We start from the raw sequence: 57,671 nt of genomic DNA on the forward strand, positions 1-57,671 counted from the left end.
ATTTATTTATCAATTTTTAGTAAGTTTCTAAAGAACAAGATAATTCATATTTTTTAATTATTTAACGTAAGTGATCAATTAACCAATTATTAATTTCAATCGCGACTTCTTCAGTTACTGTATCATTATTTAAATTATGATATCCACCAGAAATAAGCTTTAAAGTCTTATCAATATCTCCGAGTTTTTTCATATAAGACTCACTTTGTGAGTAATCTACTAATTTATCTTCTGTACCATGCAAAATAAGTATTGGTTTTTGAATTTTACCAACATGCTTATTCAAGTATTTTTGACCTGTTCTCATAATATTTCCCGCAAGTCTTAAAGTGAAGTATTTTAATGCGTATGGATCAAGATTATCTGATGGTGGGAAGTGAGAAAGTCTAGTGTCATTAAAATCTGTCTTAAATTTTAAGAAACCAAACAATTGATATGGGATTAAATTAAATGGTCCAAGACTTGTTACTTCAGTTGGACTAGATAAAATAATAGAACCATCATAATTATCATAAAGAGTAGAGTAAATGTTCGTAATTATTCCACCCATCGAATGCCCTAACAGATAAACAGGTAGGTTATATGTTTTTTTAGTTTCTTCAACTAAAGAATTCAAATCATCAGTGAAAATAAAAACAGACTTAATATCCCCTCTTTTACCTTGGGATTTTCCATGGCCTCTAACGTCATAAAGTACAACATTAAAACCGCCTTGGTTCAATAAGTCTGCTAGTTTTCTATAATAAACAGAATGTAATGCAATACCGTGAGTAATGATAACAGTTGCTTTTGCATTTGGAACAATTTGATTTTCAGTATAAATCATAGATTGGTTAATTAACATGGAATCACCTTATTTCAAGTACGGAATAATTTCTTTTTTCATGTACCCAATAAAGTGCAAACTACCAGTTATGATAACTAAGTCTGTTTCTCTTTTTCGTTTGATTAAATTTTCTAATGCTTTTTTAGGATCAATTTCAAATTTATAAGGAAGATTTTCTAAAGTTACATAACGAGTATCCGGAAAAGCAGTCGTAGTAATCGATGCAACATGTGGAGCTAACGCTTCGAGCATCTTTTGCGGCTCTTTATCAGATAATGCACTAAATAGTACATGTATATTATACATCTTAAAAACAGAATGTAAAGATAAAATGAGTGCCTCAATTGCATGCATGTTATGTGCACCATCTAAGATAACACCGTCTAACACTGTTTCTAAACGTCCGCCATATACTGTGGTTGATAAACCTTGCTTGATCGTTTCAATTGAAATTTTTGGAAATAAATATCTTATAATCTCAATAGCAAGCGAAGCATTGTATTTTTGATAATCCCCTAACAGTGATAGTTCATAGAACTCATTTTTACATTTAATTACATGGGGATAATCTGATATTGTTTCTATTTCTTCATCTTTAATTATTTGATAAGTTGCATGAACATTCTTACAATGAGTTTCAATTTGAGCATGTAATTCCTCTGTAACAGTGGTTATTAAGTGGTGGTTCTGTTTAACAATTCCTAATTTATTATAAAGTATTTCTTCTTTAGTATTGCCCAATTGTTTCGTATGTTCTAAACCAATATTTGTTATAACAGATACATCATAATCAATAATATTAGTTGAATCTAATAAGCCACCAATTCCGACTTCAATAACCATCACTTCTACTTTTTGTTCATAGAAATATTTAAATGATGCTAAAGTTAATAATTCAAAAAATGATAAGGTTTCACCTGTTTTTACTTTATAAGCTTCATTTAAATTATAGATTTCATTAAGTAACCTAACAAAATCTTCATCACTAATATTCACTCCATTTAATCTAATACGTTCATTAAAATCAACTAAATATGGAGAAGTGAATGTTCCAACACGAATTCCAGCTTCAACTAAAATTTTTGTGGTATACATACATACTGAACCTTTACCATTGGTTCCAGTTACATGAATCTTTTTAATTTTTGATAAGTCTAAAGAGAGCATTGCTAATGCTCTCTTTATATGATCTAAACTTGCTTTAGGTCTGAACTTATGTTGGGTTTCTACCCAATGTTTTGCTTCATCAAGTGTTTTAAACATGGTTTTGTAGTTTTTTTAGAACATCCTCATATTGTCTTTGATAATCTTCAAACTTTTGTCTTTCAACATCAAGTTTTTCTTTTGGTGCTTTTGCCAAGAAGCTTTCATTTGAAAGTAATCCTTTAGAACGAGCAATTTCCTTTTCTAACGATTCTTTTTGTTTTAATAAAGCTTCTTTTTCAGCTGCTAAATCAATTAAACCTTCTTTTTTAACATATATGTTAATATTTGCACCAGCAACTAGTACAGAATCTTTTTCATCTAAATTAAGGTCAAATGATAGATTTTCAGTATTTAAGAATTTAACAAAATACACTTCATAACTCTTCATCAAATCAAGTAAAGACTGATCTCTGAATGATAACGAGATACTTAATTTCTTACTTGGAATAACTTTATATTCAGCTCTTAAATTACGTACTCTAGTAATTGCATCTGACATTTCATTGAATAACTCAATTACATTAAAGTTATACTGAGCTTTTGGCCATTCTGATACCATAATTGATTTTTCATCAAAAATATCTAAGAATAGTTTTTCTGTAACAAATGGAATAAATGGATGCATTAATTTAAGAATTGCTTTTAATACATAAAGTAAGACTGCTTGTGTATTTTCTTTTAATGATTCATCTTGTAATGCAACCTTAGATAATTCTAAATACCAACTTGCAAATTCATCCCAAGTAAAGTTTTGTAAAACACGTGAGACTTCGTTAAATTCATATCGCTCGTAGAACTTATCAGCCTCATCAATAACTTGAGATAATCTTGTTAAAATCCATTTATCAATCATTGTTAATTTAGATTCATCAATCTTAACATTAACATCTTCGATGTTCATGGTAACGAATCTTGTAATATTCCATAGTTTATTGATTAAATTCCATGATGCTTCAATTTTCTTAATATCATAACGTGTATCCATACCAGGTGCTGAATTTGATACAATAAAGAATCTTAGCGCATCAATACCATATTCAGCAATAACATCCATTGGGTCAACACCGTTACCAAATGATTTACTCATTTTTCGTCCATCTTCAGCACGAATCAATCCGTGTAATAAAACTTGTTTAAATGGATCTTTACCAGTAAATTCAATACCTTGGAAAATCATTCTGGCTACCCAGAAGAAAATAATATCGTAGCCAGTAACTAAAACATCGGTTGGATAATAGCGTTTGAAATCTTCTGAATCAGTATTTGGCCAACCTAATGTTGAAAACGGCCATAAAGCACTTGAAAACCAAGTATCTAGAACGTCTTCATCTTGAACCCAGCCTTCACCTGGACATTCAATTTGAACTTTAGTTTCATCTCCTTTAAACCATGCAGGAATTCTATGACCCCACCAAAGTTGACGTGAAATAGTCCAGTCTTGAAGATTCGTCATCCAGTTTTCAAAAGTCTTCTTAAATCTTTCAGGAACAAATTCAATGCCATTTTTTTCTAATGTTTGTTTAGCTAAACCTTCCATCTTTACATACCATTGTAAAGATAATCTTGGCTCAACCATAACACCTGTACGTTCTGAATAACCTACTTGGTGAGTGTATTCCTCAACAAGTGGACATAAACCTAATGCTTTTAAGTCGTTTGTTACATTTTTACGACATTCAAAACGCTCTTGACCAGCATAAATACCAGCCATTTCATTCATCGTTCCATCTTCATTCATACAAAGTGGCATTTCTAAATTATGACGTTTAGCAACTTCATAGTCATTTGGGTCATGTGCAGGTGTAACTTTAACAACCCCAGTACCAAATTCCATATCAACATAATCATCAGCGATTACTGGAATTTCAGTTTTAGTACCTGGAATATATACCTTTTTGCCAATAAATGCTTGATATCTTTGATCTTCTGGATGAACCATTAATGCTTGGTCAGCAAACATAGTTTCAGGACGTGTTGTTGCAATCTCTAAATGACCACTACCATCAACAAATAGATAGTTGAAATGATAAAGTTTACCTTGAGTTTCTTCATATTCAACTTCGATATTCGAAAGTGCAGTTTTTGCTTGAACATCCCAGTTAATAATACGATAACCACGATAAATCCATCCTTTATTATAAAGGTCAATAAACACTTTATTAACGGCTTGATTTAAACCTTCATCTAATGTGAATCTTTCTCTAGAATAGTCTAAAGAAAGGCCTAAGGCAGCCCATTGTTGTTTAATGAAGTTAGAATACTCTTCCTTCCATTCCCAAGCTTTTACAAGGTAATTTTCGCGTCCTAAATCATATCTTGAAATACCTTGTTTCTTTAATCTTTCATCAATCTTCGCTTGAGTTGCAATACCTGCATGGTCCATACCTGGTAAATACAGCGCATCAAAACCTTGCATACGTTTACGTCTAATTATAATGTCTTGTAAAGTTGTATCCCAAGCATGACCTAAATGCAACTTACCGGTAACATTTGGTGGTGGAATAACAATTGTAAATGGTGTCTTTCTTTGATCTTTTCCAGCTTTAAATAAATCATTATCTAACCAAAATTGATAACGACCTTCTTCAACCAGTTTAAAATCATATTTAGTTGATAGTTCTTTCTTCATCATGGAAGTAATCCTCCTTCGTCATTTTGTAATACCATACTTCACTAATATCAGGATTTTCTAAAAATGTCTTATGTGTTTTATATTGAAATTTAAATCCATTTTTTTCAATAACTCTTTTACTAGCAATATTAAAGTCCGCATGTGAAATCATTAAGTAATCAAACTTTAAAATTGAAAATACATAATCAATAACAATTTTAACCGCTTCAGTCATATAACCTTGATTCCAATATGTATCATCAAGTACAAAACCTAATTCACAACCTTCACCAAATACATGATCATTTTGATAATTATGAAATCCAATGGTTCCTACCATCACATCATGTGGATTAATTGTGATTGCGAATATATTTTGTTCTCGAATAAAAAGGTCTAGTGTGCGTTTAGATTCATCTAAATTTTGATGTGGAAGCCATCCTGCAGATGGACCAACAGTTGGTTTCGATGCATAATAGAAAAATGCAACTAGATCTGAATGTCTAGGTGGACGTAATGTAACTCTTTTGCCAATTAAATCAGGTAACATATTTCACCTCTTAAAGCATAAAAAAATCCTTAGACTAAAACTAGTCTAAGGACGAAATAATCGCGGTACCACCTTAGTTCATAACTTTAAGTTATGCACCTTAATTTATGGATAACGGCACTACCCGGTTTTAACTACTTAACGTTCATTAAAACAGCTCCGTGACGACTTTCACTACTTCAATCCAAGTTTTTCACCAACCAACTTGTCTCTAGAGTTTTGAAATAATTACTCCTTCACTTCAATGCTTTCTTTTATTATACAAAATGTAACTTTAATATGCAATGGTAAAACGTGTTCCTAGATATTTTGAATTCTCAACTTCATCTAAAATCGCATATGCTAAATCTTGAACTGAAATTCTTGATTCAAAGTTATCATCATATAGTAAATAATCCTTACCATATTTGAATTTTCCAGTACGATTTCCATCAATTAATTCAGCTGCAGGAGATATGAATGTTTTTTGAAATGAATTGTCATTTTTGTATTTTTCATATACTGCATCTGGACCTTCTAATGCTTTTAACCAAGGTTTAGGAAAGAAACCTTGACGTACAAGTTCACCGTCATATTGAATCAGAGAGGTTGCACCAATGACAACAATAATTTTCTTTGAAAGTTTTTTTACTACTTCAAAGATTACATCATAGCCATCTAGGTAACGTTCTTTTTGAGCAGCATGATAATACCCAGGATTATATGCTGAGATGACATAATCAGCCGCACTTAAGATTTTTTCAAAATTTTCTTTTTCGAAAATAGTTAATTTATGTTGAAATAAATTTGGTCTTTCTTTGATTGCATTTCTTCTATAAATTGCATCAACTGTATGACCACGTAACAATGCTTCATCAACGATCTTTTCGCCGACAAATCCTGATGCGCCAATAACTGCAATACGCATAATGTCCTCCAATTATTTTTCTAATGTTGAAGCCTTCAAGATATTTTTAATAATTGTAGCTGATTCTTCAAATGCGATTTGTTCTTCAGCATCTAAATCAAATTCAAGTATCTTAATAACACCTTGTCTACCAATGATAGTAGGGGTTGAAATATAAACATCTTCAACATGATATTCACCAGTTAAATAACTAGATGTTGTTAAAATCGAACGTTCATCACGAAGAATTGCTGTACAAATTCTTGCAACAGCAACTGCTACTGCATAGTTTGTATAACCTTTTCTTTGAATGATTTCATACGCTGCATTTTTAACTTCACTAGCAATTCTTTGTTTAAAGCCTTTTTCTTTTATTTTTTGATCTTTGAAGTATTCATCAAAAGTAATACCGCCAATGGTAGTTTTTGAATATACTGCAATTTCACTATCACCATGTTCACCAATAATGTAACCATGAACATTTCTTGCATCAATATCAAAGGCTCTACCAATTGCTGATTTGAAACGAGCTGTATCTAAAACAGTACCCGAACCAATCACGCGTTCTCTTGGGAATCCTGAGATTTTCCAAGTTACATAAGTTAAAATATCAACTGGGTTTGAAACTACAAGCAAAATAGCATTTGGATTGTATTTAACGATTTCAGGAATTAACTTTTCATAGATTGCAATATTTTTATTCACTAAATCTAGTCTAGTTTCTCCAGGTTTTTGTGCAGCTCCTGCTGTAATTACAACAATATCTGATCCTTCAGTATCTTTGATTTCGCCTGAATAAACATCAACCGGAGCAACAAGTGATGTACCTTGGAAAATATCTAAAGCTTCACCTTCTGCTTTTTTATGATCAATGTCATACAACACAATATCACTAGATACTTTATTCAACATTAAAGCAAATGCAGTTGCACTACCTACATTACCTGCACCAATAATAGAAATTTTATTTGTTTTCATATGCTTACCCCTCAATGTATGTATTTGTAACTTCTGTAATTAATTCTTCTAAACCTTTTTTAGTTGAACTTGATGTAAAGATGACTCTTTGTCCATCAAGGAAATTGGATCTAACCAATTTTTCTTGCTTAATTCTAAATGATGACTTAATTTTGTCATACTTAGTAGCAACGATAATAATTTTTACATCTAATACTTGTAATGAATTATAAAGTGCAAGATCATCTTTTGTTGGACCCACATACGAATCCACCAGTAAGAAGATTTTCTTTAAATGACCATTTTTAACAATATAGTCTTTAATCATTCGCAGGAATGATTCCGACTGCGTTTTAGAGCGTCTAGCATAACCGTAACCTGGTGCATCAACTAAATACAAAGATTCATCCAACATAAAAAGATTAAGAGTAATCGTTTTACCTGGTGTTGCTGATACACGAGCTAAAGATTTTCTATTTGTTATCGAATTGATTAATGACGACTTACCAACGTTGCTTCGCCCCAATAATAAAATGTGTGGAAGGTTATCGTTTGGAAGTCCTGTCACATCTACTACTGAAGTTATAAATTCTGCTTTTTTTATCATATTCTCACCAAGTCTATTGTATCACGTAAAAAGAAAGAATGGATGCTTATTAGCAACCATTCTCATAATTTCACTTTAAAGCATTTTTGAATACATCAGAGACTTTTTCAACTGGAATAATTGTTAAAGTTTCTCTAACTTCTTGTGGTATATCTTCAATATCTCTTACGTTTTCTTTTGGAATAAGAATTGTGGATAAGCCACTTCTATGTGCAGCAATAGCTTTTTCTTTTAAGCCACCAATAGGTAGAACATAACCACGTAAAGTGATTTCACCAGTCATACCAACATCTTTTCTAACATATTTATTAGATGCAGCTGACATAATTGCAGTTGCCATGGTTACACCAGCAGATGGACCATCTTTTGGAACCGCTCCTTCTGGTACGTGAATATGGAAGTCATTTGTTTCAAATATTGATGGGTCAACACCGTATTCATTCGCATGTGCTTTAACAAATGATAATGCAGTCATTGCTGATTCTTTCATAACATCACCTAACTTACCGGTTAGAACTAATTGCCCTTTACCTTTATAGTAAGTTACTTCAACTGGTAATGTATCACCACCAAATGCTGTGTAAGCAAGTCCTGTAACAACACCGATTTGTTCTTGTTCATCAATCATGTTGTGGTCAAACTTAGGTTTACCAATATAGTTTTGAATGTTGTCTTTTGAAATGACAATTTTCTCTGCACTACCCATTAATAATTCTTTAATTGCTTTTCTAACTAAAGAACCGATGTAACGGTTAAGTTCACGAACACCAGCTTCTCTTGTATAATGGCGAATAATAAAGTAAATTGTTTCATCATCAATAAAGAATTTTTCTTTATCTAAACCATGTGCTTTAAGTTGCTTTTCAAGTAAGTGCTTTTTAGCAATTTGAACTTTTTCATGTTCAGTATAACTTGATAATTCAACAATTTCCATTCTGTCACGAAGAGGTGCAGGTACATTTTCTAAATAGTTTGCAGTTGTAATGAATAAAACTTGTGATAAATCATAAGGTTCTTCTAAATAATGGTCAGAGAACTTAGAGTTTTGTTCAGGGTCTAGAACTTCTAACATTGCAGAAGCTGGATCCCCTCTATAATCACTTGCCATCTTATCAATTTCATCAAGTAAGAAGACTGGATTTACAGTACCTGCGTCCTTCATACCTTTTAAGATACGACCTGGCATTGCACCTACATAAGTTCTTCTATGTCCTCTAATTTCAGACTCATCTTTAACACCACCAAGTGATTGTTTAACGAACTTACGACCTAATGCTTCAGCAATAGAAATTGCAAGTGATGTTTTACCAACCCCTGGAGGACCTGCAAAACATAGAATAGTCTGTGGATTTCTACCAGTCATAATCTTGACTGCTAGATATTCAATGATACGATCTTTTACTTTTTCTAAACCATAGTGATTCATATCAAGTTTTTCTTGCACTTTTTGAAGTACATTTAAATCTTTACTTGCTTTCTTCCAAGGAAGTGCAACTAAAAAATCTAAATAAGTCTTGATAATTTGGCTTTCTGCCATTGCTGATGGTGTAGATTGATAGCGAGACAATTCTTGTAAAGCTTTTTCTTCAATGTTTTTAGGCATTTTAGCTTTTTTAATTGCCTCTCTTAAAGCATCAATTTCATCTTCTTTTTTAGCCTTATCGCCTAATTCATTTTGAATCGCACGCATCTTTTCACGAAGGTAATATTCTTTTTGATTTTCATCAATAGCTTTTTTAACATCATCGTTAATACGTTGTTCTAAATCAGCAATCATCTTTAATTTAGAAATATCTTCTAAAATTAATTTTAAGCGTTTATTTAAATCTAGTTCAGCAAGGTACTTATACTTTTCAGTATCTTGCGTACGTAGATTAAACGCTAGGATATCCGCTAATTTATCAACTGATAAACCAGATTGAAGTTGTTCATTAGTTTGTTGAGCATTGTTTAATAGTTGATTACCATTTGTTATTGCTTCACTAGCAATCATTTTAATTAAAGTAGCTTCTTCGTCTGGGTTACCAAGAATGGTTTGGACTTCTTCATAATCTGCAACAAAGTATGGATCTGTTAAGAAGTACTCATTCACTCTAATACGCGATACAATATTGAATTTCACTTTATAGTTGTCATTAGGCAATTTAATCTTCATTGCAACCTTAGCAAGTACACCGTATTTTTCGATGTCAGCAGTGGTTGGATTTTCGATTAAAGGGTTCTTTTGAACAAGAATCAGTACGAATGAAGAGAAACTCTTTTCTGCTTCTTCGATAGCTTTAAGGGATACTTTTCGTCCGACTTCAATTCTAAAATCATTGTTTGGAAGTGGTACAATTCCACGAACGATCACAGCAGGTAAACTTGTTTGTAATTCCATAATTTTTCATCCCTTTCTTCTAGTGATATTCTATATTATATATTATAATACAAAATTGTCAATTAGCAATCATATTGCATGAGTGCCAATTTTTTTCTGTGTGAAAATCTCTTAAAATAAAACCCCTATTTTTTTAGGGGTTCCATTGTTATTTTTGAACAGCTGTTTCAACTAAGAAGTTTAGTGCTTTTTCAAATGCAATATCATTAGTTACTAAATCATCTGAGATATATTGTTTAATATTTTCAACTGGCATTTTATATAGTTTTGAAAGTTCTTCGTAACGAGCTACTAATTCATCAGCAGTCGCACCGAAACCTTCTTTCTTAGCTACCGCTTCAATTACAAGTGATTGTAGTACACGACGACGAGCTTGTTCTTGAGCTTGAGCTTCGAAAGCTTCAGCAGTTAAACCTGATAATTGTAAATAAGTGTTTAAATCTAATTGGTATTGTTTAGCTTGATTTTCAACATTCTTCTTGAAGTTTGCAACTTCTTGATCGAACATTTCTTGTGGAACATCAACTGAAGCATTAGCGACAACTTTTTCAACAACTTCTTCAGTAATTTTGTTTTTAGTTTCTAAATCTTTGTTTTTCTTTAAGTCAGCAGCGATTGAAGCTTTTAATTCAGCAACAGATGCTACACCTTCACGATTTAATGAAGCAACAAATGCATCATTTAATTCAGCACCAACAGTAACTTTAATTTCATGTAATTTAACTTTAAATACTGCAGGTTTACCAGCTAAATGTTCTGCACCATATTGTTCTGGGAATGTTACGTTTACGTCACGTTCTTCACCAACATTTAAACCAACCATACCTTCTTCGAAACCAGGAATGAATTGACCTGAACCAATTTCAAGTGAGAAGTTTTCAGCTTTACCATCTTCAAATGGAACACCATCTAAGAATCCTTCGAAATCAAAGATTGCAGTGTCACCCATATCAAGTGAACCTTCTGCTTTAGGTTCTAAATTAGCACCTTGTTTTAATAATGCATTAATTTCTGCATCTACTTCAGCATCAGTTACTTCAGTATTAACTTTAGCAACCTCTAAGCCTTTGTAATCACCTAATGTAACTTCTGGTTTAATTGCTACTTCGAAAGTAATATCAAATTCGCCTTTACCAACTTTTTCCCAATCAAAATCAATATTGTTTGGATCTGATACGATTGTAAATTCTTTGATTGCTAATGCATCATCAAATTTATGTCCAATTGCATGGTTTAATGCATCTGGATAAAGTGCGTTTGCACCAAATTTCTTTTCATAGATTGCTCTTGTTACATGACCTTTTCTGAAACCTTTGATTTCAACATCATCTTTAATGTGATGGAAGGCATGTTCTAAAGCATGTTCAAATTCATGCTCAGTAACGGTAAAAGTGAATTTTACGCGGTTGCTTGATATTTTTTCAAATTTCATAATAATCTCCTTCTGAATAACCTTTTATATTATAACACGACATAATTTAATTTATGTAAATAAACTCATGTTCACAAATTATACCGTAATTATGCCTCGATAAGCGCGATATCTTCACTATCTAATTCAAAATCAAAAATTTCAATATTTTGTTTTTGACGTTCTTTATTATGACTCTTTGGAATCACCAAAACGCCACGTTCAATTTGATAACGAAGTAACACTTGTGCCCAAGTTTTGTTATACTTTAAACCAATCTTTTCTAGTACTTCTTTATTAGGTACTGGATCTAGTGGACCCCATGCTTCTGGAAGAATTCCATGCATTAAGCAGTATTTAATTAAATTATGATTAAACTTTGCTGGGTTCGACTCAATTTGATTTACCATTGGTTTTATTTTGGCATGTTTCATGATGTATTCTAATTGTTCTTCATTAAAATTAGAGACACCGATTGATTTAAATAATCCTTTTTCATAATAGAATTCCAATTGTCGCCAAACTATAAGATTGGTTTCATGGTCACCAGGATGATGAATTAAATATAAATCAATATATGAACCGATACGATCAATTGACTCATCCATGGCTTTAATGATGAGTTCATCAGTTGCTGTTGTTTCTGGTCGCATTGGAATTTTTGATGTAACAAAAATTTCATCTCGGTTTAATCCTGATTCTTTTATTGATTTACCAATGACCGCTTCATTTTTATAAGCAATTGCTGTATCGACTAAACGGTAACCATTTTGATATGCCCAAATTAATTCCTTAGTATCCATATTAATTTCACCTTGGAAAGTATTACCTTCTTTTCCAAAGGTATTTGTACCCATGCCTACTTTAGGAATTTTAATACCGTTTGCTAAAACAAAAAATTCCATTCATTTTACCTCACTCTTGACGGGATTTACGTGAATCATAATATGTAATACAATTGGGAATTTTGATTCGATATGATCGTGCACATCTTCAGATATTTGGTGGGCACTTTTTAGTGATAATAATTCATCAACACCAATTTCAGCATCAACATATAAATAGTTAACGTGCTTTCTCATTTTTAGCATATCAATGGAGATAACACCTTTAACGCCTTGTATTTCATTTTTAATTTCATTATATGTCGCATCGTCTGGTGCTTCATCAACAATAAATGAAATACCTTCTTTAACCAATTTAAAACCTGCAAAAATAATAAATAATGCAATCATGATTGCAACATAGTGCTCAGTTTCAAATCCGAAAACAGTTGCGATAAAGACAGAAATTAAAACCATAAATGAAACGAGTATATCAGTCATATGGTTTACTGTCTCTGCTTTAAGCGCAGGTGTGTTATATTTCTTTAATCCATAAAGGTTTAATAACATCAAAAAAATCTTAACCACTAATGTTACAATAGCTACAAATAAAGCTTCATTTGTTGGCATTTGATGTGTATTTTGAAGTATTTGAATTAAACTATCTAAACCAATGAATACCCCAGTACCAAAGACTAAGATACCTAGGAAAAGATACATAATACCTTCATATTTTTGATGGCCATATGGATGATTTTCATCAGCCTTTTTGCTCGCCACTTTAAGTGTGATAACCATACCGATAGAAATCACAATATCACTTAATGAATTAAAGCCGTCAGAAACCAAAGTAGCTGATTTAAAAATATAACCAGCAATTAGTTTTGTTGCAGCTAGAATAATGTTTATAACAAGTGATATATAGACAATGCGCAAGACATTTGATTTTAAATGTTTTCTCATGTTGCTTACTTTTTAATTGAGATGACCTTCTCATAAACTTTCTTAAGTTCTAAGCCGACTTTTTCAATTGAACGCTCCTCTACAATTTTGTATCCTTCTTCAATCATCTTACTGTTATCCTGAGAAGTCACAGTCTCAATTAATTGCTTAAATTCACGATTATTGTGTCCTTTTAAGACATGAATCTTATCAAATAACCAGTCATAATAAACCGGAATATCTCTTATGATGATTGGTAGTCGTGATGCGAGTGCTTCTAACACGACAATGCCTTCTGTTTCTTCATAACTTGGGAAAAACATCGCAGAGGCACCTTGAAAGGCACCTTTCATGACATCCCCTTCAACATATCCTGGCATAATCACATTTTTCGGTCTGTTTTTGATCTTTTTACGAATAAAATGAGTCATCATATAACCAGGTAAAGCACCAAACCAAATAAACGTTACATCTGGTAATGTTCTTGCTACTTCAATAAAATCGTGAATACCTTTACGTTCAAATAAAAGTCCCACGCCAATAATAACTTTTTGATCTGGTTTTAAATTAAAGTGCTCTCTAAATGCTTTAACCTTTTTTGGATCTTGTGCATAATCCGCTAAATGAATACCATTTGAAACTGCTACGACTGGTGCTTTAACAACATGCATCGATTCGATTAAAAATTTAGAATATCTCGTTGGAGTGATGATTAAATCTGCATCACGATATATATTTTGTAAATGTTTATAGAAAAATGGTGCAATAAAACGCCACATTGCGAAACTTCTTCTAAAGTCTTGTACTGTTGAATGTCCGTGGACAATTGTTGGGTACTTTTTCTTAAACTTTCTAATGACTTTAGAATGTGCAATGTTGACATGCACCAAATCATACGAGTCATTTGGGTCTGTTGTATACTCGATACCTACTGAGTCAAGTGCCTTTTTTTGATGATAAAAAGCACGGCCGATACCGGAACGTTTTAACATGCTCTGTTTTTGAGAGTAAAGTAAGACCTTCATAGTAACTCCTTTATTTTGTTATTTTTGATAAGTAGTTTCTAGCGTAAATCGCTGCTCCTAGTATACCTGATTTTGCATCTTCATTTGCATAATAGACTTTAAAATTATCTTTAGTTAATTTACTAAATAAATTTTTAGCAATTAATTGTTCTAAATAAGCTTTCGGGAATTGTTCTGACATAATAACTCCACCACCTAAAATAATGGTTGGTATGTCTAAAATTGTAATTTCTGTTGCAATATAAAATGCCAAGATATGTAAATAAGTTTGAATAACTTTTGAATCGAAATGTTCTTTGAGCATTGTTTTAAATTCACTGTTTGGAAAATGCTTTTTATGAATCTCAATTAAATTGAAACCTGAAACCATAGATTCTAAGTCTGGTTGTTTTTGAGCATCAAAGTCAATACCATTAATATACATTGGAACATGACCAATTTCACCGGCTGCACCAAAGTCACCTTGGTATAAGTCTCCTTTAATACGAATAGCATTACCAAATCCAGTTCCAAGATAAAAACCTAAAACTGATTTGTTTGGATCAATTTTAAAGAATTCAGCATCATATAATAATAAGTAATTCACATCATTTCCAATAACAATTGGAATGTTTAGTTCTTCTTCTAAATCTTTTAAATATGAACCTTCAAAACGACGTTCATTTGGTGTATGTAAAACAGTTCTAGTTTCTTGGTCAACTAAACCAGGAAAACCTAAAGAAATGGCTTTAACTTCACCTTTAGATTGAGCTTTTATGACAAAGTTCTTAACGACATCTTTTAGTTTATCTGCATAATCTTTTGATGCATATTTTTCTTCCTGTAAAATATTAAAATTTTGGTCAACTAGACCAATACGAATGTTTGTTCCACCAACATCTACACCAACATAGAAATTACTCATTAAAATCAGCCTCTCTTTCTTACAATATAAACACCAGGTTTATCAACATAATATTTTGAATCTTCTTTTTTGACTCTTTGTGAATTGAAAATTAACTCTCCATCAACTAATAATTCAGTTTTTGTAAAGTCATTTTTAAGGAAATGATTTAGAGTATAACCTTCACCTTTTAATGAATAGAAAACATAATCCTCTAAAATGGAAGCTTCAATTTCATTTTTAGCATATTTATCTAATCTATATAGTTTGTATTTTTTACGTAACTTTAAGATTTTCTTGAATTTAGAAATACTACTATAATCATACCACTCAATTCGATTTATGTCATCTGAACTTTGGTAAGAATTTTCTTCACCAAATTTAGAACGATACATTTCTTGACCAGCATGATAGAAAGGAATCCCTTGAGAGATTGCGATTAAATGATTAACAAAATCTTGATAAATCTTCTTCTTAAGCTCATCTTTGTAGTTGAAAGCTAATGTATCATAAAACGTCATATTATCATGACATTCAACATAGTTTAAACTCTTCTTAGGTGATGAAAACATATGAGGTGAACCTTTTAATGCAAGTAAAACTTGATCTAACTTTTGTTTAGAACCTGTTGCATAACCAAGTTCTGTAGTATGTAAATTACCTTTGAATAAATTTCTATAAAAATCGTTAAAGTGACCAATTTCTGCCATTAAATGTTGATTGTTCATGTTACTTCTTTGCATTTTTGAAACTGCTGAATCCATGTTCCAACCTTCACCATAAAGGATGACTGATGGGTTTATTTTTCTTAATACGGTTGAAATTAAATTCATTGTATCTACATCCATTAGACCCATTAAGTCAAAACGGAATCCATCAACTTTATAGTTTTTAACAAAATGAACGAGTGAATCAACAATGAGTCGTCTTACCATGTAATTTGTAGTTTCAACATCATTTTCTAGATAACATGAATGGGTTGGTTGAAAATGACGATCATGTCGGAAAAAATATCCTGGAACTAATTGATCATATGGGAATAAAGCACGTTCGTAAACATGGTTATAAACTACATCCATTACGACACCTAAACCTAACTTATGTGCTTCATCAACAACTTTTCTAAACTCATTGATTCTCATATATGGATCATTAGGATTTTTTGAGTACCAACCTTCTACTGCAAAATATTGCATTGGATTATAACCCCAATTATAAAGTTTAGATTTTTCGATATCATCAACACCATAAAAATCAAATACTGGTAATAATTGTAAATGTGTAATGCCTAATTTTTTAATATATCCTAATACAGAAGTTCCTAATGATGGAGCGACTTGAGAAAGACCATCAAAAAGACCTTTATCAACAACATCCAGTCTAATTGTCATATCTCTAACGTGACCTTCATAAATAACTGCATCGGTGTATTTTTTTAATGGTACATAATCAAATTCTTGTTTGTTTAATTTATTTTTATCAACAATAATTGAATCTGTTAAGTTTGATGCTACAGTATAAGGGTCTTTAACATCAACAAATTCATCAACTAATCTCACACGGTAAAGATATGCTTTTCCTTCTAAATCGCCTTCTACCTTAGCGTACCAAATTGGTTCTTGATACTTCATCTCATACGAAGTACCATCGACCACTACAAACATTTCTTTAGCTACTGGTGAAAAGACGAAAAACTCAGTAAAAGTTTTTTGATAGTTTACACCTAAAGGACCATCGTATCTGAATTTCTTATCAAATGATTTTAATAATGTAACTAATCCAATTTGTAGTGGAATCTTAACTTCATTAATCCAAATATGGTCAGTTTCATGTAATTTTAAGTTTCTATCAACCTTAAAATATTGACTTGCTCCTTCATTTTTGTACCAATAAAGTTGGTACCCCTCAATGCCAATTGACCAAATATATTCACTTGATTCAATTCTAACTAAATTAAAGTCATCTATAAATGCTTTCATGACAAACTCACTTTCTAAAATCTCTCTAAAAATTTTTATGTATTGTGATAAAATGTATGTGATAGGAGGGGAATAATTTGAAACCTACCATTAAAGATGTCGCTAAGCGTGCGAATGTATCAATATCAACTGTATCGAGAGTCATCAACCGTAAGGGTTATGTTCACGAAGAAACTAAAGTTCTAATTGATAAGACAATTAAAGAATTGGGTTTTGTACCTAATCAGTTAGCAAGAAGTCTTACCAACCGTTCTTCTAAAATTATCGCTGTAATCGTCCCACATATTGGGCCGCATTTCTATGGTGAATTACTAGAATCCATCGAGGCTCAAGCCCAAGCGAATGGATATAAGATTATGTTCTTTAACGTTCAAGATGATCCTGAACGTGAACTTGAATATATCAAATTCTTTGAACAATATAATATTGAAGGTATCATCATCGCTTCCAACTTTCAAAATGCTTCCAAGTTAGATGAAATGAAAGTTCCCATTATCACAATTGACCATATTCTTGATGAAACAATTCCTTCAATCACCGCAGATTCAGTTAAAGCAGGTGAACTTGCTGCTAAACGCTTAATCAAAGGTGGTTCTAAAAACTTAGCAATCTTCCGAGGACCATCATTCTTGATGACTACAATCGAAAGAACTTTAGGTTTTAATAAGGAACTCAAAAAACATGGTTTACATGCAGATGTCTTCGATTTCGACTTAGTTACACCAGATGTGAAACTAATCGAACAAATCTTAAAAGCTAATCCACATATTGATGGTATCTTCGCTTATTCTGATACCTTAGCACTTGTTATTTCTTCAGTGCTACAAAAATTGGGTAAGAAAATTCCAGATGATGTTCAAATTATCGGTTATGACAACACACCATTCTGTTCTTATGTAAATCCACCACTAACAACAATTAGTCAACCAATCAGTTTGCTTGGCAAACAAGCATTCATTAACTTAACACGATTGATACGTGGTGTTGAACTTGATACTTTACATGAAGTGATCGATGTTGAATTAATTGAAAGAAAATCAACCAAATAGGAAACCAGTCGGTTTCCTATTTTTTATATCTTAGAATTAATCCAGTTAGTGAACCAAGTTTTACTTTTATATGATAAGGTTGGCCATTTCTTTCACCTTCGTAGGTTTTAAGTGGTAAGCCATTATATTGATTCGCACCAGCATAAATATCCTTATCCGAATTGAGAATTTCTTCATATTCTCCTGCAAAAGGAACACCAACTTCATACTCATTATAAAAATTAGGTGTCATGTTTAATACCACTACCATGTGTTCTGTGTCACTTGATCTTAAATAAGCGAAAACAGATGTATCTTGATGATCAACAATCAACCATTTAAAACCTTCAGGTCGATGATCATAACGATAAAGTGCATCATGATGACGATAAGTTAAAGCTAAATCTCTAAAATAAACTCTAGCTGAATCATGCATAGGGAATGTTAAAAGATTCCAATCAAGCTCTTTTCTAAAATCCCATTCTGCAACATGTGCAAACTCTTGACCCATGAATAGTAATTTCTTTCCTGGATGAGTCATGTAGAGTGTCATGAGTAAACGCCAATTTCTAAATTTATCTTCATAACTACCTGGCATTCTAGTTAGTAACGTACCTTTCATATGAACAACTTCATCATGTGAAAAAGGCAAAATAAACTGCTCATTGAAAGCATAGACTAAGCCAAAAGTGACGTTATCATGGTGATATTTTCTATGAATAGGGTCTTCTTTAAAATATCTTAATGTATCGTTCATGAATCCCATATTCCATTTATAATTGAAACCTAATCCACCAATATCGGTTGGCCAAGTCACTTTTGGATAATCGGTTGAATCTTCGGCTGCAAAAATTATTCTGTCGTCTTTAGCAAACAAATGATTGGATATTTCTTTTAAAAAGTTAATTGCACCGGTGTTTTCACCTAAATCACGATTTCCTAAGTGATAAATTAAATTAGAAACCGCATCAATTCTAAAGCCATCAACATGGAAGTAATCAACCCAGAAATTTAGTGCAGAAAGCATAAAACTCTTGGTAATACCTTTGTCAAAGTCTAGGTTTGATGTACCCCAAGTGACATTTTCTCTTAATTTCTTATTTTCAAATTCATAAAGGTGAGAACCATCAAATTTATAAAGTCCAAAAGCATCTTTATTGATGTGTCCTAATACCCAGTCGATGATTACACCAATACCTTCCTGGTGACATCTATCAATAAAGTACATTAAGTCTTTTGGTACACCGTATCTTGAAGTTGCAGCAAAGAATCCTGTACCTTGATAACCCCACGAATCATCAAGTGGATGTTCATAAATAGGCATTAATTCTACATGTGTAAAACCATGTTCTTTGACATGTCTAATCAAATCTTCTACAACTTCATTGTATTTTCTAAAATTACCAAAATCACGTTTCCATGAACCTAAATGAACTTCATATATGAGCATTGGTTCTTGATAAACTTTTTTCTTTAATCTAAACCAGTCTTGATCACGCCACTGATAGCCATCAATATCATAAACTTTTGATGCATTACCAGGACGCATTTCAGCAAAGTAGGCGAATGGGTCAGCTTTATATAAAACTTTACCGTTGTGTAAATGGATTTCATATTTATATGTCACCCATTCAAGATTTCTTGGAATAGTAATTGACCAAATACCTTGTGGATGGATTCTAGTTAAAACATGTTTCCAACCTTCATAATTATTATCAGATGAAACTAATCTAACTTCTTTAGCATTTGGAGCATAAACTGTGAATGTTGTTGAAACTATTTGTCCCTCTTCATTTTTATTTAAATGAGCGCCTAAAAAATCATATGCCAAATAGTTTTTACCTAATAGGTATAAATCGACATGTTCGTTTGTGTATCCCACCAAATCACCCCTTTGTGTTTACTTCTATTTTACCAAATTTTTCTAAAGAAAAACTGCCTATAATGGCAGTTTTAATTAGAATTTAATCGATGTTAAGTGCCAAATGTCTTCATTGTATTGTGCAATTGTTCTATCTGAAGTAAAGAACCCTGCATTAGCAATATTCATAATTGACATCTTCCACCAAGTTTTTGAATCTCGGTAGAGTTTATTTGCTTTTTCTTGAGCTTCAACATAGCTTGCAAAGTCAGCAAGTACTAAGAAGTAATCTGAATTTAATAAGTTGTGTAAGATGAAGTCAAAATGTGTTGGATTTGAATTTAATGAACGAATGAATTCAAACACTTCTTTTAATCTTGCATCTTTTTCAAATACTTCTCTAGGTTTATAATTCTTTTCTTTATAAATTGTAGTAACCTCTGCTGCAGATAAACCAAAGATTACTTCATTTTCTGCACCAGCTTGTTCAACAATTTCAACGTTAGCACCATCCATAGTACCAATCGTTACTGCACCATTTAACATGAATTTCATGTTACCAGTACCAGATGCTTCTTTAGAAGCAGTTGAAATTTGTTCTGAAAGATCTGCAGCTGGGAATAAGAATTCACCATAAGTTACATTGTAGTTTTCAACAAACACAACTTTTAATAAGTCTTTAGTTTCTTCATCATTGTTAATTACATGTGAAATTGCATTGATTAATTCAATGATACCTTTTGCCATAATATAAGATGGAGCAGCTTTTGCACCGAAAATGAAATTTTGAGCATGGAAATTTTTCTTGAAAGCTGGATCTTTTTTCAATCTTAGATATAGATAAATAATGTGTAACACATTTAACAACTGACGTTTGTATTCATGTAATCTCTTGATTTGGATATCAAAGATTGCATTTTCATCTAACATAACACCTGTATCTTCATAGATACGTTTAATTAATACACGTTTCTTAGTTAATTTCATATCTTTAATTTGTGCTTGTACTTTCACATCACTAGCATATTTTTCTAAGCCTTTAATTAAAGATAAATCTTTTTGCCATTCTGTTCCCAGTAATGAATCTACGATTGAAGCTAATTCTGGATTGATGTGTAACATCCAACGTCTATGTGTAATACCGTTTGTCTTGTTATTAAATTTGTTTGGATATAATTGATAGAAATCATTCAATTCGATATTCTTTAAGATTTCAGTATGAAGTGCAGCAACACCATTTACTGAGAATGCACCATAGATACAAATGTTTGCCATACGAACATTGTTCACACCAACCAATTGCATACGGTATTGTTTTTCTTCTGAATAACCTTTTTCAGATAATTCAATTTTGAAACGACGATTCATTTCTACAATGATTTCAAAAATTCTTGGTAATAATCTTGTAAAGATTTTGATATTCCATTTTTCTAATGCTTCTGCTAAGATGGTATGGTTTGTATAAGCACAAGACTTAGTTACAATACTCCATGCTTCATCATAGCCTAAACCTTCTTCATCCATTAATACTCTCATTAATTCAGGAATGATTAATGTTGGGTGAGTATCATTGATTTGGAATGTATAGAAATCAGCTAAAGTTCTAATATCGCGACCTAAACGTTTATGTTCATTGATGGCGGATTTAATCCCTGCAGCTGAGAATAAATATTGTTGTTGTAAACGTAAAATCTTTCCTTCTTCAGTAGAATCATCTGGATATAATGAATCTGAAATCTTTCTTACCATTTCAAGATAATTTTGGTCATGATATAGATATTTCTTAGATGGTTCAGTAGACCATAATCTCAAGTGTGTTACTACACCATTTTGAGCTCCGACAACCTTAACATCATAAGGTACTGCACGCACCCAAACCGGATCAATTAATCTAATATTTTGAACGTAACCAAAGTAAGGAATTTCAACTGCTTCATCTTCCTTCTTTTCTTCCCAAATAAATGGTTTTTCTAACCAGTTGTCTGGATATTCAACTTGCTTATCATTTTCAATTTTTTGGATAAAGAAACCATTTTGATATCTTAGTGAGTTACCATATAAAGGTAATGCAAGTGATGCTGCTGAATCTAAGAAACATGCAGCTAATCTACCTAAACCACCATTACCTAAACCAGCATCTGACTCAGCTTGTTCGATTTCATTTAAATCAAAACCCCAGTCATTAAATGCTTCTCTTACAACATTAGCATAACCAGCATTCATTAAGTTTGAAGTGATTAAGCGTCCCATTAAAAATTCCATTGAGAAATAAATTGTCTTTTTCAAATTGTTTTTCTCAACGTAATTTGTAGTTTTTATATAATCTAATTTTAAATGTTCGTCTAGAATTTCAGCTAATGCAGCATATCTTTCATAAAGCGTTGCTTCTTCAACTGTTTTATTGAAAAGGTGAGCTAATGCTAGTACATAAGCACCTTTAAACGTTTCTTTGTTTGCGAAAATATGGTTCATGTTTTAGTTCCTCTCTGTAGTCGCTATCAATACTAGTATTTTAACATGAATACATGTTTCATTTTCTGTGCAACCGTTTACATTATCTTCTCAGGATTAATATTTTAAGGTTATAATCAAATTATAGGTAAAAATTACCACAATTAAGTAAAGAGAGGATTATATGAAACATATTTTAATGAAAAGATTAGATGAAATTGCATTATCTTTATCACGTTATGAGGATGCTGTCGCACTTATTGCATTAGGCTCTGTTGGAATGGATATCGACCGATTAGATCAGTATTCTGATATAGATTTCTTCGTTATTGTGAAAGATGATGTCAGTAAATATTTTATTAATAATTTAGATTGGTTGCGTGAAGCATCGCCGCTTGCGTACTATTTTTATAATACGACTGAGGGATGTAAAATTTTATTTGAAGATGGTGTATATGGAGAATACGCAGTCTTTAGTGAATCAAGACTAAAAGAAATTCCACTGATTGATGCAAGACTTCATTGGGTAAAACCAGGTTATGACTTTGACTTTAAACCTGAATTAAATCCAGTTAAAAAATATCCATCAATAGATTACGCTCTTAATGAAGCGATAACAAACATATATGTTGGATTAAACAGATATTTACGTGGAGAAAAATTAAGTGCTTATACTTTTATTCAAGGTCACGCTTTAAACAACGTCTTAAGTGTATTACCATTAATTGAACCTGAAATGGTAAAGGGAGACTTTTATACTGCTACGCGTCGTTTAGAGAAAAGATTCCCTCAATTCGCTGAAATTATTCAAAAAATCTTAGTTGGTTACGACAAAACACCTGAAGCAGCTATGGTGTTAATGGCATATATAACAACCTATTCAGACATCAACCAAAGAATGGTTAAAGAAATTGAAAAATTATACGAACAAGCAGTTTTAAAATAAAATTCAAAGAAAAGATGAAGCATAGACTTCATCTTTTTTATTTTATATTCTTGAATTAATTACTTTTAACTTATTAAAAATTAAATGTTACAAATCGTTAATCGTTTATGAATATTATTTACTTGAATAGCTTGTTCGACAACAAACTTAGCTAAGTCTGCAACATTAATTTGTGATTTACCCTTTGAATTAAACAGTACATAATCACCACCGACGTTATATTTTTCATGTTTATCAAATGGTAAAATCTCTGCTGCAGGTGAAATAAATGTCCATGGGAAGGACTGATCCTCTTTGATGAGTTCAAATAAGTCATATGCACCTTTAACTTTGTCTTTCCATTCTTGTGGTGTAGTATGGTAAAGTGGTTCACCGTTTTGTTGAAGTAAACTTGATGCACCGCCAATATAAATAACACGAACACCAAGTCGTTTTACGACATTAGTAATATGTTTAGAACCATCAATATATTCTTGATAAAGATTTGGGTTAGTCCAACCCGAGTTGTAACTAGAAATTACCAAATCTGCACGACGAAGTACTTCAACTAGTTTTTCATCATCAAAAACATCACAATGGATACTTTCTAGTTGCGGATGATTATCGAATTTACCTGATCTTGAAATTGCAAGTACATAATGTCCTTTGAACAGTGCTGCTTTCACTAATTCTCTTCCAATAAAACCTGACGCTCCAATAATGGCCAATTTCATAAAATCACCTCTTTCTTAAGTTTATTTTACATGAAACAATAAAAAAAAGCGTGTTGTCACGCTTTTTACTCTAGTAACTTTTTAACTAAAGGAACAACTTTTTTACCAAACAACTCAATACTTAATAACACATCTTCATGCGGCATATAAGCACCAGGCATATGAAGTAAAAATCTATTGATACCTAAATCTTTCATTGTTTTAGCAATCTTTTTACTAACAAATTCAACATCACCTACATATAATGGACCATATTTAATTGAATTTAAATAATGTTCTTTTGTATAGGTACCCCAACCACGTTCAGCACCTAATTTTGAAAAAGCAGCATGATGCGGATAAAAATATCGCTCAATTAAATCTTGCGGGTTTTTATCCGTAATGATTCCATGAGAATGAACACCAATCTCCATTAATTTCGGATCATGACCAGCCTCTAAATAGAAATGTTTGTATAAATCAACTAATGGTTTAAAACGGATCGGTTCACCTCCTATAATAGCAAACACGATAGGTAAACCTAATTTAGCTGCACGAATAACGGATGTTTGTGTACCACCAACTGCAATTGAAACTTTTAACGGATTTTGAGCTGCTCTAGGATAAACTGCGTTTCCATCTAGTTTTTGAGTATGTTTACCGCCGGGCCAATGAACAAATTCATCTTTTCTAACAGCAAGCAACATCTCTAATTTTTCAGTGAATAATGTATTGTAGTCTTCAAGATCATATCCAAAGAGCGGGAATGATTCGATGAATGAACCACGACCAGCCATAATTTCAGCACGACCAGAGGATAGGATATCTAGTGTGGCAAACTCTTGATATACCCTAATTGGATCTTCACTAGAAAGCACCGTTACTGCACTACCTAAATGAATGTTTTTAGTTAATTTAGCAGCAGCTGCCAAAATGGTTTGAGGACTTGAAGCAGCATAATCAATTCGATGATGTTCACCAATCCCATAATAATTAAGACCAACTTTATCAGCCATAACAATCTCATCAATTGCTTGATTGATTCTTTCTTGATGAGAAATCATTCCTGATTTTTCATCGATGCCGGTTTCTAAAAATGTTGTTAATCCAAATGTCATTGGTTTCACTTACTTATTTCTCCTTTTAGTAATTAATTTAGCTTTTGGATGATTGACTAAGTTTTCACCTAACATACCTGGTAAGATTAATCCCGGTTCATAAATACCTTTTTTAAAGTTTTCTAAAAATAGGATTTCTTTTTCATTAAAGTTTAAGAGTTCGACTAAAAAAGGTTGATATTGTGGTGCACTAATTCTAATCACTACATCACTTAATCCTACCTCATCATTTAATGCATAATAGAAAGTTAAAATCTTTCTAATAAACGGTGCTTGTTGAGGTAATATTTTTTTATTATCTATGATAGCTTTTAAAAAAGTTGTATCTTTATTACCTTGGAAAAGTGAAAGAAAATAAATACCGTAATTTTCTAAAGTGGATAAACAGTTTAAGTGTAAATCCTCAAAGACTTCATCTTTTCTTGCAAAATACTCAGGTGCTAAGATATGACGTCGATTTAAATAATCAATCGAGAGTGTAATAGCTTGCTTATTATCTTGATCGATAATATAAAAAGTATCCTTACTACCTGTAATTTGGCTCTTTTTTAAATCCACTGAAAAATTCTTTTTTAATAGAACTTTTGCTATATTTTCATTAATTTGATTTCTTAATTTGTTTACTTCATTGATATCTAAGTCACTATGAAAATCAAAATCTAAATGTGGTTTCACAAGTTCAATATCTTTAATTAGAAATTGTAGTGCTGATTCACCTTTTAATTTTAAATTTCCAAAAACCTCTTCACTATCAAATGCGTACATTATATCGCCAATTCTTTTTAATTTTTCCATGTGTAAAAACCTCTTAACTGCTGTCTTTCTAAATCCATTTTAACATAGATAAAAAAATCCTCCTTAATGGAGGATTATATGATTATTCTTTTTTAGAGTAATCTTGTTTTCGAATAGAACCATCTTTCTTGTGAATTACGATCGATGAATCTTGATTTTCTGCTAATTTTTCAGCGTAAGCAATAGCTTCTTTTTGAGTCTTAAAGTATTTAATCGTTTTTGTAGAGCCTTCTTTACGAACTCTCCACCAACCAGCATTTTCATGCTCATCATCTTTATTTTGAGAAATATGATATTTAGCTACTTTCTTTTTAGCTTCTCCATCAGTTGCTTTTGATGCAGTTGCTTTTTTAGCTTTTGGCTTTTGTTCAGTTGATAAAGATGAATCTGTTTCTTCAATTTCTTCTTCTACAGTTTCATTTTTTTCTTCTTTAACTGGTTCAACCTTAACTTCTTCTTTTGGGGTAGATTTTACTTCATTCTTAGCTGAAGATTGTTTTAATTCAGCTTCAGTTTTAACAGCAGTATGTGTTGTTTTTTTATTTTTTGGAATAAATAATGCAAGTAATATAACAACGATTAAAAAAGCGACTGCTCCAACGATTAGGTATTCATTTAAACCCCATTCACCTTGAAATAAATCATTCATGATAATTCCTCCTTTAATATTCCTAATTCTATTTTACTAGATATTTGAATTTTTGCCTAAATTACGCGAAAAAATCAATGAAATTAGATAATAATAAGTATAAAATGCCACAATGTAATAAAAATGATCCCCAATTTACAACAACAAAATACCAATGTTTGGTTTTATGTCTAGCAAGATACATACCTAAAAGACCACCAATTGAACCTAATATGAAACTAGATAGTAAGAGTGTTTTTTCTTTAATTCTTCGTTGATTTTTAATTGCTTTATTTTTATCAATCACATATAAAAAGTATGTGACCAAAGAAATCATAAACCAAGCAACAACATAAATATAAATATATATAGGATTCATATAATCACCTAAAACATTTCTGAAATGGTCTTAGCTTGCATGTGTAAGATTAAATAATCTGGACCACCTGCTTTAGAGTCGGTTCCACTCATATTAAATCCACCAAATGGTTGATATCCAACAATTGCACCTGTACATTTTCTATTAATATATAAGTTACCTACTTCAAAGAATGTTTTAGCTTTTTCAATATTTTCACGATTATTTGAAATCACCGATCCAGTTAAACCATATTCAGTATTATTAGCAATTTGAAGTGCTTCATCAAATGTTTTAAAGCGAGTTACACCTAATACTGGACCAAAGATTTCTTCTTGCATAATACGTGAAGAAGGATCTAAATCTTTAATGATTGTTGGTTCGACAAAGTAACCAACTTTATCATCTGCTTTACCACCAAATATTAACTTACCTTCTTTTTTACCAATTTCAATATAAGACACAATTTTACTATATGCTTTTTCATCATTAACTGGTCCCACGAATGTGTCTTTCAGTTCTGCTGCACCTACTTTAAAATTAGCTGTTATTTTTACTAATTTTTCTAAGAATGCATCATAAACTTTTTCATGAACGATTGCTCTAGATGCTGCTGAACATTTTTGACCAGCAAATGAAAATGCTGCTTTTGCAACTTCATTAGCTGCAAAATCTAAATCAACATCTTGATCGATAATCATTGCATCCTTACCACCCATTTCACTGATCACACGTTTCAACCATTTTTGACTAGGATAAACAACAGCTGCTTTCTCATAAATTCTTACACCAACTGCCTTAGAACCAGTAAATGATACAAATCTAACCTTAGGATGGGTGACCATATATTCACCAACTTCAAGTCCATCACCAGGAATAAACTGAATGATGCCATCAGGTAATCCTGCTTCTTTTAAGACCTCTAAAGCTTTATACGCAATGACTTGGGTTGTTACAGCTGGTTTTAATAAAACCGTATTACCAGTGACAATTGATGCAGCAGTCATACCTAGTAAAATTGCGAGTGGAAAATTCCAAGGGGTAATTACTGCTGCAACACCTAATGGCATATACTTATATTCGTTTCTTTCAATCTTATCCCTTGATAAAACTTGTTTATCTTTTTCCATAAGATCAATCATACTTCTGCCATAATACTCTAAAAAGTCGATTGCTTCGGCTGTATCAGCATCAGCTTCTGCCCAAGGCTTACCTGCTTCTAATGATAAAAGTGCAGAAAATTCAAATTTTCTACGACGCAAAATAGCAGCTGCTTTAAATAAAATATCTGCACGCATTTTGTAATCTGTTAATTTCCAAGTCTCAAAATGTTTTAATGCACTTTCTATCGCAGCATCAACATCACTTTTACTAGCTTGATGAATGAATCCAATTACTTCTTGAAGTAAAGACGGATTGATACTTTTCAATAATCTACCACTTTCAACTTTTTTACCATCAATGATTAATGGATATTTCTTTCCTAAATAAGATCTAACTGTCTTAAGACCTTTTTCAAAATTAGCTTGATTTTCAGGTAAAGAAAAGTCTACTAATTTTTCTGTTTCATATGGATATATTGCCATAAAGCCTCCTATACAAATGAAAGTTCAACTTCATTTGTTCTTTGTTCAAATCTGTTAATACTTAAATCTTCTAAATTTATGCCTTCAATTGAAGATTCTTGATAAAGTAATAAATCTCTAATTAATACACCCGTTGCTGGAGCAATCATAAATCCTCTACCTGAAAACCCACATGCAACGATAAAGTTTTCTATTTTAGTTTTTGAAATGATTGGATTTCGATCAGGTGACATATCATAACTTCCAGCCCATTGCCGTTGGACTTTCACATCACCTAATGTCGGTAGAAAATTTAAAACCTTAGAAGAAATACTTTCTAAAAACTCAATACTTGAATCTTGACTATGGGTTGAATGATGATTTCCACCTTCACCCATGATTAATGGACCGTGTGGAACTTGTTGAATATAGAAGTTTTTAGAAAAACTCATAATCATTGGTTCAATCATTTTGCTTACTGGCATTGTTGCTAATATTTCATGTTTCTCTGGATATACTGGAATATCTACATTCATAAGCACACCTAATTCTTTTGTAAAACTTCCAGCTGTTCCAATCAAATAATCAACTTCATATGTAGCTTTTGAAGTAATTACTTTTGATACTTTGTTTGTTTGAATTTTAACATCTTCTAATTCCTCATAAAAATGGAATTTAACTCCATTTTCCTTGCAAGCTAAGAATAAAGCTTCACTTACTTTAAAAGGGTTTAAATGACCATCTTTATGACAAAAAGCTGCACTGTAAAACTTTGTTTCATCAATGATTGGAACTAACTTTTTAACCTCATCTTTAGTTAATAATTTTGAAGGAATTTCTAAACTGTTTTGTAGTTTGATGTTTTTGATAAATTGTTGATGCTCTTCTTCATGATTAGAAAGTAATAAATAACCTTTTTGTTTAAATTCTATACTATCTTTATACTTCAAATGTTCTTCACCATTTTCAAAGAATTCCACTGAATACTTTGATAACAAACAGTTTAATTTACTACTCCATTGCATACGGATACCCGCACCATTTCTACCTGTTGCACCATTTAGAAAATAGCCTTTATCAATCACAGTAATATCTAAATCTTTTTCTTTAGAAAGATTAAATGCAGCAAATAATCCACTGATACCAGCACCAATAATCATTACCTTTTTCATTTTTTATGCTCCATCAATGCTTTAAGTGGTATATTTGCTAGATTTGGTCTAATATGCATTAATTCAATATCTGATTTTTTTATGTGATTAAATTTTGAGATTTCATCAACGACAATATGGATACAATCTCTTCCTTGACAAGGTCCCATACCTACTCTTGTTAGTCTTTTAATATCTTCAACTGTGGTAAATCCCATTTCAAGACATTTATGAATGTCAGCCATTGTCACTTCTTCGTATGGGCAAATGATGATTTTATTTTTTTCCATGCATTTCACCTAAATAATTAAAAATAGCTTTTACTGCACTACTTCCATCAAATACATTTTCTTCAGCGTTTTTAAATGATTTCACATTGCCTGCAACAAATACACCTTTTATCGATGTCATATAATCAACTGATTTAGGAAACCATGACTGCTCTTCTTGATCAAAAACCATTTCACAGTTTAGCATTCTTAATATTTCATTATGTGGTAGATTACCATCAGATACAATTAAAAAATCTGATTGGAAATTACCTTTTTTAGTAGTTATACCTTGATATACTTCATCACCATATGCTTCGATTAAATCTGTTTTATCGATGATTTTAACAATGTTAATATCACTATTTTCTAATGTTTCAATAAGCAATTCATGAATTTCATCACCAACAATAATAATATTATTGCCCGGTTTTACTTGATGTAATTTAATCATTTCAAGTAAGGTCAAATACCCATAGATATTCGGCAGATCATTATTTGGAAACGAAATTCTCTTTTGATAACTTCCAGTTGAAACTAAAATCGATTTTGTTTGAACTTTTACAAAGTCATTCCCATCAGAAATACTTAATACTAAATCATCGTAAACACCAACCACACTATGGTTTAGCAATAAATCTACATAATTGTTATTTATTTTTCTAACAAACGACTGAACATAGCCTTCATTAAAAAATCTGGTATGACCACCTAATGTGAATCCTTGTTCAACAAGTAGTGTTTTCATCTTTAAATTACTCGCCTCAACTGCTGCTGAAAGTCCAGTAACACCGCCACCAATAATGACTAAATCATAATGTAACATGCTTTGGTCCTCTGTTTCTTTCAATTTTCATATCTTGTTTCAATAAAGTCTTACATGTTTGTACATTATTTACACCATTTACCGTCATTAAACATGAGCCTGTACAAAAATCTGTTGAACAAGTATAGCCTTGTGGTCGATTTGTTTTTCTAGAGTATGAAAAGACAAAAATACCATTTGCTAGAAGTGCGCTTGCAATGGTATCTGTTTTTATACCACTTAAATTCTTACCTTCGAATGTAAAGTTAATTTGTTTTTGTGGGAATACAAAAATTCCTTGTCGTTTTATCCTCATCAGTTTCCCCTAAAATAGTACTCTTATTTTATCATAAGAGTTTAAGCTTCACGCCAGAATTTTTTATATCCTGTTTTATCCTTGATGTTATACTTGATGATTCTTTCAATTAAAGGATAATGAATAGAATCTCTAAAATTTATCTTAAATAAGTGTCTTGTATCTTCATATCCCGCTAATTTAATTTCATCTCTAAAGTAATCCATTGCTTTAATTTCTGGTGCAATTGACATATGATTTTTCAATACACTTACAGCTAAAATAAAGGTATCTTGATAGACAAACATTGGTTGATTCCAACGAATCTCTAATTTCAATTCTGGAAAATCGGTTTTAATGCGCTCAATTAATCCAACAAAGATTAGTTTTTTACTTTCATCTTTTATTAAACTAACATAATGATTAAAGTTTTCAATATATCCCATAGGAAACCTCCCTCAATTTACTTAATCTTATCATGATAAAAACTACATTAATAAAAGAACGCTTAAAAAAAGAGAGTATTATACTCTCTCATTTACTATTTATCTAAAGTTTTTAATAAATCTCTTATATGTTTAATCTCTTGATTTGGATTTGGATACCAATTGGATTCAAATACTCGATATACTTCCCAATGTCTTGATTTTAAGAATTTATCTTGGTGAATTAAATCGCGTCTGGCATTTAGATTTTCCATATTTAAATCACAAATAATACCAAGGATATAATTATTTGTTTTCTTAGATTTAACACCTAAATTAATCTTGTTTTTGCCAATGCCAATTTGTTCATCAACTTCATAACCAAGTTTCTCTAGACGTTGTTTTATATCTTTAGCCATGATATTAGTTAATGCATCTTTAGTTTTAACCTCAGTTTGATAAAGTTGATTTAAAACTTCTTTTGTCATTTCATCATTTTTAGTTGAGACAAAGTAACAATAACGCATAAAATCTTTTAATAATTTAGGTCCAGTCGATGAAAGATCATCAACCTTAAATTCTTCTGGATATAAACTTGAAACAAAATATATCTTCTTTTTAGCTCTTGTAATAGCTACATTTAATCTATTTTGACCACCTTCATGGTTTAACCATCCAAATCTTCTCATGAGTCTTCCATCCTTACCTTTGGCATAACCCATTGAGAAGATAATGATATCTCTTTCATCACCTTGAACGTTTTCAATGTTTTTAACAAATAAACTTGTATCTTCGTTATTATCTTTTCTAAACATTTCTTGTTCAAATTGTTTTTGATATGTACCTTTTTTAAAGAGTTCTTGGTCAATTAAGTTTTCAATTGCATCTCTTTGACTTGAATTAAATGTAATGATGCCAATTGATTCATTGTGTTTTCTTTCTCTAAAGATTTTTTTAATGATATCAACAACTTCTTTTGCTTCATTGATATTTTTTCTTGCATCAAAAGTAGCATTCTTAACGTAGACATATTCAATTGGTGTAGTCATTGGTTTTTCTTGATTTGGTGAAACAATTAATTTTGCATCATAAAATGCATGATTTGAAAATGAAATCAATTCTTCATACTGACTTCGATAGTGATAATTAAGAAGTGCCTCTTTAAATCTATAACGTGCTAAGTCAAGTAAACTCTTGGCATCAATTGTCACATCTTTTAAGACTTCATCTTCAAATAATTCATCTTCATCCTCAACTCTACCAAAACCTAGGGATGATGGACGAAGTTGTTTAGGATCCCCCGCAATAACAACTTTCTTTGCACGATATATCGCAGGTATACCTTTTTCAACATACATTTGACTTGCTTCATCAAAGATGACTAAATCAAACATGCCATGTTGTAGTGGTAAAATACCAGATACCACTTCAGGTGTTGCCATCCAAAGTCTGATATGATTCATCACTTCTAGTAAATAAGTATCAATAAATGTTTTAATACTTGGTTTAGATGTTGATTCTAAGATGCGCTTAATATCCATAATTCGTCTTGTATTTGATAGACTTAAAGCTTGCTTATATAATTCCATTTCAAAGCTTTCAATGGATAATTGCATCTTTTCTTGCATCAATATTTCAAGTTGAATTTGTTTTTCTTTATACTCATTAATGATGTATAAATGTTTTTGATTTTTTGCAATAAATTCTTCTAAGAATCCTGAATAAAATGCGTCAATGAAATAAGTTCTAAATTTATAGAGTTCATCAATGTTCTCAAATAAAGGTTCTGTATTAAGCATCTTTAAATATGTTTTTGCATGATCATTTAATGCACTGAATTGATACAAATACTTATCTAAATTATTTAGATTTTCAAGTATATATAAATGCAATTTATCATCTTTAACAAGGGTCTTTAGATACGCTTTATCAAGCGCTTTTCTTTTAGTCATAAAGGATAATTTCATACTGTTATTTTTTATGAATTTTTTAGTTAAAGCACGTCGCTTAAAAAATCCTTTATGGCGGATTGAATCTTTATATCCTAAATAACTCTCATGAAATTCTTTGAACTCTAATTTAGAACTACGGGATACTTTTGAATCAAGTTTTAATATCCAAGGATATTTAATATAAATACTTGAAATTTCTAAAAATCTTTTTAAATGTTCATTTGTATCAAATGTGGTTTCTAACGCTTTAATGAGTTCAAAGTTAGGTTTATTAAAATATTTATTAAATACTTGATGAATGAGTTTAGGTGTTAATTTTTCATGTACATCTTTATCTTTAATGTAATGTTCAAAAATTGTATTGAAAGGTATGCCATCGATGGTTTGTTCATAGAGTAATTTTAAAGATTGATCCATGTCTAACATTAAAGATTTAATTTTTTGGTCAATTGCATAAACATCATTATTTAATGTTCTAACAGGTGGTTCTGGTTCTAAAAATTTCTTTAATTTCTCATAGAAGTCTTGTTTATTTTCGGCATCATCAACAAACATTGCATATTTAGATGCCTTCTTTAATCTAGAATAAATAACATCTAAAGCTACTTTCTTTTCAGAAACGACTAAGACATTTTCACCTTTTAAAATAGATGATGCAATAAGTGATGTAATCGTTTGACTCTTACCAGTACCTGGAGGTCCCCAGATAACAATCTTCTTCTCTTTATTTAATAATTCAATAACTTTTTCTTGGGAGAAATTTAAATCATTAATATATGTAATCTTTGATTCATCAATAGGATCTTTAGATATTTGTAAAGATAAATTCTTTTCAGCTAAAAATAAAGCTTGTTCATCTACTAAACCTTCTAAAAGATCATTATATTTATTAGATGATAATATTTGTTCCATATCTTTTTGTATACTTGATGAATATAATTTAAATCGTGATAAGGTCACATATGGTTTTAATTCAAAATTCTTCTTATATGCAGTTTTAGTAAATTCATCTTTAAGTTCATTTTTAAATGGAATAAAGTCAAAAGTATTTGGTATATCAATTGATATGCCATATTTTTGATAATATGGAATAACCACTTCTTTTAAAGTTTTTTCATTAAATGATTCAATTTGAGGCATTTCTAAATCAATTTTAGAACGCTCCATTTTAGATGTTAATAAGACTAAATCACGGTTAAAGATAATATCGCGATCAGTATCTTTTTTAATTGTAAAGGTTTTTAATGTTCTTTCTAATTTAACTGGGAAGTATAAAAGTGGAGCTTTAATTGGAAAATTTTCCTTCTTAAAGATACCTTCAATATAAGGATATGTAATATATAAGTTATATGAACCAGACTCTCTAAATGTTTTATTGACTTCACGGTAAAGTTTAGTCATATGTGTATCTAAATTATCTTTAACTTGAAGTTTTAAATTTTTCACTCTAGAATTTGTTAAAAATTCATTGATTTCACTTGAATTTTCAATATTTGTCAGATCAAAAGAATGAATTTGTTCAATACGTCCTAAATATAGATTTGAATTTGATTTTGAAATATCAGCTAAACGGTCTTTATAATGATGTAGGACTTTTAATGCTTCTTTTGAAACTTTAACTGATTTAGAGGTTTTATTCGTAAACCTTTTAATGACTTCTAAAAATCTTGCAGCATAAAATGTTATAAAATCCTCGTCAAGTCCTGCAATAGCTTTAAAATCAGTGATTTTAACAGGTTTTTTGTCTGCCATATCTTTTAAAGCACTATCTGTACAGATTTCTACTTTAATACCTGTAACTGCTTCTTTTTCTAAACGTATTTCATCACGTAAAGCATCAAGTGCATCTAATAAATCATTTTTCTTAAGTGCCATAATAACCACCTCTAACTATATCTTAACATTATATAGAGTTTAATAATAGTTAATTTATTTAACAAATATAAAAATAAAAAAATCACTTTAATAAGTGATTTTTAAAAAATATGCTTGAAACTTATTAATCAATTTTCTCTTCTTGAATTGATATCTTTACGAATTTTTATGATAAATAGAATAAAGAATAAAATTATTGAAGAAAATAGAATTAAGTCTAAAACAATATCATGGTAATTTGCTAACATAGCCGAAAACATTCCGAATGAACATAATAAAATAGAAAGTATAAACATACCATAACTAAATATAGGTTTTCTTGTATACATACTGAGAATAAAACCCACGGATAAAATCAAACTAATGATATTGTTACAGATATAGAAGTTTTTATTTCGTTGGGAAATCCAAGGTGTATATAAAACTTAGCATAAATTATATCCCTTTTAATTATGTTTTCATGATATATAGATTCAGATAAATTAATTTTTATGTCATACACTATAAAAAAACTGGAAAACTCCAGTTTTAATTTTTTAATTCTAATAATGTAACAGACTCAACTAGTGGTGTATATGGAAACATATCAAGTGGAATAATTTCTTTTACCTCATAGTATTTCATTAAATCATTTAAATCTTTTGCAAGTGTTGATGGATTACATGATCCATAAACAATTTTCTTTGGTTTAAACTTAAGTACTTGTTTGATCGTATCATATCCTAAACCAGTTCTTGGAGGGTCAAAGAACATACAATCAATCTTATCAACCTCTAACTTCTTTAATGCTTTTGTAAAGTCTGATTGAATCACTGTAACATTTTTAATGTTATTTCTTTTTAATGAAAGATTAGCACTTTGAACGGATTTCGAATCTACTTCAATCGCATAAACATGTTTAACATGTTTTGCAACATAATGAGAAATTGGACCAGAACCCGCATAAGCATCCATGACAACATCATCATTAGAAAGTTTAGCAAGTTCTACCATCTTATTATAGAAAATATCTGCCATGTAAGTGTTTAATTGGAAGAATGACTCGGGATACAATGAAAAGATTTGTCCATTAATTCTTTCATTAATTGTTGCTTTACCATAGATTTTTTCAAAATTAGTTGAGAAGAATACTTGTTCTTTATAATCGGTTGTATAGAATGCAAATACTGATACAATTTCTGGGAACATTTCAACTAATTTTTCAGCAACTAGATTAATATCTTTGAACTTTTGAATAAGAAGGAATGAAACTTGAGTTTCTCCTGTACTATAACTTCTTCTGATAACAACTGATTTTAAATAACCTGATTTATCTTTATGAATATATGCATTAAATTTAAATTCATCAAGTAATGTTTCTAATCCTTGAATGATTTCGTTAACTCTTGGATGTTGAACAGGTGTATCATTAACCGGAATAAATTCATTACCACCTTTAGCATATAAACCAAATCTGTTTTTACCATTAATTTTTCTGACTGGTAATGAGACTTTGTTTCTATATCCAAGTGGTTCAGGCATACCAATAGTTGGTTTAATTTTTGCATAAGAAATTCTATCTTTTACATAATGATGAATTGAGTTTATTAATATATCTCTTTTCATTTCTAATGCTTTTTCATATTTAACATGTTGCATACTATATGCACCACATTTATCATATTCTGGATAAAGAACTTCTAATCTGTCTGGACTCTTTTCTTTGATTCTTTCAATTTCACCAACAATTCTTGTAGGATAAATTTCTGTAATTTTTAAATCTATTAATTCACCAGGTAAAGCATTTTCAACAAAACAAGCTAGTTTATGATAATAGCCAATGCCCTCTCCGTTAATACCAATTTTTTTAATTGGGACTTCAATAATGTCACCAACGTTTAATTTTTCATTAATCATACTTTTAGTTCCTATTTACTATTCTTTTTTGTTTGATAGAATGGATTTTTCTTTTTTTGATACTCGATAAAAGTTTTATCTTCTTTTTTCTTTTTATTTTTACTTGGTTTAGACTTATCTTTTTTATAATCCTTAAATTTTAAGTAATCTGGCATTTTTTTATTCTTAGATGTTTTATTTGATTTTGATTTATTTGCTAATTGCTTTGTTTTTGGTTCGTTTGAAAATACAATATTAACTTCATTCTTTTCTTTAGACTCAATCGAATTTGTCTTTTCAGGGAGAGAATTAAATAGATGATCCTCTACTTTAATTTTACTCTTAATATGCTTTTCAATATCTGATAAAAGTGATTTTTCTGCAGGATCGCAAAAACTTATTGCATTTCCAGTTAAACCAGCACGGCCGGTTCTTCCAATACGATGAATATATGTTTCTGCCATTTGAGGTAAATCATAATTAATTACATAATCAAGTTTATCAATATCTAAACCACGCGCTGCAATGTCTGTTGCAACAAGGATTTTAGTGATACCCTTTTTAAAGTTTAATAACGCTTTTTCTCGATGTGATTGTGATTTACTTCCATGAATTGGTTCAGCTACTTGTTTTGCAATGATAAGTTCTTTGACAAGTTTGTTCGCGTTGTGTTTAGTTCTTGTAAAAACTAAAACAGATTTCATGTGTTTCTCTTCAATTAGATGGAGTAAGAGATTTGCTTTTTGCTTTTTTGGAACATGATAAACACTTTGTGAGATTGTATCAAGTGTTTGAGTTACAGGTGCAACTGCAATTCTCACTGGGTTATTTAAAATTTCATTAGCCAGTGACTCGATAGCTTTTGGCATCGTTGCAGAAAAAAGCATGGTTTGTCTTTCTTTAGGCACTTTCGCAATAATCTTTAAAACATCTTTAATAAATCCCATATCAAGCATTTGATCAGCTTCATCTAAGACTAAGTATTCAACATTTTTCAAATTTATAATGCCTTGATTCATTAAATCTTGTAAGCGACCAGGTGTTGCAATCACAACATCAACACCTTTTTTGATAGCTTCTTCTTGACGTTTTTGAGAAACACCACCATAAATGGTTGTATTTGTAATGTTTAAAAATTTAGAGTAGATTGTAAAATTCTCTGATATTTGAGTAGCCAATTCTCTTGTTGGTGTTAAAATCAGAGCTTTTAAAAGTCTTTCACCTCTATGTTCTTTTGTTGAAAAAATATTTTGTAAAATTGGAATTGCAAAAGCAGCTGTTTTACCTGTACCTGTTTGTGCACTTCCGAGTAAATCTCTCTTTTCTAAGAGTAAAGGTATTGCCTCAGTTTGTATTTGAGTTGGCTCAGTATATCCAGTTTGCAATAATGCTCTTTCAATGCTTTCGATAATGTTTAAATCTTTAAATGTCATTTATTTCTCATTCTTTCATTTTTTAGTTTGATTTGAATCAAACACTAAAATAGAAATGTTCATTCAATAACCTTAATGAGTATATCACAAATTCATTAATTATTAATCGTTATGTATTGGATAACTTAATGATTTGTTATTATTTATTAAATATGTATCAAATCCTATGATTGGTATAGAAAAAGGGTATCAAAAATACCCTTTTTTCTATACTCATATGTTGTAAGGCTCATGAGTCTAATATTTTATTTTTCGATATAGTACGCTATATTCTGAATTTCATTTGAAGGTTGAAAAGGAATAATATTACCTTCAACTTTTTGGTTATTAACAAAAAGCCCTTTATGAACAGTCGAATGACTAATATGAATCTTATAAGTCACATCACGGAATTTTCTTGTCACTTCGTATGAACCAAAATCACTTGGTATCACTGGTGCCACTTTTAAACCATCATAATCTGCATGTATTCCTAAGATATACTGAGAAATTGCAACAAAGTTCCAAGCTGCAGTACCAGTTAACCAAGAATTCTTTGCTTCACCATGACGCTTCGCTTCTTTACCTGCAATCATTTGTGAGTATACATATGGTTCAGTTCTATGAATTTCAGAAATATCTTCTAAATATGCTGGAGCTATCTTCTTATAAACTCTAAGTGCTTCTTCACCATCTCCAATAACAGCATTTGCACATGCAATCCATGGGTTGTTATGACAAAAAATACCACCATTTTCTTTGTATCCTTGAGGATAAGAAGAAATCTCTCCTAATTCAACATGATATTTACTATATGCAGGATAATTTAATACCATTCCATATGGTGTATCTAAATACTTCTTAGCACTCTCTAAAGCTTTCTTAGCTTTACCAGACTTAATACCTATCCCTGCCATAACTGCAATACCTTGTGGCTCAATGAAAATCTTACCTTCATCGTTTTCTACTGAACCAACCTTTTGTCCAAAAGCATCATAAGCACGTAAGAACCATTCGCTATCATAACCTTTGGTTTCCATAACTTCAGTCATCTTTTCAATTCTGGATATCACATCAGCTCTAAGCTCTAAATCACCAATTTTTTCAAGTAATCTTGAATATTCCTTTCCAGTAAGTACTAAAAGTCCACCGATAAAGACTGATTCAGCAACCTTACCATCACCTTTGTTTTCAACAGTTTGGAAAGATTCACCTGGTTCTTCTGAAAAACAGTTTAAGTTCAAACAATCATTCCAGTCTGCTCTACCAATTAATGGTAAACCATTTGGTCCTAAGTTTTTAGCAACTTTATAAAATGCTTTTTCTAAATGTTCTTTATGTGTTCCAAGATAATTAGGATTTGATTCATAAGTAATCACTTCATCTAAAATTGAGTAATCACCAGTTTCCTTGATATATGCACAAGTAGATAAGATCAACCAATTTGGATCATCGTTGAAGCCTCCACCAATATCCGCATTCCCTTTTTTTGTTAGGGGTGAATATTGGTGATAAGCGCCACCGTTTAGGAGAAGAGTAGATGAAAGGTCTAGTATTCTTTGTCGAGTTTTTTTATGGTCTAGATGAACAAATCCTAATAAGTCTTGATTTGAATCTCTAAACCCCATACCACGACCAATGCCTGATTCAAAATATGAGGCACTACGTGATAAATTGAAACATGTCATAATTTGATACTGATTCCAAATATTAACCATTCGATTAAGTTTTTCATCAATTGTATTTACTTGATATTTAGATAAAGTTTCATCCCAAAATGCTTTTAAATCATCAAAAGCTTTTAATACTTGGTCTTTTGTTTTAAATTTATCGATCATTTCATAAGCTTTTGTCTTATTAATTACAGTTTTTTTAACAAATTTATCATCTTTTTGATTTTCAACATAACCTAATATAAAAATTAACGTTTTTGACTCATTTGGTTTAAGTTCTACTTTTAGATGGTGTGATCCAATCGGAGCCCAACCATCAGCGACACTATTTAATGATTCACCATTTAGAACAACTTTTGGATTTTTGACACTATTATATAAACCGATGAACGTTTCTCTATCCGTATCAAAACCTGCTAATTTTTGATTCACATGAAAGAATGCAAAATGATTTCTTCTTTCGCGGTACTCAGTTTTATGATAAATTGTACTTCCTTCTATTTCTACTTCTCCAATTGAAAAATTTCTTTGGAAGTTAGAAGCATCATCAGAAGCATCCCATAATGCCCATTCGATATATGAAAAGACAGAAAAACTCTTTATTTGATTTCCTTCATTGGTTAGGGTTATCGTATGAATTTCACCATTATAGTTTTTAGGAACAAAACTTAATTGTTCTGCTCTTAATTCATTTTTTAATCCAGTTATTTTAGAATAACCTAAACCGTGTCTAGCTTCATAAAAATCTAATTTTGTTTCGATAGGTCTTTCACCAATATTCCAAATTGTATCATTTTCTTTGATATAGAAAAATCTACCTTCACTATCAATTGGAACATTATTATATCTAAATCTAGTGATTCTTCTTTGTCTTGCATCTTTATAAAAACTATATCCACCTGAAGTATTCGAAAACAATACAAAATAATTATCACTACCTAAATAGTTAATCCAAGGATATGGTGTATATGGTGTTTGAATGACATATTCTCTATTTAAATCATCAAAATGACCAAATTTCATAGTATTCTTCTTCTTTCTTTAAAATTAACCTTTGATACTACCTAAAGTTACACCTTTAATAATGTGTTTACTAAAGATAAAGTAGACAACAACAAGCGGAATAACAGCACATACAATAACCATATAAACTAATCCTAAATCAAAGGTTGCTGGATTGGATAGTTGTCGTAATTCTGAAATAATCAGTGGAACAGTTCTCTTATTTGGTGATTTAATAATCATCGCTGGGAAGAAGAAAGAATTCCAGGATCCAACAAACGAGAAAATAAACTGAACAGCTAGTGCTGGTTTAATCATTGGTAAAACAATTTGATGGAATGTTCTAATTTCGCCAGAACCATCAACACGTGCAGATTCAACAATTTCAAAAGGTAATACAGATTCCATATACTGTTTCATAAAGAAAAATGTTGCAGGTGATGAAATAGCTGGAACAATTAAAACAAAGTAATTATCAGTAAGTCTAAATTGATAAAGAATTGATAATAATCCAATGGTTGCAACTTGAGATGGAATGATCATAACTATTAAGATAAATACATATGCTATTTTTCTTAATTTGAAATGATACATATGAATTCCATAGGCTGTCAAAGCTGAAAAATAGGTAGATAATAGTGCACTTAGTGAAGCAATGAAAAATGAATTCCAAAGTGCTTCAACTAAGCGAATGTTTGTATTATTAATCATCGTATTAAAGTTAGTAAATAAGAAAGTTCCAGGTAGTGCACTAAATGATTGTTGAATCTGAGAACTCGGTCTTGTCGCATTAATAATTAATACATACATCCAAAATAGAAATAAGAAACTTAGAAGTATTAAGAATGTATAAACTACTATACGTTGTAAGACAATGTTAAATTGATACCAAAATGAATTAGGTTTAGGTTTAATTTGTGGTTGTAATTGAGCTTCCATACTAGTTACCTACCTTATCAAGACTGACCAGATCGTTTTTGATTAATGATCTAAAGACTAATAATGATGCTGCACCACCAATTATGAATAATAACACTGATATTGCACCACTCATACCATAATTAGATGAATTTTGAAGATATTGTTGTAACCTCATCATAATTGTTAAATTACTATTATCAGGTGACCCTGTCTGATTTGTAAGAATTGCTGGAACATCATACATTTGCAATCCACCTAACATTGAAGTAATCAGAACAAAAATAAAGATTGGTTTTAACAGTGGCATTGTAACTTTAAAGAAAATCTGACTACGTGATGCACCATCAACTTCTGCTGCTTCCATCAAAGTAGGATCAATCCCCATAATACCTGCCATTAATAAAATTGTTGTATTACCAGTCCACATAACAAAATTCATAAAGCCAATGACAGCTCTAGTTCCCCAAACAGTATCAAAGATATCAAAATTTTCAGCAACAATACCTGCATCAAATAATGCTTTTACAATTGGACCATTTTGTCCAAACAACATAAAGAAAATCATTGAGAATGCTGATGCCATCACTAGATTTGGCATATAAATAACTGATTTGAAGAATCCTAAACCCTTAAGTTTTAATCTAGAATCTGTAAACCATACAGCTAGTAATAAAGAAATAACAATTTGTGGAACAAAACCCATGCCCCACATAATAAAGGTATTTCCTAATATTTGCCAAAATGGTCCAGCTAGGAGTTCTGTATAATTAGCAAAGCCAATGAAATTTGGCCCAACTGGGAAGAGCCCCATTGAGAAATAATATTCAAAAAAACTATAATATATCGTCATTGCCAGTGGAATTACACTGAAAATACCATAAATCACAAAGAATGGTGCAATGAAGATATACCCCCACTTACTGTACATGTTGTTATTAAACTTCTTTTTCTTTTTAACTTCCATATGGTTACCTGATCCTTTAAAATTGGAAAGAGAGGTTCATGACTGAACCTCTCTTCAAACTTAACTTTTAATTAAGAGGTTTTTTCTTTTAATTCTGGGTGTTTAACCTTGAGGTTAGTGTAGAAATTTTCCCAAGCTTTATCTAATGTTACAGTACCTACAAAGTAGTCCTTCATTGCAGCTTGCAATGTTTCTGTAATACCTTGATCATAAGGTGAAATTGCATCTAATGAGATTGCATTAGCAGATTCAACGAATAATTTAATATGGTTTTGACCACCTAAGAATGCTGAACCGAATTCTGGGTCATTTGCAAGTTCTAACATTGCAGCTTTATGGTTAGTATAGTCTTGAGTATCTACAGTGATTTTCTTCATAATCGTTTTATCTGTAGTTAACTTTAACATAACATCTTTAACTAATGAACGGTTATCAGAATATTTAGCACCAACGATCCATGTACCACCCCAATACCAGCTTTGTGGACCCTTAGCAACTCTCCACTCACCATATAAACCATTACCAACTTCAGCTGGTTGATCTGGATTAGCTAATGAATTACCTAATAATGTGAAGTTAATACCCCAAGTAGAATAGAAGAATCCAAATGTTTTACCTGAAGGACCTTGTTCAGATTGCCATACGCTATCCCATAAAGATGCACCTTTGTTATAACCTTTGGTTGTATACTCTTTGGTTTGTTCAATCCAACGTGTGATATTTTGGTCAACTTCAATTTCGTTATTAGCATTTACCCAAGGTTTAGACATGTTATTAGAGAATACTCTATAAGCATCATCGTAACCAGCTAGCATGTTATAACCAGCAGCTTTCATATCTTCAGCAGTTTCGTCAAACTTATCCCAATTTGCGATTTCTTTTTGGACTTCAGTTGGATCATCAGTTCCAAATACTTCTCTTGCAATATCCGCACGGTATGCAAATAAACCAGGTGTTGCTTGCCATGATGTACCTTTTAACTTACCATCACTCGAAGTAACGATTTCTTGAGTATATTTATATTGATTAGACAGTTGTGCATCAGTGATACCTAAATCAGCTTTAATATCTAATGAATATTCAGAGTTAACATACTTTAAAGCATAGTCAGCTTCAATTAAGAATATGTCAATTCTGTCATTTTGAGCAGTTGATGATTGGTTTAATAAGTCTTGGTCTAATGCATTTTGATATGCATTATTTTCATTAGGTGTAATAATCCATTTCACAACTGTACCATCTTCTAAAAGATCTGTACCATCTGATTTAGTTTCCTTGAAATCAGGATAGTAAGCTCTGAATCTATCTTGGAACTCAGTATTCCAAGCACGGATAACTAAAACTTCCCCACCATCTGTTTCATAGCTTTCGGTACAAGCAATAAGTACAAGACCGACAACTACTAACAACATTGATACTAATAGTTTCTTCATATAAATCTCCTTTATTTTTTATACATAGTCTTACTATGTTTGGGACCAAATTAAATGATGTTTATATCTTTAACCGTTTGACCATCTTGTAGTTTGCCAGAGACAGTGATGATGTCTGGTGTACTTGGTTTTCTCTTTTCAATAACAGAAATAATTTTTGATGCAGCTTGGCGACCAATCTCTACAGCATCTTGCATATATGTCGTTAGTTTTGGTCTTAATATTCTTGATAGATATATTCCGTCATAACCCATCACAGAAATATCATTAGGAATACTTAAATTATGTTTTTCAATTTCAGATAAACCACCCATAAATGAATAATCATCCGGATAAATAATGCATGTTGGTTTATCTTCTAAACTTAACAATTCTCTGGTGGCTAATCCACTAAATTTAGGTAAATGATATTTAGCAGCCTTTATATAATCTCTTGGTATTTCTAAATTAAGTTCATTGCAAGCTCTCATAAAAGCTTGAATTCTCTCTCTTGTAACTGTTGTATCTTCACCATGTATAAATGCAATCTTTCTATGACCTTTTCTATACGCATGCTTTACCATTTGATATAAACCTACATGATTATCTGACATAATAGCTGGTCTATTTTCATAGATGTGGTCAATAGCAACAACAGGAATATCTGAATTAACAAGTTCTAATATTTCCGGATTTTCAAATTCAGCAACTACAATAATGACCCCATCACATCTTCTATATCTTGCATGTGATAATGGTGAATGCTTAGTTTCTCCAACAAGATTTGAAATAAATGTAATATCATATCCACTTAAACCAAGCTCATCTCGAATGGAGTTTAACATACTAGAAAAGTAGTCATGTCCTAAACCAGCTCTTGCTTTATCTTCATATACCACTCCAATGTTGTAAGAGCGATTTGTTTTTAAAATTCTAGCTGATGAGTTAGCAATATATCCCATTTCATTAGCAAGTTTCATGATTCTAGTTGTTGTTTCCTCACTGATTTCATGACTGTGTGCTAATGCTTTACTAACTGTTGCAACACTAACCCCTGCAGCGTATGCAATATCTTTTAACTTAACCATAATATCCACCTAAAATGATTTACTTAAACGTTTACGCTGTCATTATATATAAAGGATGAAAGCGTTGTCAATACATTAAAATACGAAAATGTAAACGCTTTATTTTCGATATTTAAACGTTTTCGCTTAATAAAGAGGATATCTATACTTTTGTTACTTAAACGTTTTCGCATTTTCGTTAAAACAAATTATTTCTCCCATTTAAAAAGTTTACTGAAAATAAAAAACTGGAATATACTCTTCCAGCTTAGTTTTAATACATTTAATTTCATTTGATTATTTTAACTCTAATAAAGTTATTGATTCAACGAGCTTAGTGAACCCTAGATTGCTTGCAAAAAATTCGGTAAGGAACATAAATATGTTTCCCTACTCAAGAGAAAAATTGGGGGGGGAAGGATACATCATGTATATAAATCTCGTTGCTAATTCTAGCAAACCTTGAGTATGGGATTATTGTTATAGATAATGTGTTTATTCTTTAAATCAGCTTCAAGTTTGTTTAATTGGTTGTCAATAAATGGTGACTTGGTATGCCTACAAAATGTTTCAATAAATTCAATTCTTAGATTACCTGGTTTCTAATCAAACTAATTTCTAGAATTATAAAGCTCATTTATCAGATAGTTTAATTCAGTTTTGAGTTCTTGACCTACGTCAATATTTCCTTGTATAAATGTCAACATAAATATAACAATTATTTTTTTCATTTTCTATCCTTTTTTTTCTTATTAGTAAATCCAGCAAACATTTCACAGTTAGAGCAATAATAGATTTGATCAATGTAAAGTCTATCAAATCCAATCTTAGTCAATCTAAGATTTGTTTGATTTTTATCTTCAAATACTAATTTTGCTCCATGCAATTGGTTAATAACGCCCAATTTGCCTTCAATCATTTTATTTCCGCATAATGGACATTTTTCTAGTGTTTTCATTCTTTCATCCTCCGAATATTACACACTCTTTATTTAAAAAATCTTACTTACTATAAAAATCTGCTGTTAAATCTACATGCTTTTTTCAAATCATATTCTTATTATCTTATTTGCACGATAAACTAACACCTCCGATTTTCAAATTGGCGAATACAATAACCTCATGAAAATTTCATTTATGATGTTATAAATCGTGAAATATTTACTTTTATATCTGCGAAAAAAGTTTAAATTATTAGATACTTGTATTTTACTACTATACTTTTTATATGTAAAGCAACGTTATAAACTAATTCAGTACTGTTACAGAGTGTTAATATAAGATTATTCTAAGTTTATAAATCAAATGGATGAAATGTATCAATTAGAATTACAGAATAAATATTCATTGATAAACAAAGTGGTAAAGAGTTCGATCGTAAAAACTATCAAAGATTATGAAAGAGAATTAAATAGAATGAACTTCTTATTATTAAATCAATTGACAGATTAGGTAGAGATTATTATATGATTATTGAAGAGTGGCATCATATCACCAAAGTGATAGAATCGGATATCTTAGTTATTGATATGCCACTTCTTGATACAAGAAACGATGCTACTAACTTGGTTGGCAAGTTTATCAGTGATATTGTTTTACAAATTCTTTCATTTGTTGCAGAAACGGAAAGAGAAAATATTAGAGCTAGACAAACTGAAGGAATTAAACTTGCTAAAGAAAGAGGCGTTCACATGGGACGACCAAAATATGTATTGCCAAATAACTTTGAATATATTGTAAAGATGTATAGAAACAAAGAAATTACTAATTTAGAAGCGTCTAAACTGTTAAGTATGAATCGCTCAACTTTTCTAAAATATGCTAAACAGTGAAACACTCTCTACCCTACCTTGAGTTACATGTTCCCTTACACTACCCCTTATACTTAAGAAAATCGGTAAAAATGAAAAAAGGCTGGAAAATATGAATTTCCAGCCTATATCTTATACTTCGTTATTTTATAATGAACCACCAAGAGCCTTACAAAGCCGTTTTTAATTCAAGCAATGAGATACTCTCCACCAATGATGTATAAGGAAACATATCAAAAGGTGTAATCTCTTTAATCTCATAAAGTGTAATGAGTTCTGCTAAATCTTTAGCAAGTGTCGAGGGATTACATGATCCATAAACTAATCTTTTCGGACGATATTTTTTAATTAAATTGATTGTTTCACTTCCAAGACCAGTTCTTGGTGGGTCAAATAACATCACATCAATTGTTTTTTCATTTAATGTTTCTAACGCTTTTTTAAAATCTTTTTGAATGACTTCTACATTTGATATCCCATTTAAATGAAGTGATTCTTTTGCTGATTCAACTGCATCTTTATTAATCTCAATTGCATATACCTTTTTAGCATCTTGATAAATGTAGTGTGAGATTGGAGCTATACCTGCATAAGCATCAATAACAACTTCATTTCCAGTTAAATTAGAAACTTCCTTCATCTTTTGATAGAACTTATCAGCTTGATAAGTATTTAACTGAAAGAATGCTTCTGGTTTTAATGTGAATTGATTTTCATGTAACATTTCATTAATCTTTTGTTTACCAAATAAAAGGTAAGATTCTTCTGTAAAGAAACTCATAGCTTCTTCTTGGTTATTAACAACTTCATAAATAGATAAGATTTCAGGATGTTTTTCTACTAATTCATGTACTAATGAATAAATACTTTCTACTCGTTTTGGTACAATGAAAGAAACTTGAATCTCATTTAAATTTTGAGTAATTCTAACAACTGCATGCGAAATGAAACCTTCTTTTGTTTGCTTATTATATGCGTCAATTTGATATTTATCCATTAATTCAACTAATGTATGAAAAACATCATTTATTCTTTGATGCTGAACCCCACAGTCTTCGATTGGTACAAAGATATTTGAATTTCTTTGATACATACCAAATCGATTTTTACCATCAACCTTCCTTAGAGGTAAGGTTGCTTTATTACGGTAATGCATTGGGTCTTCCATTCCAATTGTTGGTTTTATAACATTTTGAGGATAATTTTTCACATAACGATCAAGTGCTTTCGCTAAAATATCTTTCTTTTGTGCAAGCATTGCATTGTAGTTAAAATGCTGTGTTTGACACCCACCACATTGATCATAGATAGCACAGAATGGATCAATTCTATTTTTTGATTTTTTAATAATGTTTTTTAAAATGCCAACTGCTCTATTTTCAAAAACTTCGGTAATTTCAACATCAACATTCTCACCTGGTAATGCATTATCAACAAAAACAGCAAGTTGTTGATAATACCCAATGCCCTCACCATTAATGCCCATTCTCTTTATATCTAAATTGATTACATCATTTAGCTTCACATGTTTTTGCATAATAAATCACCTACATAAAACATTATAACATCATTAGATTTTTAATAAAATTGAAAGAAAAAAAAGGAGACTTTAAGTCTCCTAAGTTTTATTTCTTACCTAAACGTACAACGTCACGTGCAATCATGACTTCTTCGTTTGTTGGGATTACCCAAACTTTAACTTTAGAATCAGCAGCTGAGATTTCAGCTTCTCCACGTGAATTATTCTTTTCAGTATCAAGTTTAACACCTAATACTTCTAGACGTTTACATACAGCTTCTCTAACTTCTTTAGCATTTTCACCAATACCAGCAGTGAAGCATAATGCATCTAAACCTTCAAGTAATACATAGTATGAACCAATGTAGTCAGCAATTCTCTTCGCTTGAATATCGATTGCTAATTGAGCACGTTCATTACCTTGATGTGCAGCATCAACGATATCTCTTGAGTCATGTGATACACCAGAAACTCCTAAATAACCTGATGCACGGTTTAATTCATTTAAAGTTTTATCTAATGAATAACCTTCTTTTTTGTTCATTAATAAGAATACAGATGGATCAATATTACCACTTCTTGTACCCATTGGAATACCTTCAAGTGGTGTTAAACCCATGGATGTATCAACGCTCTTACCAGCGCGAACTGCTGTAAGTGATGCACCGTTTCCGATGTGAGCTACAATAATCTTAGAATCTTCTTTTCCTAAACGTTCATGAGCAATCGCTGATACGTATTGGTGTGATGTTCCGTGAGCTCCATATTTACGAACACCAAATTTTTCATACCATTCGTAAGGTGTTGCATAAAGGAAGTTTTCTTTAGGCATTGTTTGATGGAATACAGTATCAAATACTGCAACTTGAATCACATTTGGTAGTGCATGTCTAAATGCATTAATACCAATGATATGTGCTGGATTGTGTAATGGTGCTAAGTCATTTAAAGATGCTATCTTTAAGACAACTTCATCATCAATGATAACTGAATCTTGGAAAAGTTCGCCACCTTGGACAACACGGTGCCCAACACCATTGATTTCATCTAATGATGAGATAATTTTATTGTCAAGTAAACCATTGATTACTAAATTAACAGCTACTGCATGATCTAAGATAACTAAATCTTTCTTTGCAATTTTTGTTCCGTTAAACTTTAAAGTGAATTCTGCATTTCTATTACCAATTCTTTCAACGATACCAGATGCGATTTCTCTTTCTTCAGGCATTGATAGTAATTGGAACTTTAAACTTGAACTGCCGGCGTTGACAGACATGATTTTCATAAGTTTGTACTCCTTCTTTTTTATCTCTTGAATTATAGTCCAAGTTTGGTTATATTTCAATAGTTATTTTATACATATGAATGATTATTACATTAAATATAGGTAAATTGCTAAAAATTGTAAAATTGTGCCGGCTGCTACCATAATATGCCACACAAAATGGAAATATTTGATTCTTGATAAGACATAGAAAACTACCCCTACCGAATAACAAATACCACCCGCAAGAATTAGCCACATAGCTGGTGCAGAGTATTGATACAAGTCACTTATAAAGTAAATTGCACTCCAACCAATGAGTAAATAAATTGCTAAATGAGCTGCTTGGAAACGATAAACCCAAATTGATTTAAAGACAATTCCAATAATAATTAAGGTCCATTGACCAATAAATAAAGTAAGACCGATATCAAGCATACCTTCTATACCAAGAAAAGGTGTTTGTCTTAATGATGGAAGTAATAATAATGCTGGTGCAAAAGTACCACCAATTAAAATATAAATTGAGATATGGTCAAATCTTTTGAATACACTTTTACTCTTTGTATATGCTAATGAATGATATAAACAACTCATTAGATAAAGTAGAATAATTGAGATACCAAATACGATAGCTGAAGTCATTTCCCATCCATTATCAGCTTGTAAAATCAACACGATTAGTGCATAGATTCCAAATAAAGCCATCACACCATGGGAAGTTGCATTTGCAATTTCTTCACCTATTGTTTGTTGACGTTTCGGTTTTTTTGTAATCGATAAATCATTGGTCAAAACTTTTGGATTTTTATTTGCCTTCAACATTATTTGTTCTCCTTAAATTGTTCTAGATAATTCGCACCCTTTAAGGTGTCTGGTTCATGATCGATTAAATCAGGGAACCCTAGTTGACGTAATACTTCAAATACAGTTACTGCAACGCAATTAGAAAGATTTAAACTTCTTATGTGATCATTAGTTGGTATTCTAAATGTACTATCAATATTATTTGCAAGTAATGTTCTATCAATACCATACGATTCTGAACCAAAGACTAAAAATATATCTTCATCAATTTTACTATAATCGTAGTCAGTATACTTGTGTTTACCATAACGAGTCAAATAAAAATACTTACCTGGATATAACTTTTGAAAAGTTTCGAAATCCTTATGGATTTCAAAGTAAAGTGCGTCGTAATAATCGACAGCACTTCTTCTCAATTTTTGATCATCAATTTTAAAACCTAGTGGTTCAATTAGATGAATTTTAACACCTGTTCCTACACAGGTTCTCATGATGTTACCTGTATTTTGAGGAATCTCAGGTTGCATTAAGACAACATGAATCATACGGCTGCTACCTCAATTTGTTGTTCATCATTTAAATTAACTTTGATATCTAAGACAATATTTTTCTTTAAACGATATGCATGGAATAAAGCAAGGACATTTGAAATATTCATCGCAGTCCAAATGATTGAATATCCTAAATCATAACCCCAAAGTTTTGGAACTTGCCAAAGAATAATAATTAATGGGATTCTTAAAGCCCATAATCTAAAGCTTTGTGCTTTTAATCCTAACTTAGATTGACCTGAACCATTAAAGACTGCCATAAAGTTTTGGAAGATTGACATTGCTGGTTGTGTTAATAACAGCCAGAATGTATATTCAACTGAAATTGACACTAACTCAGGTAATTCATCACCAACAAGCATTTTAACAAATTCTTCTCTAAATAGAATTGCAATCGTAATTGAAATAACAGTTAATGAAAAGGTGAGTATACCAGATTCTTTATAAACCTTCATTGCGCGTTCTGGTTGTTTATGTCCAATATTCGCACCAATAAATACTGCTGAAATAGATGTAATCGCATAAATTGGGTTCATTAATAAGTTACTCAACTTATTACCTGTTGCGAAACTCGCTGAAATGACGTCACCAAATTGCGATAAGATGAATGAGTTAATTAATAAGAATCCAAAGAAAGTTACAGCTTGTGAAATTGCAGCTGGATAAGCAAATGGCCAAATTTCAGCAATTGCTGCTTTTCTCGGTAACATACCTTTCGGTTCTACTCTAATATATTTTTTAGATCTAAATAAGTCATACAACATAAATGGTGTAAACACTGCATTACCTATTAAAGTCGCCCAAGCTGACCCAGCAACCCCCATATTTAGTTCAGAAACAAAATACCAAGTTAGTAGAATATTTAACAGAATACCCACAATATTAAAGACAGTAGGCATAATTGTTGATCCTTGAGATTGTCTTATTGATTGATATACAAGGAAGAATATTACAAACGGAAGTTCAAATGCACGAATATTAAAATACTCTAATGCAAAATCATATGTTTCACCCGCGGTTCCCATCCATCCAATGAATAACCAAGAAAGAGAAACTATAAATAAAGTTAACACTGCTCCAACAATAAATGATAAGAAGACAAATTGACCCGCATAGAATCTTGCTTTATCTTCTCTTTTGGCACCAATGTATTGTGAAATAATTGCCATTGCAGCAATCGATAACCCAACGCCTAATGCGAGAATGACATTATTGAATGATTCATGTAAAGATAATGCAGCAATCGCTGATTTAATTGTATCTTCTGAAGCATCCATTCTTGATACGAAGTAAATGTCAACCATCCCATTGAATGATTTAATTAAGTTATTGATAAGAATCGGTAATGAAAGTAACAATAAAGTTAACCAGATTCTTTTACCGTTTAACATTTTGTAAGTATTTTTTGACATTCCGTCTGCCATGATTAATGCACGCTTTCTACTAATTTACTATTTTTATTTGTTTTTGTGTTTTGTCATCAGTTCTTGTCTTAAATCCCATAGTGGTTTAGATAAATCCACATAGTACTGGTGTGGGTTCTTTAAGCGTATAACTTCTTGCCATAAAGTTTTGAATAATTGGTCTTTACGTTCACGAATTTCTTTTAATGTTGGTAATTTATACACAAGTTTACCTTGTTGATAAATCGTTTCAAGTAACGGAACAGCTTTAAAATTAGAAACTTCTTTTTCTTTCCAAGGATGTTCTGGATCAAATAAAACATAAGGTTTTTTCTCATCGATTACTTCATCACGTAATGTTAATAAGTCAGCAATTGCCATCCCTGTTTCATCATAGAAACGATATACTTGTTTAAAACCAGGAATAGTTGTTTTAGAAACATTATCACTAATCTTAATTTTAGGAATTAATTTGCCTTCAACTTCTAATGCTGATAATTTAAATACACCACCAAAAACAGCTTCTGCTCTTGCAGTGATCAGTCTTTCGCCAACACCAAATGAATCAATTTTGGCATCTTGGTGAACAATTAAATCACGAATTAAATATTCATCCAATGAGTTTGATACAGTAATCTTAGTTTCAGTTAAACCTGCTTCATCGAGCATTTCTCTTACTTTATTTGATAGATAAGCTAAGTCACCAGAATCAATTCGAATGCCCTTTAAGTATTTACCCATTGGCTTCAACACTTCATTATGCGTCTTAATTGCATTAGGGATACCTTGATTTAAAGTATCATATGTATCGACTAAAAGTACACAATTATCGGGATAGTTCAACGCATAACTCTTAAAAGCATCAAATTCTGTTTCAAAACTTTGAACATATGAATGTGCCATTGTACCAAGTGCTGGAATACCATAAAGTTTTTCAGCTAATGTATTTGAAGTGCCAGTGACACCGCCAATATAAGCTGCTCTAGCTCCAAGGTTTGCTGCATCAAATGAATGTGCACGACGTGCTCCAAACTCTAATACTGTTCTTCCCTTTGCTTCTCTAACTATTCTAGCTGCTTTAGTAGCAATTAATGATTGATGATTAATTGAAAGTAAAACCATAGTCTCAATTAATTGACATTCGATTAATGGCCCTTTAATAATTAATAATGGTTCATTAGGAAAAATTGGTGTGCCTTCAGGAATTGCGTATACATCTGATGAGAATTTAAAATTCTTTAAGTAATTTAAAAATCCTTCATCAAACATTTTTTTACTTCTTAAAAATTCAATATCTTCATGATCAAATTTTAAATTTTCGATATAGTTAATGATTGATTCTAATCCAGCAGATATGGCATATCCACCTTGTTCTGGAATAGATCTAAAAAAAACATCAAAAACTGCTATATCTAAGTGTCTATTATCTTTGAAATAACCATTTGCCATAGTTAATTCATAAAAGTCCATTAAAAGCGTTAGATTTCTATTATCCATATTTTTTATCACCTTAAGTTATTTTATCATTGTTTTTACTTATTCTTTCTTTGAAAGAAAATAAATCCCAATTACGGGATTTATCTTACAATGTCGTATCTAAAAGTAAATCTAATTCTCCATACCATTTTAGGCGGATAAATAAGACATCTAGTAAAAGTACTAAGATAGCTGGAATAATGATTTGATATGCAGCAAATAGCCAAGCTTCAGTAGTAAATCCTGCGATAGTTAATGTTTGAATTTGACCTACTAATCCACTTGAACCCATGCCTGGCCAAGCAGCTGTAAATGTATGCCCTTGATTTATCACATCGATAAACCAATCATAACCATTAAATAATGCATATGCTACTGGTGGTAATACAAATGAAGCAATCAAAGTAGGTGCCCAAGTCATAGGCTTTTTCATTACATTTTTAAATTGGAACATACTTGATGCTAGCCCGACAGTAAAGATTGTTCCAATATCATTTTTACGAATTGTTTGAACAGAGAATCCAATCATTTGTGCTGTACATCCGACAACGGCAGCACACATTGCAGCAATTGCAAATGAATCAGGAACTCCACCACCAACACCAAATGGTACCGAGAATACTGCAATTGCAACCCCAGCACTAGAAATAAATGGTAACGTTAATAAAATACCGAATATTAAACCAACAAATGCACTAGTAGTATATGGTTCTGCTTGCATAAAGAATCTAATTGTAGCATAAATTGCTTCCATTAGTCGATCAATTGGCCAAGAAACTATATAGACTGAAGCAACTGCAGCAAATACACCGATTAAAGGGATAAAGAATAAATCATAGACTGTTTTCTTTTTAAAGATTAATTCGATGATAAGATAGGTTGCAACGACTACAAGATAAATTGTAATTGGATTGTTTGAGATAGCTGTTGGTTCAAACCAACCAGGTAAATTGAAATTAACTCTAACTAACCCTGCAATACCACCTGCGACTGATAACATCACTAGTTTTAATCCATTGAGTTTGAGTGATAAACCAACACTTAAACCAATACCCATACCTAGTAACTGTGTAAGTACGGTTGACACTCTAGTTGAAAGTACATCAATCCCGAATACAAGACCTAATGTTTGTACAATTGCACCAACAACGATGGTACCAAAAATACCAAAAGTCATCGCGTTTAATGTGGTGTATAAAAATTGTCTTGTCTTTTGCCAGAATGACGGTGTTGATGATGCCGAGTCAACACCCATTTTTTTATTGTTTTCCATTGAGTTCATCTTCTTTCCATCTGATTTATTTAGACAATAACAAATATATCATTTTTCAGAAAATTTTACATGAAAAATACAAAAAAAAGACACCTTTAGGTGTCCTATGATTCTTTTTCGATAAAATAGAGTCCTTTATATTCATTAGTATAACGATTTTTATATTCTACTTGATGAATAGATCCACTTTTGTTATTAAATTTAGTTTCACCAAAGTAAAGAATTTTTGGAATTGATTCAATAAAGACATCAAATCTAACTTTGTATAAATCTTCATAAATTAGAATTTCAACATCTTCTTTTTCATAGTTTACACCTCCAAAAATCATTGAAGTAAACTCATAAGTACCTTTAACTTTGAATATAATTGCTACAGTGTAAGTTTGCTCTATATCAACATGTGTCATGAAATAGTAATCACCTGGGGCTGGGGCATTTAATTTACTTTTAACAATACCTTTTACAAACGATGTTGATAATAATCCCTCTTCTTCTAACACGTAGTCTGGTTTAATATAAGGTTTAAGTGACTCACCATCTTGAGTATAAACATCTGCATCATAAAAGTTAACATTAGCTTCAAAAATTTCACATGAACTTAATACAAAAATAATGCTCATAACGAGTAACAAAATCATCTTTTTCATGTTTATCCCTCCTATAGAAATATAATTCCGATGATAAAACTTAAAAGATTTGCAATTAGAGAAAGTAAAATTGAAGTTTTTATATTTCTCGTCATAAGATAATAGACAAATGATTCAATACAAACGACTAAAAGCTCTAAAATTAGTAAAGCGTTCGGATAGATTGAAGGTTCAAAGAAATATCTCATTAGTAAGAAATTCATAGACAAATTGGTAAATAAATTTATAATCATGGAAGAAAGAAATAATTTCAATGTTCGGTTTTTATAAACCAAAATAACCATTGATTCAACAGTGATTGTCATAATAACTGCAACTAGTAATCTTTCAATAAACATAAAAGGTGTAAAGTTCTCCTTACACCTTCATTATAGTTAAATTTCAATTTTTAACAATCAATACTATAATTTATAGCTAATATTTGCAATAAACCTTAAATTAGATTGATATTTTCTAAAGACTTTAATCAGTTTACTGAATCTTTCTTTATTCTCTTTATTAAGGGCATTCTTATAGATTTTAATCATACTAAAGAATCCTTCATCAATGATCATACCAATTGGATTTAATTGAATAATTCTACCAACCAAACGTTCTTGTTCTAAAAAGCCATGCGAAGCGAAGACATTGTGCCAATTTGATAATGTTAATGGCAACATTGGAGTAAAAGTCTCATTAGCCAAATCGGTGATAATTTGATTTACTATTTCTTCATTCTTAGAATCAATCATGATATCTTGGGTTAAGAGTTTTCCACCTTTTTTAAGTAGACGATAAAAACCTTTGACAGCCTGTTCTTTTTTCTCAAGTGTCAACATGGTTAGCATCGATTCACAAATGATTAGATCAAATGAATCGTTAATAAAATCGAGTTTAGTGCCATCGGCATGAATAAATTCAATTCGATCAGACACTTTAGCTTTGAGTGCATTCTTCTTTGCTAATCTAATAGCATCTAAATCAATATCTACTGCTACGATTTTCAAAAATTTATACTTTTTTAACAATTCAATTGAGGTTAATCCTTGTCCGCATCCAACCTCTAATACTTTATTATCCTTATTAAAACTAACATGTTTCATTAAAAACCTAGTGGCTCTGATTCCACCAGGCTTAAGTCTTTTCTTTCCTAATTTTGTTAAGAAACTATGACCGGTTATATTGTTCATTATTCTGCTGGGAAAACTACTGTTAATAACATCTTAAATCTTTCAACTGCATACAATGCATGCATCATATTTGCAGGTGTGACAATTGTTTGACCTTCTTCTAAAAAATACACTGTTTCATC

49 protein-coding genes and 1 other annotated feature (1 of these 50 running past the window's edge) are annotated in these 57,671 nt (G+C 31.0%); of the genes, 3 read left to right on the forward strand and 46 right to left on the reverse strand.

Annotated elements, in window-relative coordinates:
• Positions 1-61 precede the first annotated feature (61 nt).
• The 14 genes from PG914_RS00005 to PG914_RS00070 all read right to left on the reverse strand — a co-directional run bounded on the left by PG914_RS00005 (position 62) and on the right by PG914_RS00070 (position 17,087).
• Positions 62-844 carry an alpha/beta fold hydrolase gene (locus PG914_RS00005; RefSeq protein WP_488821622.1) on the reverse strand — a complete coding sequence of 261 codons (783 nt, stop codon included), beginning with the start codon at positions 842-844 and terminating at the stop codon, positions 62-64.
• A gap of 9 nt (positions 845-853) precedes the next feature.
• A complete protein-coding gene (locus PG914_RS00010) occupies positions 854-2,089 on the reverse strand; it encodes a bifunctional folylpolyglutamate synthase/dihydrofolate synthase (protein ID WP_488821623.1) in 1,236 nt (411 codons plus the stop codon).
• Positions 2,082-4,664, reverse strand: a complete 2,583-nt coding sequence (locus tag PG914_RS00015; RefSeq protein ID WP_488821624.1) for a valine--tRNA ligase — start codon at positions 4,662-4,664, stop codon at positions 2,082-2,084. Before PG914_RS00015 ends, PG914_RS00010 begins: the two co-directional genes overlap by 8 nt.
• Positions 4,639-5,193, reverse strand: coding sequence for a GNAT family N-acetyltransferase (locus PG914_RS00020; protein ID WP_488821625.1), 555 nt, complete (start codon positions 5,191-5,193; stop codon positions 4,639-4,641). Before PG914_RS00020 ends, PG914_RS00015 begins: the two co-directional genes overlap by 26 nt.
• Before the next feature lie 44 nt (positions 5,194-5,237).
• Positions 5,238-5,447, reverse strand: a binding site (T-box leader).
• A 20-nt stretch (positions 5,448-5,467) separates the two neighbouring features.
• Positions 5,468-6,100, reverse strand: coding sequence for an NAD(P)-dependent oxidoreductase (locus tag PG914_RS00025; protein ID WP_488821626.1), 633 nt, complete (start codon positions 6,098-6,100; stop codon positions 5,468-5,470).
• 12 nt (positions 6,101-6,112) lie between these two features.
• Complete coding sequence (locus PG914_RS00030) at positions 6,113-7,057, reverse strand: L-lactate dehydrogenase (protein ID WP_488821627.1); 945 nt, start codon at positions 7,055-7,057, stop codon at positions 6,113-6,115.
• A 4-nt stretch (positions 7,058-7,061) separates the two neighbouring features.
• Positions 7,062-7,643 (reverse strand): ribosome biogenesis GTP-binding protein YihA/YsxC, encoded by a 582-nt coding sequence (gene yihA / locus PG914_RS00035; RefSeq protein WP_488821628.1) that lies wholly within the window; start codon positions 7,641-7,643, stop codon positions 7,062-7,064.
• 70 nt (positions 7,644-7,713) lie between these two features.
• Entirely contained in the window at positions 7,714-10,023 is a 2,310-nt protein-coding gene (gene lon / locus PG914_RS00040) for an endopeptidase La (protein ID WP_488821630.1), read from the reverse strand.
• Positions 10,024-10,171: 148 nt separating this feature from the next.
• On the reverse strand, positions 10,172-11,455 hold the full coding sequence (gene tig, locus PG914_RS00045) for a trigger factor (RefSeq protein WP_488821631.1): 1,284 nt from the start codon (positions 11,453-11,455) through the stop codon (positions 10,172-10,174).
• 89 nt (positions 11,456-11,544) lie between these two features.
• On the reverse strand, positions 11,545-12,339 hold the full coding sequence (locus tag PG914_RS00050) for an aldo/keto reductase family protein (protein WP_488821632.1): 795 nt from the start codon (positions 12,337-12,339) through the stop codon (positions 11,545-11,547).
• Entirely contained in the window at positions 12,340-13,221 is an 882-nt protein-coding gene (locus PG914_RS00055; RefSeq protein ID WP_488821633.1) for a cation diffusion facilitator family transporter, read from the reverse strand. It lies immediately after the preceding gene.
• A gap of 5 nt (positions 13,222-13,226) precedes the next feature.
• On the reverse strand, positions 13,227-14,225 hold the full coding sequence (dgs, locus tag PG914_RS00060) for a processive diacylglycerol alpha-glucosyltransferase (RefSeq protein WP_488821634.1): 999 nt from the start codon (positions 14,223-14,225) through the stop codon (positions 13,227-13,229).
• 10 nt (positions 14,226-14,235) lie between these two features.
• Entirely contained in the window at positions 14,236-15,129 is an 894-nt protein-coding gene (alsK, locus tag PG914_RS00065; protein ID WP_488821636.1) for an allose kinase, read from the reverse strand.
• Between the two features lie 5 nt (positions 15,130-15,134).
• Entirely contained in the window at positions 15,135-17,087 is a 1,953-nt protein-coding gene (locus tag PG914_RS00070) for an alpha-amylase family glycosyl hydrolase (protein WP_488821637.1), read from the reverse strand.
• 77 nt (positions 17,088-17,164) lie between these two features.
• Between PG914_RS00070 and PG914_RS00075 the strand changes: the two genes are divergently transcribed.
• The gene (locus tag PG914_RS00075) at positions 17,165-18,136 is read left to right on the forward strand and encodes a LacI family DNA-binding transcriptional regulator (protein ID WP_488821638.1); all 972 of its coding nucleotides are present in this window, start codon (positions 17,165-17,167) and stop codon (positions 18,134-18,136) included.
• A gap of 16 nt (positions 18,137-18,152) precedes the next feature.
• Here the strand turns inward: PG914_RS00075 and glgB are convergent, their stop codons facing one another.
• Positions 18,153-19,997 carry a 1,4-alpha-glucan branching protein GlgB gene (gene glgB, locus PG914_RS00080; protein WP_488821639.1) on the reverse strand — a complete coding sequence of 615 codons (1,845 nt, stop codon included), beginning with the start codon at positions 19,995-19,997 and terminating at the stop codon, positions 18,153-18,155.
• Between the two features lie 75 nt (positions 19,998-20,072).
• Positions 20,073-22,448: a glycogen/starch/alpha-glucan phosphorylase gene (locus PG914_RS00085; RefSeq protein WP_488821641.1), complete on the reverse strand. Its 2,376-nt coding sequence runs from the start codon at positions 22,446-22,448 to the stop codon at positions 20,073-20,075.
• Between the two features lie 163 nt (positions 22,449-22,611).
• Here PG914_RS00085 and PG914_RS00090 point away from each other — a divergent pair, with 163 nt between their 5' ends.
• Positions 22,612-23,373 carry a hypothetical protein gene (locus tag PG914_RS00090; protein ID WP_488821642.1) on the forward strand — a complete coding sequence of 254 codons (762 nt, stop codon included), beginning with the start codon at positions 22,612-22,614 and terminating at the stop codon, positions 23,371-23,373.
• Between the two features lie 80 nt (positions 23,374-23,453).
• Here PG914_RS00090 and PG914_RS00095 read toward each other — a convergent pair whose 3' ends face one another.
• The 20 genes from PG914_RS00095 to PG914_RS00190 all read right to left on the reverse strand — a co-directional run bounded on the left by PG914_RS00095 (position 23,454) and on the right by PG914_RS00190 (position 46,585).
• Complete coding sequence (locus tag PG914_RS00095; protein ID WP_488821643.1) at positions 23,454-24,086, reverse strand: NAD(P)-dependent oxidoreductase; 633 nt, start codon at positions 24,084-24,086, stop codon at positions 23,454-23,456.
• Between the two features lie 65 nt (positions 24,087-24,151).
• Entirely contained in the window at positions 24,152-25,183 is a 1,032-nt protein-coding gene (locus PG914_RS00100; protein WP_488821842.1) for an LLM class flavin-dependent oxidoreductase, read from the reverse strand.
• 9 nt (positions 25,184-25,192) lie between these two features.
• Positions 25,193-25,978 (reverse strand): hypothetical protein, encoded by a 786-nt coding sequence (locus tag PG914_RS00105; RefSeq protein WP_488821645.1) that lies wholly within the window; start codon positions 25,976-25,978, stop codon positions 25,193-25,195.
• Between the two features lie 82 nt (positions 25,979-26,060).
• Positions 26,061-26,627 carry a DUF2188 domain-containing protein gene (locus tag PG914_RS00110; protein ID WP_488821646.1) on the reverse strand — a complete coding sequence of 189 codons (567 nt, stop codon included), beginning with the start codon at positions 26,625-26,627 and terminating at the stop codon, positions 26,061-26,063.
• 61 nt (positions 26,628-26,688) lie between these two features.
• Positions 26,689-26,985: a DUF1294 domain-containing protein gene (locus tag PG914_RS00115; RefSeq protein ID WP_488821647.1), complete on the reverse strand. Its 297-nt coding sequence runs from the start codon at positions 26,983-26,985 to the stop codon at positions 26,689-26,691.
• Positions 26,986-26,993: 8 nt separating this feature from the next.
• On the reverse strand, positions 26,994-28,550 hold the full coding sequence (pruA, locus tag PG914_RS00120) for an L-glutamate gamma-semialdehyde dehydrogenase (RefSeq protein ID WP_488821648.1): 1,557 nt from the start codon (positions 28,548-28,550) through the stop codon (positions 26,994-26,996).
• Between the two features lie 8 nt (positions 28,551-28,558).
• On the reverse strand, positions 28,559-29,701 hold the full coding sequence (locus tag PG914_RS00125) for an NAD(P)/FAD-dependent oxidoreductase (RefSeq protein ID WP_488821649.1): 1,143 nt from the start codon (positions 29,699-29,701) through the stop codon (positions 28,559-28,561).
• Entirely contained in the window at positions 29,698-29,970 is a 273-nt protein-coding gene (locus PG914_RS00130; RefSeq protein WP_488821650.1) for a (2Fe-2S)-binding protein, read from the reverse strand. The genes PG914_RS00125 and PG914_RS00130 overlap by 4 nt, the downstream gene beginning before the upstream one ends.
• On the reverse strand, positions 29,957-30,775 hold the full coding sequence (locus PG914_RS00135; protein WP_488821651.1) for an NAD(P)/FAD-dependent oxidoreductase: 819 nt from the start codon (positions 30,773-30,775) through the stop codon (positions 29,957-29,959). The genes PG914_RS00130 and PG914_RS00135 overlap by 14 nt, the downstream gene beginning before the upstream one ends.
• Entirely contained in the window at positions 30,762-31,070 is a 309-nt protein-coding gene (locus PG914_RS00140; protein WP_488821652.1) for a (2Fe-2S)-binding protein, read from the reverse strand. Before PG914_RS00140 ends, PG914_RS00135 begins: the two co-directional genes overlap by 14 nt.
• Positions 31,071-31,111: 41 nt before the next feature.
• Complete coding sequence (locus PG914_RS00145) at positions 31,112-31,495, reverse strand: iron chaperone (RefSeq protein WP_488821653.1); 384 nt, start codon at positions 31,493-31,495, stop codon at positions 31,112-31,114.
• Between the two features lie 95 nt (positions 31,496-31,590).
• Positions 31,591-35,301 (reverse strand): AAA domain-containing protein, encoded by a 3,711-nt coding sequence (locus tag PG914_RS00150; RefSeq protein ID WP_488821655.1) that lies wholly within the window; start codon positions 35,299-35,301, stop codon positions 31,591-31,593.
• Between the two features lie 528 nt (positions 35,302-35,829).
• Positions 35,830-37,197 (reverse strand): 23S rRNA (uracil(1939)-C(5))-methyltransferase RlmD, encoded by a 1,368-nt coding sequence (gene rlmD, locus PG914_RS00155; RefSeq protein WP_488821656.1) that lies wholly within the window; start codon positions 37,195-37,197, stop codon positions 35,830-35,832.
• 11 nt (positions 37,198-37,208) lie between these two features.
• Positions 37,209-38,609 carry a DEAD/DEAH box helicase gene (locus PG914_RS00160; protein ID WP_488821657.1) on the reverse strand — a complete coding sequence of 467 codons (1,401 nt, stop codon included), beginning with the start codon at positions 38,607-38,609 and terminating at the stop codon, positions 37,209-37,211.
• A gap of 245 nt (positions 38,610-38,854) precedes the next feature.
• Positions 38,855-41,284 (reverse strand): glycoside hydrolase family 94 protein, encoded by a 2,430-nt coding sequence (locus PG914_RS00165; protein ID WP_488821658.1) that lies wholly within the window; start codon positions 41,282-41,284, stop codon positions 38,855-38,857.
• A gap of 24 nt (positions 41,285-41,308) precedes the next feature.
• Positions 41,309-42,202 carry a carbohydrate ABC transporter permease gene (locus PG914_RS00170; RefSeq protein ID WP_488821659.1) on the reverse strand — a complete coding sequence of 298 codons (894 nt, stop codon included), beginning with the start codon at positions 42,200-42,202 and terminating at the stop codon, positions 41,309-41,311.
• Position 42,203: 1 nt separating this feature from the next.
• On the reverse strand, positions 42,204-43,112 hold the full coding sequence (locus PG914_RS00175) for a carbohydrate ABC transporter permease (RefSeq protein ID WP_488821660.1): 909 nt from the start codon (positions 43,110-43,112) through the stop codon (positions 42,204-42,206).
• A 107-nt stretch (positions 43,113-43,219) separates the two neighbouring features.
• A complete protein-coding gene (locus PG914_RS00180) occupies positions 43,220-44,581 on the reverse strand; it encodes a carbohydrate ABC transporter substrate-binding protein (protein WP_488821661.1) in 1,362 nt (453 codons plus the stop codon).
• 50 nt (positions 44,582-44,631) lie between these two features.
• A complete protein-coding gene (locus PG914_RS00185) occupies positions 44,632-45,648 on the reverse strand; it encodes a LacI family DNA-binding transcriptional regulator (protein ID WP_488821662.1) in 1,017 nt (338 codons plus the stop codon).
• A gap of 706 nt (positions 45,649-46,354) precedes the next feature.
• Complete coding sequence (locus tag PG914_RS00190) at positions 46,355-46,585, reverse strand: hypothetical protein (protein ID WP_488821663.1); 231 nt, start codon at positions 46,583-46,585, stop codon at positions 46,355-46,357.
• A 471-nt stretch (positions 46,586-47,056) separates the two neighbouring features.
• Here PG914_RS00190 and PG914_RS00195 point away from each other — a divergent pair, with 471 nt between their 5' ends.
• Entirely contained in the window at positions 47,057-47,458 is a 402-nt protein-coding gene (locus PG914_RS00195; RefSeq protein WP_488821843.1) for a recombinase family protein, read from the forward strand.
• Positions 47,459-47,606: 148 nt separating this feature from the next.
• Here the strand turns inward: PG914_RS00195 and rlmD (PG914_RS00200) are convergent, their stop codons facing one another.
• From rlmD (PG914_RS00200) to PG914_RS00245, 10 genes are all read right to left on the reverse strand, one after another.
• Positions 47,607-48,974 carry a 23S rRNA (uracil(1939)-C(5))-methyltransferase RlmD gene (gene rlmD, locus PG914_RS00200; RefSeq protein WP_488821664.1) on the reverse strand — a complete coding sequence of 456 codons (1,368 nt, stop codon included), beginning with the start codon at positions 48,972-48,974 and terminating at the stop codon, positions 47,607-47,609.
• 88 nt (positions 48,975-49,062) lie between these two features.
• Positions 49,063-50,244 (reverse strand): acetate kinase, encoded by a 1,182-nt coding sequence (locus PG914_RS00205; protein ID WP_488821665.1) that lies wholly within the window; start codon positions 50,242-50,244, stop codon positions 49,063-49,065.
• Between the two features lie 87 nt (positions 50,245-50,331).
• Entirely contained in the window at positions 50,332-51,048 is a 717-nt protein-coding gene (gene trhA / locus PG914_RS00210; RefSeq protein WP_488821666.1) for a PAQR family membrane homeostasis protein TrhA, read from the reverse strand.
• Positions 51,048-51,575 (reverse strand): tRNA (cytidine(34)-2'-O)-methyltransferase, encoded by a 528-nt coding sequence (locus PG914_RS00215; protein WP_488821667.1) that lies wholly within the window; start codon positions 51,573-51,575, stop codon positions 51,048-51,050. Before PG914_RS00215 ends, trhA begins: the two co-directional genes overlap by 1 nt.
• Entirely contained in the window at positions 51,572-53,005 is a 1,434-nt protein-coding gene (locus PG914_RS00220; protein ID WP_488821668.1) for an MATE family efflux transporter, read from the reverse strand. Before PG914_RS00220 ends, PG914_RS00215 begins: the two co-directional genes overlap by 4 nt.
• A gap of 33 nt (positions 53,006-53,038) precedes the next feature.
• Complete coding sequence (locus tag PG914_RS00225; RefSeq protein WP_488821669.1) at positions 53,039-54,481, reverse strand: nicotinate phosphoribosyltransferase; 1,443 nt, start codon at positions 54,479-54,481, stop codon at positions 53,039-53,041.
• Positions 54,482-54,566: 85 nt separating this feature from the next.
• Positions 54,567-55,733, reverse strand: a complete 1,167-nt coding sequence (locus PG914_RS00230; RefSeq protein ID WP_488821670.1) for a PTS sugar transporter subunit IIC — start codon at positions 55,731-55,733, stop codon at positions 54,567-54,569.
• 104 nt (positions 55,734-55,837) lie between these two features.
• Entirely contained in the window at positions 55,838-56,380 is a 543-nt protein-coding gene (locus tag PG914_RS00235) for a hypothetical protein (RefSeq protein WP_488821671.1), read from the reverse strand.
• A gap of 401 nt (positions 56,381-56,781) precedes the next feature.
• Entirely contained in the window at positions 56,782-57,549 is a 768-nt protein-coding gene (locus PG914_RS00240) for a class I SAM-dependent methyltransferase (RefSeq protein WP_488821672.1), read from the reverse strand.
• A protein-coding gene (locus PG914_RS00245) for a cupin domain-containing protein (RefSeq protein ID WP_488821673.1) crosses the window boundary here: on the reverse strand, positions 57,549-57,671 show its final stretch. 210 nt of this gene lie beyond the right edge of the window; the window shows 123 of its 333 coding nt (coding positions 211-333); its start codon lies off the right edge, out of view — the gene reads right to left on this strand; the stop codon is at positions 57,549-57,551. The genes PG914_RS00240 and PG914_RS00245 overlap by 1 nt, the downstream gene beginning before the upstream one ends.

Source organism: Acholeplasma sp. ORD1043, assembly GCF_057808485.1.

Excerpts from the sequence above, each read along its gene's own strand:
- PG914_RS00240 (WP_488821672.1), bottom strand. The coding sequence starts at position 57,549 with ATGAACAATATAACCGGTCATAGTTTCTTAACAAAATTAGGAAAGAAA.
- PG914_RS00135 (WP_488821651.1), bottom strand. The coding sequence starts at position 30,775 with ATGTTACATTATGATTTAGTCATTATTGGTGGCGGTGTTACTGGACTT.
- PG914_RS00180 (WP_488821661.1), bottom strand. The coding sequence starts at position 44,581 with ATGAAGAAACTATTAGTATCAATGTTGTTAGTAGTTGTCGGTCTTGTA.
- PG914_RS00095 (WP_488821643.1), bottom strand. The coding sequence starts at position 24,086 with ATGAAATTGGCCATTATTGGAGCGTCAGGTTTTATTGGAAGAGAATTA.
- PG914_RS00205 (WP_488821665.1), bottom strand. The coding sequence starts at position 50,244 with ATGAAAATCATGTCTGTCAACGCCGGCAGTTCAAGTTTAAAGTTCCAA.
- PG914_RS00055 (WP_488821633.1), bottom strand. The coding sequence starts at position 13,221 with ATGAGAAAACATTTAAAATCAAATGTCTTGCGCATTGTCTATATATCA.
- rlmD (WP_488821664.1), bottom strand. The coding sequence starts at position 48,974 with ATGCAAAAACATGTGAAGCTAAATGATGTAATCAATTTAGATATAAAG.
- PG914_RS00175 (WP_488821660.1), bottom strand. The coding sequence starts at position 43,112 with ATGTACAGTAAGTGGGGGTATATCTTCATTGCACCATTCTTTGTGATT.
- yihA (WP_488821628.1), bottom strand. The coding sequence starts at position 7,643 with ATGATAAAAAAAGCAGAATTTATAACTTCAGTAGTAGATGTGACAGGA.
- PG914_RS00020 (WP_488821625.1), bottom strand. The coding sequence starts at position 5,193 with ATGTTACCTGATTTAATTGGCAAAAGAGTTACATTACGTCCACCTAGA.
- PG914_RS00215 (WP_488821667.1), bottom strand. The coding sequence starts at position 51,575 with ATGATTCATGTTGTCTTAATGCAACCTGAGATTCCTCAAAATACAGGT.
- PG914_RS00140 (WP_488821652.1), bottom strand. The coding sequence starts at position 31,070 with ATGAGGATAAAACGACAAGGAATTTTTGTATTCCCACAAAAACAAATT.
- PG914_RS00090 (WP_488821642.1), top strand. The coding sequence starts at position 22,612 with ATGAAACATATTTTAATGAAAAGATTAGATGAAATTGCATTATCTTTA.
- PG914_RS00015 (WP_488821624.1), bottom strand. The coding sequence starts at position 4,664 with ATGATGAAGAAAGAACTATCAACTAAATATGATTTTAAACTGGTTGAA.
- PG914_RS00030 (WP_488821627.1), bottom strand. The coding sequence starts at position 7,057 with ATGAAAACAAATAAAATTTCTATTATTGGTGCAGGTAATGTAGGTAGT.
- dgs (WP_488821634.1), bottom strand. The coding sequence starts at position 14,225 with ATGAAGGTCTTACTTTACTCTCAAAAACAGAGCATGTTAAAACGTTCC.
- PG914_RS00115 (WP_488821647.1), bottom strand. The coding sequence starts at position 26,985 with ATGAATCCTATATATATTTATATTTATGTTGTTGCTTGGTTTATGATT.
- PG914_RS00085 (WP_488821641.1), bottom strand. The coding sequence starts at position 22,448 with ATGAACCATATTTTCGCAAACAAAGAAACGTTTAAAGGTGCTTATGTA.
- PG914_RS00050 (WP_488821632.1), bottom strand. The coding sequence starts at position 12,339 with ATGGAATTTTTTGTTTTAGCAAACGGTATTAAAATTCCTAAAGTAGGC.
- PG914_RS00070 (WP_488821637.1), bottom strand. The coding sequence starts at position 17,087 with ATGAAAGCATTTATAGATGACTTTAATTTAGTTAGAATTGAATCAAGT.
- PG914_RS00220 (WP_488821668.1), bottom strand. The coding sequence starts at position 53,005 with ATGGCAGACGGAATGTCAAAAAATACTTACAAAATGTTAAACGGTAAA.
- PG914_RS00235 (WP_488821671.1), bottom strand. The coding sequence starts at position 56,380 with ATGAAAAAGATGATTTTGTTACTCGTTATGAGCATTATTTTTGTATTA.
- PG914_RS00170 (WP_488821659.1), bottom strand. The coding sequence starts at position 42,202 with ATGGAAGCTCAATTACAACCACAAATTAAACCTAAACCTAATTCATTT.
- PG914_RS00230 (WP_488821670.1), bottom strand. The coding sequence starts at position 55,733 with ATGGAAAACAATAAAAAAATGGGTGTTGACTCGGCATCATCAACACCG.
- PG914_RS00010 (WP_488821623.1), bottom strand. The coding sequence starts at position 2,089 with ATGTTTAAAACACTTGATGAAGCAAAACATTGGGTAGAAACCCAACAT.
- alsK (WP_488821636.1), bottom strand. The coding sequence starts at position 15,129 with ATGAGTAATTTCTATGTTGGTGTAGATGTTGGTGGAACAAACATTCGT.
- PG914_RS00130 (WP_488821650.1), bottom strand. The coding sequence starts at position 29,970 with ATGGAAAAAAATAAAATCATCATTTGCCCATACGAAGAAGTGACAATG.
- PG914_RS00225 (WP_488821669.1), bottom strand. The coding sequence starts at position 54,481 with ATGGATAATAGAAATCTAACGCTTTTAATGGACTTTTATGAATTAACT.
- PG914_RS00185 (WP_488821662.1), bottom strand. The coding sequence starts at position 45,648 with ATGGTTAAGTTAAAAGATATTGCATACGCTGCAGGGGTTAGTGTTGCA.
- PG914_RS00125 (WP_488821649.1), bottom strand. The coding sequence starts at position 29,701 with ATGAAAAAGGTAATGATTATTGGTGCTGGTATCAGTGGATTATTTGCT.
- PG914_RS00100 (WP_488821842.1), bottom strand. The coding sequence starts at position 25,183 with ATGACATTTGGATTAACAACATTTTTAGAAACCGGCATCGATGAAAAA.
- PG914_RS00160 (WP_488821657.1), bottom strand. The coding sequence starts at position 38,609 with ATGACATTTAAAGATTTAAACATTATCGAAAGCATTGAAAGAGCATTA.
- pruA (WP_488821648.1), bottom strand. The coding sequence starts at position 28,550 with ATGGCAATATATCCATATGAAACAGAAAAATTAGTAGACTTTTCTTTA.
- PG914_RS00150 (WP_488821655.1), bottom strand. The coding sequence starts at position 35,301 with ATGGCACTTAAGAAAAATGATTTATTAGATGCACTTGATGCTTTACGT.
- PG914_RS00110 (WP_488821646.1), bottom strand. The coding sequence starts at position 26,627 with ATGAATGATTTATTTCAAGGTGAATGGGGTTTAAATGAATACCTAATC.
- PG914_RS00105 (WP_488821645.1), bottom strand. The coding sequence starts at position 25,978 with ATGGAAAAATTAAAAAGAATTGGCGATATAATGTACGCATTTGATAGT.
- PG914_RS00190 (WP_488821663.1), bottom strand. The coding sequence starts at position 46,585 with ATGAAAACACTAGAAAAATGTCCATTATGCGGAAATAAAATGATTGAA.
- PG914_RS00025 (WP_488821626.1), bottom strand. The coding sequence starts at position 6,100 with ATGCGTATTGCAGTTATTGGCGCATCAGGATTTGTCGGCGAAAAGATC.
- rlmD (WP_488821656.1), bottom strand. The coding sequence starts at position 37,197 with ATGATTAATGAAAAATTAAACGTTGGTGACATTATTGAAGTCCCAATT.
- trhA (WP_488821666.1), bottom strand. The coding sequence starts at position 51,048 with ATGTTGAAGGCAAATAAAAATCCAAAAGTTTTGACCAATGATTTATCG.
- PG914_RS00165 (WP_488821658.1), bottom strand. The coding sequence starts at position 41,284 with ATGAAATTTGGTCATTTTGATGATTTAAATAGAGAATATGTCATTCAA.
- PG914_RS00145 (WP_488821653.1), bottom strand. The coding sequence starts at position 31,495 with ATGGGATATATTGAAAACTTTAATCATTATGTTAGTTTAATAAAAGAT.
- tig (WP_488821631.1), bottom strand. The coding sequence starts at position 11,455 with ATGAAATTTGAAAAAATATCAAGCAACCGCGTAAAATTCACTTTTACC.
- PG914_RS00005 (WP_488821622.1), bottom strand. The coding sequence starts at position 844 with ATGTTAATTAACCAATCTATGATTTATACTGAAAATCAAATTGTTCCA.
- lon (WP_488821630.1), bottom strand. The coding sequence starts at position 10,023 with ATGGAATTACAAACAAGTTTACCTGCTGTGATCGTTCGTGGAATTGTA.